This window comes from Calothrix sp. CBUCES-K 9914 (genome assembly GCF_059640475.1).
Genome location: NZ_JBXXZH010000052.1, coordinates 1 through 44,331 on the forward strand (window position 1 = coordinate 1; position 44,331 = coordinate 44,331).

Consider the following 44,331-nt stretch of genomic DNA (forward strand, 5'->3'; position numbering starts at 1 on the left):
AACGCCGCCACCTGGCGCGCCAGCCGGTCGGGATAGGAAATATCGTCGGCATCCATCCGGGCGATGAGGTCGCCGCGCGCAAGACCGATCGCCTCGTTCAGCGTCGCGATAAGGCCCCGGTTCTCCCGGCTCACAACCCGGATGCGGGCGTCCTCGGCGGCATGGGCCTCGATCCGTGCCAGCGTGTCATCCTTCGAGCCGTCATCGACCACGATCAGCTCGAAATCGCCGAAGCTCTGCGCGCGGATGCTGGCAATGGCCGCATCGATATGCGCCCCGGCATTATAGGCCGGCAGCAGGACAGACACGAGAGGGGTCGACACATTCTGATCCATTGACCGGCCCGGCCAGCCTCGGCCCGGAGGTCGGGCTTGGAGCCGGCATTTCAAGCATCCTGTTAGCAATAACCATGCCGCGCCGTACAGATGCCGGACGCTGTAAACACTGACCGATCCGCCCGGGTGAATTTGACAGGGGCGCCGGGTGATGCCAATTCTGCTAGCGCTAACAAAATGATAAGAATAATCAGGGGAGGAAGGGATGCCGCATCCCGCAACAGGGCCGCGCAGCCGGCCTGGCTGGCAGACTACGCTTCGCGCGGCCGGCGCCGCGCTCGGCCTTCTGGCGGGGGCTGCCTGTGCCGTTTCGGGCCCGAAAGCTGCCGCGCAAGAGGCAACCCTTGCCGCCGAAGCCGCCCGGGCAGGCCTGACCGGCGCAGACCGGGCCGATTACCTCATCGCCCGCATGACCACCGCCGAAAAGCTCGGCCAGCTCAACCAGATGGCCGGCGGGCGCCAGATCGCGCTCAATTCCCGCATCACCGAAGCCGAATACGACCGCGTTCGCGCCGGCGGGCTCGGCTCCTATCTGCATGTCGCCGGCGCCGGATTCCTGGGCGAGCTTCAACGCGTCGCGGTCGAGGAAAGCCGGCTCGGCATCCCCCTGCTCTTCGCCATGGATGTCGTCCATGGCTAACGCACGATCTTCCCCGTCCCCCTCGGCATCGCGGCGACCTTCGACACCGCCGACGCCGAACGCGCCAGCCGCATCGCCGCCATCGAGGCGACCAGCGCGGGCCTCCACTGGACCTTCGCCCCGATGATCGACATTGCCCGCGATGCCGAAGTCTAGATAAGCTAGTTTGCTGTTTTCCATTGCTAGTAAATTACCTGGATGGGGGTCTGCATGGAAAAAGCCGTGTTCTAGTAGTTGGTGTAGTGTACACTGGATACCAACTTCGACTAAATGACGCGCGTTTATACCTTGAGCATGAATGGATGATATATGAGTTAATTTAGTTCCTTGTATCCATTCCATCGTTAGTACACGACGGTTGGTATATTGCCAGTAAATTTTTGGTACATATACATCAGTGACATTACTATATAAACTGGCAAATTTTTCTGCGTTGTTACCTTCTTGAATATAGTCCATTTCTTCAAATAAACGGGCGCCGAATTCATCTAAGATGGCAACTAGGTTACTACGAATTTTATTAAAACGTTTTTCTATCCAGAGTGTTAACCCTCGCAGTATATACATATCTAATGCTATTTTTTCTGCTAGGTCGGGTCGCTGCACTTTTACAGCTACTGTTTCTCCAGTTTTTAGTTTGCCTCGATATACTTGCCCTAGGGATGCTGCTGCAACTGGTTCTAAAGTTAATTCTGCATATATTTCCTCTGGTGTGGCGCCTAGTTCTTCTAAAATAAATTGATGGGCTATTTCGGTAGGAAATGCTGGTAGTTCGTCTTGGAGTTTGGCTAGTTCATCAAGGTAAGCTGTTGGTAGTAAGTCGGGACGGGTAGATAATGCTTGACCGACTTTTATATAAGCTGTTCCTAGGTTTGTTAGGTGTTGTCGTAGTTTTATTGCTAGATAGTAGTGTCTTATGTGGGGTTTTAATCGTATTATTCTATACCACCACCATTGAGCGGCGAAGCTAATTATGGGAAGCAATATTTCTAGCCACCGTTTTATTACTCGTATTTTATTTGAATCAAATTTATGCGCTATTGCCTCTGGGTTATAGCGGAGTGGTTGTTCAGAAATTTGAATTTTTGTTTGGACGGGCTGATTTTTTACTTCCATAATTGTTTCTTCGTCTATAATTGATCCCCCCAACCCCCCTTAATAAGGGGGGCTAAGATTGGTTTTCTTTTTTGTTCTAAGATTTGTTTCCTTTCTTGTTCCAAGATTTGTTTCCTTTCTTGTTCCCCCCTTATTAAGGGGGGCTAGGGGGGATTAAAATCTTTAAATATTCTCTAATCGTCTTCGTCATCTTCATCACGTTTATTTCTGAACTTTCTATTTTCTCTCTCTTCCTCATCTTTGTTTGACTGACCCAATATACCTCCCATTGCGACTTCAGCTTTTTGCTTGATGCCATCAAAAAAATTAGTGTCGGTTTCTTGTCTTTCTTTCTCAGCCATTTTTTAGTTACCTCTAGTTGAAATTATCCGTTGTGTAGAGACGCTTCCTATCGCGTCTCTACATATTTTTTATTTGCGGGCTTTTAGGAACCAACGGGTGAACAATTTTTCTGCTTCAATCCACACAAATATGATGGCACTGAAGCCAACACATATCATTAACTCTGTGAATGTTAGATAATGGGTGCTGAAGAAGTTCCGTAATGGTTCAACGTAAATTAATAGCAGTTGCAGTACTGATGTAAATACTACTGAAAGCAGTATGAAAGGGTTGGAGAAAGGGTTAATTTCCGCAATCAAGCGAGTGTTTGAGCGAATAGCCAAGGCATGTCCCATTTGTGCTAAACACAAGGTCGTAAATACCATTGTTTTCCATCGGTCTGGGTCGAGTCCACCTTCTGTGTATGTCCTTGTGTAACCGTAAGCCCAGGACATCATTCCAATTGTTACCACTGCTAAAACGATTCCAATCCGAATCATGTATGAACCTAAACCCCGCGCAAAAATGCTTTCTTTAGGATTTTTGGGAGGTTGTTGCATCACAATTGGTCTACCAGGTTCAACTGCTAATGCTAATGCTGGTACTCCATCTGTTACTAAATTCATCCAAAGAATTTGCAGTGGTGATAATGGTACACCCCCTAACCCCATTAACGGCGCCGCTGCAATGGTTAATACTTCTCCAATATTACTTCCAAGAATATACCGAATGAAGCGACGAATGTTGATATAAACAACACGTCCCTCTTCTGTAGCTGCAACAATAGTTGAGAAGTTGTCATCCAATAGTACCATGTCACTGGCTTCTTTGCTGACATCGGTTCCTGTTATTCCCATTGCAACACCGATATCTGCTTGCTTCAGTGCGGGTGCATCATTGACTCCATCTCCTGTCATTGCTACTACATGACCGCGATGTTGGAGTGCTTGGACTATTTTTAGTTTGTGTTCTGGAGAAACACGCGCGTATACACTTACTCGGTCTACATGTTGTTCGAGTTGAGCCATGTCGAATTTCTCTAACTCGCGACCTGTAAGAACTTCGTCCTCTGGTCTAGCAATACCCAAGTCTTCAGCGACTGCTTTCGCTGTTAGTTGGTGGTCACCTGTAATCATTACTGGACGAATACCCGCACTTCGACAACGCGCGACCGCATCCCGCACTTCTGGACGGGGTGCATCGAGCATTCCTACTAACCCCAACCAAGTTAAACCATTTTCAGAAGTTTCTTCGGAACCTTCTGGTGGTAGTTCTTTTAATAGTTTGTTGGCAAATCCTAAAACTCTTAATCCTCGTCCAGCCATTTGGTTGTTTTGTTCCAAAATTTGTGAACGCTGTTGTGAAGTTAAAGGTTCTATTTCATGCCCAACTTGAATGTGGGTGCATCGCTCTAAGGTTAATTCAGGTGAACCCTTAGTAAACATTAAATAGTTCGTTGCATGTAGATGGAAAGCACTTATTCCGGCACCGGAACCTTCTGCTTCTACCATTACACTCATACGTTTGCGTTCTGAGGAAAATGGAAATTCTGCTACACGAGCAAATTTATTATCTTGTTCGTCTTTACGGAAACCTCCTTTACCTGCTACTGATAATAAGGCACCTTCTGTAGGGTCACCCAAAATTGACCAATCACCATTTTCTTTTTGTAAGATGGCATCATTACATAGCACGCAAGCCAGTAACAATGCTTGAAGTTCTGGATGTGCATGAGAAAGGTGTCTTTTATCTTGCCATTGAAATTCACCATTCGGTGTATATCCTTCCCCTGTAACACGTGCGGTATTACTATTGGTACAAACATTTTGCACCACCATTTTGTTTTGGGTTAAGGTTCCGGTTTTGTCAGAACAAATTGTAGTTACAGAACCAAGAGTTTCCACTGCTGGCAACTTGCGGATAAGCGCGTTCCGCTTCACCATGCGTTGCGTTCCGAGTGCAAGCGTCACTGTAATAACAGCAGGTAAACCTTCTGGTACTACTGCTACTGCCATACTCAAAGAAACTTTTACCAGTTCTTCAAACAAACTGGGATTATATATAGTACCACCCGCAATTACCAACACTACTAACACTAGGGCGCCTGTCACCAAAACATTACCTAGTTGGTTCATGCGTTTTTGCAATGGTGTAGGTTCAGACTCTACCGACTGCAAAGCACTAGCAATTTTTCCCAATTCGGTATGCATTCCCGTGCTTGTCACCAAAACAGTTGCTCGTCCCTGCACTACTTCTGTTCCAGAAAACACAAGATTAATGCGGTCTCCTAGAGGTGCATCTTCAGGTAGCTGTACTTCGGCTTGTTTGTTAACCGCGTGTGCTTCTCCCGTTAAAGCAGACTCTCGAACTTGCAAATTTGCAGCTTCCAATAATCGTCCATCAGCAGGAACTTTTACCCCTGCTTCAAGTAACATTACATCTCCTGGCACAAGTTCTTTCGATTCTACTTCTAGTGTTTTTCCGTCGCGAATCACTCGTACTTTGGAGGATGCTAGATTTTTGAGAGCTGCTAAAGCTTTTTCGGCGCCGCTTTCTTGGATGTAACCTAACACTCCATTTAGAATTACCACTACAAAAATAGCAACGGCATCTTTTGGAAATACAAACTTACCTTGAGTAACCGCTTCGCGTACATCCAAGACAGCAGAAATAACTGCTACAGCAATTAACATCAGTAACATGATGTTTTTAAACTGGTCCCAAAGGATTTCTGCGGGAGTACGTGTTCCGCTTTCTACCAGTTCATTCGAGCCATAGCGCTTGAAATATTCTCCAACTTTTGAGGTCGTTAAACCAAATGTGCGGTCGCTGCCTAACCGCTTGAGAGCTTTAACAACTTCTAAGGTATGCCAAGCAGACGTTTCGGTCGGTTGAGCAAACCCAGAGTCTGAAGCAGTAGAAGTCATAAAAATATTCTCTTCTAATTGAATAAGGAAGATGAAATCAGAAAGAAGGTATTAACACATGTAGCATAGGCATCCTGCCTGTGCTAGTCCCAGGCACCCGTGCTAGTCCCAAGCGCCTGTGCTATTTAATTTAGGTGGGTAAAAGATTGGCAACGGATGATGAGCGGATGTAACGGATAGGTTATTTTTTATAACTAGACTTTAATTGTAATCAATTGTTTATCCGTTATATTCACTTATCATCCGTAGCAAAACAATACCTTAAAGCTTGAAGACTTGCTTTTTCTCCGCCTTTACTTCTTTCTAGTACAAAATACCTCAATGTTATCAGCACTATAAATAAGTGCTACAAACATTTCTAATTTGCATTATTAGATATTACAATGAATCATAACTTAATAGTGTAATGTAAACATAAATAAACATAAATTTTCCGTGCTTAATTAGAATATTGATTTTGCAGTTCTATATTGTAAATTTAGGTATATATATTTACCGCATAGGCACAGAGATACAGAGGGAAGAGTAAGAGAGTATTTAAGTTAATTGGTTCCCAAGTTTATGTTATGGAAACAAATGGGAACCATTGGTTCCCAAATTTGTTCTCTCAGTGTTCAGGTAAATTTAAAACATTCCCATTCACCGTAGACGGTTTCAGTATTCAGCTTAATTTGACCAGCAGTTAATTCTATACCCTTTGAAGCTGCATAGGCGCCAAATGTTCGTAGAAAAAGTGGCATTGCTATTACACCTCCTGGTAGGCATCCAGCCAATAGCACAGAGGCGCCAGCCATCATAATAGATTGTATAAAAGCTTTTAATACTTCTTCGTTGATATTCTCGGTGCGCTCTATAACAACAGAAGCTCTTAAAGTTGTTTTTCTTGTTTCAACTATCGGCATTGGTAAAATGTTACCATCATTCATCACAACTCTAAACTCTGGCAAGCCGCCGATGCTTCCTAGTTCAACTATTTTAGTTGCCATTATTGTAGTTTGGTGATTGTTATTTATTTAGAATATCTATATGTTGTACCAATAAATACTTTTATCAAGTTTTCTTAACAAAATTTAGTTAAAAATTAAAGTATAGACATAATTCATGATTCTGTTGGCAAATAAGGCAGGACGGGAGCAAGTGGCACATAAAAACCGTAATAGCAGTCACGGATCAAAAAGAGCGTTGCGGCAGTATCGTAAGTCCTGTAAGGAATACAACCTAGCCCTAGTAATGATGGCAATAGCAATATATCCCCTAGTAAAAACATCTCCAAATTACTAGGGGATATGAATACTAACCCTCGTGCAGCGTGGCGAAAATAACTATCCAGCCAAAAAAGCTTAAAAGGCTTATAAAATAGACTGTCTTACCTACTGCCTTCTGACTTCTGACTTCTGCCTTCTGCCTTCTGACAAATTGCACTAGTAACGTAAATTTAGGTTGGGTCATAGTAGAACAATACAGAGATAACCCCAAAGAAAATCAGCATTTGTAATCCGTTCAACCAGTTACACCGTCCATCTTGGGATATTTGAGTCATAATCAGAACACTACCAATTAGTGCTGCGATTTGAGGAGGGGAGAAAAGAAAATCAACTGGTTTCCCTACTACACTAGAGGCAATGATTAAGGTTGGAATTACGAGTAATGCGATTTGAGAGGCAGCATTCATGCCAATTTCAAAGCTTAGGTCTACTTTACTTCTATATGCGACAATTACAGCACTCATTATGGCGCCCACATTACCAATTATCCCAATGACTATGGCGCCTACAAAAATCTCTGTCCAACCAAATCCAGCTGTAACAGAATCGACGCAATCCGCAACAAAATTAGACAAAAAAGCCATGAACACACTAGAAACAGCGAGTACACCAATAGAGAAAGAAACGCTCCAGGAAAGTGTACTATTTTCCTCCATTTCAAACGCTTCGCTTAAATTTGTGGCTTTTTGCGCTGGTTCTGAGTGCCTAAACCTGGCAAATGTATAAACTATACTACCTCCATAAGCCATGAGCAAAAATAAAGATAACCAAACAGAAACGTTCTTGATAACATCCCCAGCATTTATGGTTTCGCTAGAAAAGTCCACTGCATGAGCATAAATAGATGGCATCAGAATGGCTACAGCAGCTATCATTAATCCTGCTGCTGCGTCTTTGGCTCGCTCTAAAGGAAATGTCACTGTACCATAACGATAGCCACCAACCATTACAGCGGCGCCAACTGCAACTAACATATTACTAATAATGGCGCCTGTCCAAGCTGCTTTTGCTAATGGACCTAACCCTTTTGCGACAGCAATTAAGCCAAAAATTAGTTCTGGTAAATTACTGAAGGCAGCATTCATCATCCCACCCCAGACAGACCCAACTCTGGCAGCTAACTCTTCTGTTGCGTTACCTAACCAATAGGCAACAACAACCATTCCTAAACAAGATGTAAAAAATAGAACTATCTCCGAGTGAAATATCGGTAAATATGCTACGGCTAAACTTATTGGTAAGAAAATAGCTAACCAGTGAATACTAGGTCTAGCTAATGCGTGCTTAACTTCTTGTAGTTGCATAATTTTGATACTTGCTTATCCTGCCATGTCAGGGTGTAAAAAGAATGCTGTAGCTAGCATAAAATAAGTCATTAACAGTAGTATTCCCTCTAGCCAGTTCGAGCGACTGTTAGGTCTGACTGAGTTGGTCATTAGAACTGCGATACCCATTCCTAAGACTGTAAAGTTATCAAAATCAAGATTCATTGGTTTTCCTAGTGCTAAACCAGCAAAAACCAAAATCGGAGTTACAAACATTGCTATTTGTAAACTAGAACCTATTGCCACAGATGAGGCTAGATTAACTTTATTTTTTGCTCCACAAATACCACAGGTAATGATTTCTACTGCGGCGCCAAAAATAGGAAGTAAAATTACACCAGTAAATAGACTTGTCATACCAGTAGTAGCAATTGCTTCTCCTAAGCTATCTACCAGCACTTCTGAAACGAACACTAAAACAACTGTTGTCGCTAACAGTAATCCAATATGCAGTTTTAAGTTATACTTTTCGCCTCTCGCTTCACTACCATAGCTTTCTGGTTCTGCGTCTTCATCTAGTCCATAAAGATGACTATGAGTTTTCATTGAAAACAGCAGCATTAATAAGTAAGATGCCAACAGTAGTCCAGAGGCAATGTATGAAAACTCATTCGTAGTCTTGATGTGCAGGGCCATTGATGTAACTTCTATGGCTGTAGGCGCCAGTAAAAACACAACTACTAAATTCAGTAGCGAAGCATTAACGCGCGCAACAGTGCTTAGATGCTCATGGTTAACACGTGTAGACGAAGAACGACTACGCATTCCACCCAAAAACAAAGCAAAACCTAAACCTAATAGCAGATTGGCAATCATCGAACCCATTAAGCTTGCCTTCACCACATCTATTAACCCAGCATTGAGCGCAACAACTGAAACAATCATTTCAGTAGCATTACCGAAAGTTGCATTTAGCAAACCACCCAAAGCAGGGCCAATTTGACTAGCAATAGCTTCTGTAAAGTTGGCTGTCCATGCTGCTAAAGGAATAATTGCCAACCCAGCCGTTAAAAATACAATCTTGGGGCTAACATTTAAATGGTGTAAAATCAAGCAAATTGGAACAAATACCAGCATCCGCAATAAAAATGCATCCTTACGGGACATCGAAGCTGGTTTCGCAGATTTTTTTCTTGATGAAACTTTATTGAACTTTGTAGTTGACATCGCTTTGCCTTCATAACCTGATTACTAGTGATCTATTGTCATCCAATTTATTAGTATTTTTTTACCATAGAGACGGTAGAGACGCGATTAATCGCGTCTGTAAACAGAGAACAGAGCAAAATTGGCAACAGATTATTAACGGATGTAACGGATAGTTGATTTTAGACTGTAGGGTGCGTGACGCTACCAAAATTTTAAAACGAAGCGCAGTGCTGGTAGCGTCACGCACCCTACTTTTGTTTACAACCAATAACTTATTTATTACATCCGTTGCCAGCATTGATAGCAAAGTTAAATCAAAGCTATAATTGAAATACTACAAAATTTTTGAGAGAATCGTGAAAAGCTCTTTTCTCTCTTTCTCTCTGTCTCTGTGGTAAATTGGCGCGTGTTAGATAACAAACATGCACGCTAAGTAGCTGAATATATACTAGTGCAGTTTGGCTAAAATAACTAACCACTTGGAAAAGCACGCAATGCTTGTAAAATAAGATTTTTTTCTTTTGCCTTGTTGCACTAGCTGGATGTTATCAAACAGTAGCGACTCCGTGAACTTGAATATTAGAAGCGCCAAAGTTTTCTGGACCTTGCACTATCATTACAGAACATGGAGCGTAATGGCTAACATAGTTACTCACACTACCCAAAATCAGTTCGCTCATTCCTGAAAGTCCGCGTCGTCCAATAACAATTAGTCCAGCTTCCCAAGTTCGTGCGGTTTCACAGATAACATGTCCAGGTTTTCCTAAAGTTTGATAATATTCTGCCACTATTCCTGCTGCATTTGCTTCCTGAGTTAGAGACCTTAGTAAATCTAAACCTGGTTTCTCAAATTCCTCCCAATGTTTTTTGTTTTCTGGGGTATTAATTAAGTTCAAGATGCTTGGACTTTCGTTTTCATCGACTGATAGAACATGCAGCAATTTTAAGGATGCTCCTGTGACAAGGGCGAGATGAAGCGCTTCTGTAAAAACATGCTCGCTCATATGATCGGAGCGATGGAGCGCTACTAAAATTTTACGAAACATACAAGTCTCACAAAAGAAATTTATTCGATGTTTAAGATAAGCGGGGCGGGCAAGGATGCCCGCTCCACAAGATTAAACCAAGTTTGCAACTGGTTTTTCCTCATTCATAGTTCCAACCGTGTAGAAGCATTTTGTATTTGGCTCATATGCCCATGCTATTCCTTCGGGGTCTTGGGTCATGCTCCAATTAACAAAATCTTCTCTGGTGCGATAACTTGCTAATGTTTGGCTTGGTAATCCTAAGCGTTTTGCTAAGGAGTGTTGTTTTAGTTGCACACCCTTGTTAAAGAGGTTTTTTACTTCAAGGTTCATGTTGTCCAACTCAGATAAAATAGCGTTGGTTGAATGACCATTAGTTGAATGACCATTAGTTGAATGACCGTTGGTTGAATGACCGTTGGTCGAAGATACAGTGTCTTCTACTTCAGTTTTGAAATCCGAGGAAACTATTACTACTTCTGTTTCAAACTGTTGTGGTTCGAGCGTAATATGCTTCGGTTCTGTTTGATGGGTATTTTCATGCAGGCGCCGTTCTTCTTCTACAAGTTCGGCTGGATTGAGTCGATGTCCTAAAGGTGTAACTTCGCCAGGTCCTATAAGTGGACGTAAACCATTTAGTTCTGCCAAAATTGCAGTACCGTTGTTGATGACGACTGCCAAAATTGGGTCGAGGGCAAAGAAGATACCTGAGACTAATGCACCTAAATTGGGAATTGCCACAATTGCTGTGTTCTGCCAAATGATATCCATTGCTTGCCGCGCGCATTTAACTGCCATGATTAAACCGCGTAAATCATCTTCCATCAAAACAACATCAGCGGTTTCTCTCGCAATGTCGGTAGCACCAGCAAAGGATACAGATACATCGGCATAAGCTAAAGCAGCAGAGTCATTAATACCATCTCCACAGAATGCTACTGTCTTACCACTGTCATGGACTGCTTTAACAACTTCCACTTTCTTTTCAGGGAAAGCTTCTGCGGTTACGTTCTTAGGATGGATACCAAGATTATTTGCGATGGAATCAGCAACCCGTTGTACGTCACCTGTGAGCATATGAACTGTTATGCCCATTTCCTTGAGTTCTTGGATAACTTCTTTACTTTCTGGACGTGGTGGGTCACTGTAGCGAATTACGCCAAGTAGTTCACCGTCACCTGCAACGTAAACGAGCGATTGTCCACCTGCTTTTGCATCAGGATAACGAAGGTCATAAGCTTCTAAGTCAACATTTTCCTGCTTCATAAAGCGGGGACTACCGACAAGAATATTTATACCGTCAATTTTGGCAACGGCGCCTAAACCAACTTTATATTCCCACTCTTCACATTCTTTGAGTGCAACTCCCGTATCTTTAGCGTGGTGAACAATTGCTTCTGCGATTGGGTGTGTTAAACCTTTTTCTGCACTTGCAGCGTAGCATAAAATTTCTTCTTTGCTAAAGCTTGACATGACATCAATATCATTAACACCAGCGTGACCTATTGTTAATGTACCTGTCTTATCGCATACAACGGTGTCTATCTTCGCTAAGATTTCAATCGCACGACCACTGCGTATCAATACACCATTACGTGCTGCATAGGTTAGTACCGACAGAATTGTTGTTGGTACTGATACGCGGATACCTGTACCAAAGTCTAAGGTTAAAAGTGCAATCGCTCGTGCTAAGTTGCCACTGGCTAATCCTACACCTGTACCAATTAGTAAGGTTGGAATTACCATTTGGTTTGCTACTGATGCTGCATAGTTTTCTACACGAGTATCATGTACAGGCGCCGCTTGCATTAAGTTGACAATTACACCAGCACGTGTATTGTTACCAACTCGTTCAGCCAAAATAGTCAACGTGCCATCTACTAACAATGTAGATGCAAATACTTCTTCACCTATGGTGCGCGTTACAGGAACTGATTCACCAGTAAGTTTGCATTGGTCTAGAATACCTGTACCTTCAGTGATTACACCATCTACAGGAATTTGGTCACCAGGATAAACAATTACATGGTCACCAACAACTACTTGTTCGGTGGGAATTTCTACTACTTGCCCATCACGCAGTACAAATGCAGTTTTGCTCAAGCAATCTAATAAGTCTAAAGATGCTCGCTCACTGCCTCGTGCCGTCATATCACGAATCGCTTCACCACCTTCTACTAAACCCAACATAAATGATGGTGCAAAGAAGTGTCCTGTGGCTGTGTGTAATGCAATTGCTAAACCATCTAAGAAGTCAATTGTTAACTGACGTTCTTGCTGAATAGCTTCCCATGCTCGTTTAAATACTGGTATTGCACCAACAAATATAACCGCACCAACTAAAAACGGAGGAATAGGCGCCCCAGCCATGACTGCAAGCGAAAGTGCTAAACCTGCAACAGGGTATCCCAAGCGCTCAACAAAATCTACTTCGTTATTTGCTTTCTCATGACCCTCTGCGCTATGAACTGTTGGTGCCCATCCTACAGGAACTTCAGCGCTAGATGCTTGTTGAATTGCATCAAATAATTTTTCTTGAATCGTTGCGATTGCTAAAGCACTACACTCATGATTGTAATTAACAGTTAATGAGCTAGCTTGTGGATTAATTTGGGATTCAGTAACAAAATTCTGTTTGTCTAAAACATATTTAAGTTGATTTGCATATTCTTCGTCCCACGCAAGAATCGGAATGCGAATGCGAAACCGTCCCGGAATCCAATGAACTACTTCGTAATATACTGTTTCGACGTGGCTGGAGTATGTCTCAATAACTGTTCTTTCCAATGTTGCAGTAGTTTGAGGTGACATATGACTATCTATTCGCTCTTTGCGTGAATGGTTTGCATTTTTGTGAAAATTGCACAGCAGTAGCAACGTGCGTTTACTAGCCCGTAAAGGGCAAATGCGTGTGTAAATTTCTATTTGGTCTATTTGGAATTTTGTTGATTGCAACTTTTTCGGCATTCAGTTAATATAAGCTACCGAAATGCTTGACTTCTAAAATCTTAATAATTTCCTCTGAATCACTTATACCAAACTTTGGTAAATGGTATTCATCAAAAATATTTAGGTTGCTAATCAAGAGGAAAGTTTCTGCGATACACAGTTGCTATTAAGTTTAAACTGTTTACTGCGATTAAAATCATTCTACAATAAATTCTTAACAATAATCAGAAACTTTAGAAAAATAAATTACTTGAAGTTAGATGTATTTATATCGTTATCAAGTCCTGATTAATGCAGAAATGACCGTAGCGTTACTATTTCTACGAAAATTGGCTAATTAAGGTCAAGAAGTTCTGTTTAATGTAAGCTTCTACTTCTTTCGAGGTAAAGCTATAACCATATTCCCCGCCTAACTGTACAATTAACTTTACAAAACTGTCTCGGTCGGATGCACTTTTTAACCTTTTTAGCAAAGGCGGATTCTGCATCACCATCTGATGAAATTGCTTGATGTGTTTTGACATGTACTATCACACTTCCTTCATAACTAGAATACTACTCGAAAACCAATACCGCTTCCTCCGTGGTTTGCTTCATCCCAGTGTCGTTGTGCTGAACGGCATAAAGAAGGTAGGCAATACCAGGCGCCACCTCGCAAGAGACGGCGATTTTGACTTCCCCCCTCTTCCCAAACACTGCCATCACTGGTTGCTTCGTGATAATTATCGTGCCAAGGATCAGCACACCACTCCCATACATTGCCATGCATATCAACAAGCCCAAATGCATTCGCAATCTTATAACTACCTACGGGTATTGCTCGTTGACAATATTGACCCGGCGCCTCCAAGTTATATGTATAGTTACCATCATAATTTCCAAGGTTGGATGTAATTGTTTCGCCAAAGTGAAAAGGAGTTGAAGTCCCGGCGCGACAAGCGTATTCCCATTCAGCTTCGCTGGGAAGTCTGTAATTTCGTCCAGTAGCTTGAGTTAGCCTTGCACAAAATTCAACCGCATCATACCAGGACACTTGTTCTACAGGTTGATCATCACCTTTAACATTAGACGGGTCAGGATTAAGCGAACGATGAATAGTGGGCAAATTAGCAATTGCTCGCCATTGTGACTGGGTAATAGGAAATCTGCTCATGTAAAAAGGTTGGATTTTGACGAGATGTTGAGGATCTTCATGAATTTCTCGTCCTTGCTCCGTCTCAAGAGAACCCATCCAAAATTCACCAGGAGGCAATTCAACGATATCCAAACCGAAATTTTCCAGCTTTTCTTGGAAATAAGAAACTTTATTTTGATAACAATCAATTTGGTTTCCCCAAGCATCAACATTTATTACATCAATAGTCAATGTTTGCTTGTTGATTGTTAAAGCTGGTATAAGTTGAGACTCAACTAAGAAAACTGTCTCTATTGGAACTTTTGTTTCACAAACAGTTGGTGTTTGAGGTTGAAGTTGGGCAATAGTTAATTCTCTTTGATGTAACGTTGCTTGCAAATGGTCGCGCGTTTCCTTCACTTGTTCCAGTTCTGAGCGCAAGCGAATCAACTCTTGGTTTACTCGTCCTGACTGATGAAGTAGGTTTGCCTGATTTGATTCTCTTTGTTGCAATGTTGCTAGAAGCTGGTCATGCGTTTGATTTACTTTTTCTAGCAATAAGCGCAGGTGTGCAAGGTCTGATTCCCTCTGATTAAGGTTTATTTGGAATTGATCGCGCGAACTTTTGACTTGCTCTAACTCAGAACGAAGTTGGATTGTACTTTGCTCTGTATCTTTGAGTTTGAGTTGAAACTGTTGTATTTGTTCTCGATAAAATTTGATGCTTGCCCATAGTCCTTGTGACCATTCCAGCCGAGTCTGCTCTTTGAGCATAACTTCTGGTACTAACCCTACAACAAGGGAGTAGGGTTGAAGATTCCAACCACAAAGTGAACAATTATCAACTTTACCTACAACATATTTTGTTCGGCAAACAGGACATCGAGGCATAATGATTTCCTCTGAACCTGAACCAGTATTTGCAATAATCTCAAGTTTGATATTGCAATTTAATAACTATAGTACAACGCATATTTCCCAAGTTAGAAAAATATGCAACAATCCTTAAACTTGATCAAATACCTTAATGGGCGTGAAAGTTAAGAATTTCTTTATTATGTGAACTATGTACTTAAGTATAAGGCAACTTGCAACCGATAAGATCAACATACGTTACAAAACTTAACTTATAAATATAACCAAAGGATGATGGATTTTAAACCCGTAGGTTGGGCGTCCCGCCTGACTATAAGCACAGCACAAGCACAGGCAAGATGCCTATGCTACGTTAAGCTGGACTAGGAGTTAAAGCTTCTATTCCTTTAGATAGAGAAGGTTGAGTTGGTGAAGATTTTACTGGTTCTGTTTTGGCACTAGGGAAACCACTTTCAAACAAAGGTCGGAAACTATTTAGTTCAGCAACCAAAGCTGAACCGTTACTGATGATAACGCCTAATACTGGGTCGAAGGCAAATAAAACTCCCGCTAATACTACACCAATATTAGGAATTGCAATCAGGGCTGTATTTTGGTAAACAATATCCATTGCTTGTTTGGCAATGGCGATAGCATCAGGTATAGCGCGCAGGTCGTCTTCTAATAACACGATGTCAGCTGTTTCTCTAGCAATATCAATACCACTAGCAAAAGAAATAGAAACATCAGCATGAGCTAGAGCAGCAGCATCATTTATTCCTTCACCAACAAAAGCAACGGTTCGCTCCTGACTTTGAAGTTGCCGAACTACTTGAACTTTTTGGTCGGGGAACGATTCTGCATAAACATGGCTACTGTTAATGCCTAACTGTTTTGCTACACTATTTGCAACTCGTTTACTATCACCCGTTAACATATAAGTCTGGTGTCCAAGGTTTTCTAAAGTGGCAATTACTTCAGCACTTTCCGCGCGCGCTGGGTCTGTATATAAAATTACGCCAAGTAATTCTCCACCTTTGGCAACATAGACTGTTGAGTGACTTCCTGTTTGTAATTGTGGATGTTGTTGATAGATGGGATTTATATCAATGCCTTCTTGGGAAATTAAACGATGGCTACCAGCTAAAATCTTTTCACCACCGATTTCAGCTACTACACCAAAGCCAATACGATAGTCCCATGCTGAACAAGGTTGAGTTTGAATATTTTGTGCTTGGGCATAACGGAGAATGGCGCCTGCAACAGGATGGGTGTTACCTTGTTCTGCGGAGGCAGCAACTTCTAATACTTCGGTTGATAATATTGTTGAACTTGCAGTTAGTATCTCAACAACTTCAGCGTTTCCTTGAGTAAGTGTTCCTGTTTTATCAAATACTACTGTGTCTATTCGCGCTAATATTTCTAAAGCACGACCGCTACGAATATAAATTCCGTGTCGTGCGGCAAAGGTGAGAGCAGCAATTACAGTAGAAGGCACCGCAATACGGATGTTATGACTAAAATCAAGGTGTAGTGGTGCCAGTGACCGAGAAACATCCCGAGTCAGAGCAAAAATTGCGCCGCTTAATAACATGCTGGGAACAATTGTGGCATCTGCGACTTTTGCGGCGTAGTCTTCAACACGAGTATCATGAACTGGAGCGGACTGTAAAAGTTGTACCGTTAATCCAACGCGCGTATTGGAACCGAGTCGTTTTGTTAAAATACTGATTTTACCTTCTAAAACTAAGGTAGACGCATGAACTACCTGTCCTTCGGAGCGAGATACTAAACTAGATTCTCCTGTCAACTTATGTTCGTCAATTAAAGCTGTTCCTCGCAGTACTCTACCACTCACCGGAATAATTTCACCTGGATATACAACAACCCGTTCTCCCTTTTGTACTTCTTTGAGTGGTACTAAAACTTCAGTTCCATCACGCTCTAAGCGAGCATATTTATTCATGCTACTTAGCAAATCAAATACCTGCTGCTCTGATGCGCGCGCGGTGGAATCTCGAAGTGCATCTCCCGTATACATCAAACTCAGCATCAACGACGGGCCAACAAAATCTCCTTTTAATGTATACAAACCCAGCCAAATAGCATCGAGAATATCAGAGTCAAGGCGCCGTTCCTTTACTACTATTTCTATGATTCGGCTTACAAAAGGAATTGCAGCTGTTGTCACTAAGGCGCCGAGTGCAATAGCTGGTATGGGCATTAACTGAGTTGATAGCACAGCCAAGCTCAAACTTAAAACAGGTAGTCCTAATCGTTCTATCCAGTCAATATCTGGTCTAAGCTCACTTTTACCCGGTGCTATACCCGCAGGAACCTCCGCATCACGTGCCTTTTCAATACACTTTAATATACTTGACTCAACAGTTGTAATTGATACAGCAGGGTCATAATTGACGATGAGCGAACTGGATAGTAAGCTTATACGGACACTAACCACAAAGTCAAAAGATTCAACTAACCAAGTTAACTTGCTAGCATATTCTGGGTCGGATGCAAGTCTCGGTATACGGATGCGAAACCGCTCTGAAGTAACATGAATAATTTCGTAGTCGATTTTTGCGTGGTTGAGTATCAGAGCTTCATATTCCGGTAGGGCTGGCATAAATTTCTGCCTCTGTAATGGTACTAGCTTAAACTTTAGTTACGAAACAAAACATTTAATTGTTAAATGTTGCCTATTAAATTTTCTTAACTTAAATTTTCTTAACTTAGAATTTGATTAACGCTTTTACTTGAACCGTAAAAACATTATCGCGCCCGCGCGTTTGATGTGCGCTTCTACCTACAGTATGAAAGATTTTGATGTACGTTAGGGATTTCAATTTATTATATCTTCAAAATACTTAACTTATATTTACATCTTGTGATTCTACGACATCTATCTTTCTGCTGATAGAGGCGTTAAGCGAAAATTATCTTTACTATGGATTCTATATGCAGGCTTGATGATTAAAAGTGTTTGTAATTCATAAACTTGTCTTTATTTATAAGCACTTTCTCAGTAGTTCTCACGTATATATTAATTTTGCTTACCTATAGCTGTTTGACCTGAGAACGAAAGCAGTGTAAATTAATGCTTGGGGATTAATGTATTAGTCCCCAAGATAGATGTTTTTGAATGAAACTCAAGTATAATCAGCGATTCAACTTAATAAGAAGGCAAAAATTTGACGAGCGAAAGTCATTTAATATATAGTACTGAATTTAGATGAGTTTCGGATGTAACAGTCCGATATCTATGAGAATCCAGAGAATATCAAGCTTTTGGATTTATTATCTCTGTAGCGACAGTTGATTATTTGGTAAATTTTATGTCCCTTGTTGCCATAGACCGGGTTAGTATCCATTCCAACAGGCGTCCTCTGAATGATCAAAAAGTTGCAGAGTTGATGCAGTCTATTAAAGCGAATGGACTTTTAAACCCTATTACTATCGACCAAAACCTTAATCTTGTCGCTGGACTCCACCGACTTACTGCCTGTAAGTTATTGGGGTTAGACCAAATTGAGTGTCATATTGTTACCTGCGTTGACTGTGACCACGCGCGGTTAGCTGAAATTGACGAAAATTTAATTCGTAACGAACTGGAGGCTTTGGAGCGGGCAGAACTTTGGTTGGAGCGGGATAAAATTTTAGAGCGTATTGGTTTACGCGCGCAATCTGGAGAAAATCAGTATACGAAAAAAGGGGATGAATTGATTTCACCCCCCAGTAAAACAACACAACAGCTTGCTCAAGAAACTGGTTACAATAAGCGAACTTATCAATTAGGCAAGCAAATTGCCAAAAATATAGACCCAGAAGTTAAAGAAGTTATTAAGAAAACACCTGTTGCCAAAAGCCACTCAAATCTGCTCAAAATAGCTCGTGCGGGAACTAAAGAGCGGGAAGTTGCCGAACAGGCAGAAAAAAAAGCAAGAGAAGCTGGGCGCCAACAAAAACGCTTAGAACAGGAAAAACACGAAAAGTTAGCAGCAGAGGCAAGAGCTAAATATAAGGAGCAGCAACTAATGGCACTTCAAAGTACTACCGCCGAAATTGAGGCGAAACAATCTGTCAAACTTAATAGGACGAAGCCAAGTTTTGAAGATAAACGCTCCTTATATAAAGCTTTGCCAGAAGTTAACATTGGTGATGAGTGGATGCTTGAGCGGCACTTAGTTTATTGTGGCGATACGGCAGATAGTACATTTGTAAATAAATTATTGCCATCAAATGCGTCTTTGGCAATTGCAACCCCAGATTCACCTTGGAACCATGATTATTTGGTTAATGAAGCTCATGTTGTTGCTGTCATCGCGCGTGAAGGGAAAATTCAGGATTTTTGTATTCGCCACCGGATGCCCTTCAGGTTCGAGTGGGTCTTAGATAATATGTATATAGGGGTTTATTCTCACAAAGCCATCTTAAAACCAGAGAAACCTGCTGCGATTGAAGGTATTGAAGGTATTGTCGCCTATTTGATGGGGCTGTATACTAAAGCTGATAACTTTGTTTTGGCGCCTTTTTTGGGGCATGGGGAGGTACTAATTGCCTGCGAGCGGATGGGAAGGATTTGCTTTAGCGGAGATAGAAATCCTGAAAACGTCGAACGAGCTATTGACCGTTGGCAAAAGTGGACTGGACAAGAAGCGAGAAAAGAAAACAGCTGTACATAAAACATCCGTTTACACAACTAGATTCATTAGCTTTTACTAATGAATAGTTATGAATAATAAAACTCAACTACTTTAATATTGCAATTCCAGCAGCTTATAATAGCTTAACTTGTGAGGAGGTGTCACTAGAATTACTATAGCTGCTGGTATTTTTTTACTTCAAAATTGCGCTGAATATGTGCCTAAAGCAGTATATGCAATTGTCACATAACTTGTAGCTCCAGCAGACTTAAAAAATTCTAATCGGTAACCAAGACTTTCATCTATTGCTCTTTTACCCAAAAGCGTTTAAAAATATGGCATTTATCAAAGTTGATAATATGATCATCAATACTACTTATATCGCTGCTGTCAGACTAGAAGGTCAAGACCCTTTTGGTGAAGAAAAAGTGTCTCTACTTCTCGCAATTCCTACTAGTAGTACGCATCTACAGCAAGCTAATCAAAATAACTTCTTCCAGTATGAATGGATTGAATTTACTGGTTATTCAGCCATTGCTCTCATAGACTACTTCAGCAGCTTTAATAACGTTATTGATTTAATGCCAACAAACAATAGAAAACATCAACAAATCAAATAGGAGGTAAGTTGAACACAAACGTCGCGGATGAAAAGTAAACCAGTCCTGCATTTCAAGTCAGGACTGGTAAAACAAAGTTAAGGAACAACGAAATATTCATACACACCAATGATAATCACCAACGCTCCTGACAGAATTCCAGCCCAAAATCCGGATATTCTTGTTGTAAAACGATTGCCTAGGAAATATCCCATTGATATGCCTAATATACTGAGTACAAATACTAGCAAGCTAGTTACCCATACGTTGAAATTAGAGATACCTCCCCCAATTCCTGAACCTAGGTTATTAAGCGTTAACCCAAAGGCAAGGGCAATAGACTCTCGCACGTCAATATAACCGGAATGGTCTAAATCAGCTTTTTCTGGGTTTTCCAAGAACTTTTCATAAGAAAACTCGTGCAAAAATTCTTGGGAAAACTCCTTAGAACGATCATTGTACACAGTGTCAGGTGCTAGTGGCGCCATAACTTGGTCTCTTGAAGCAAGTAGATAAGTAGCTGCTTCACGCACTCTGGCTTTTTTTCTAGCTTTTTTGCGCTTTTGCTTTAACGTTTCCCAAACACTCCATACTCCAACAGCTACCAAGACAAAGCTGCCTATTACATTGGCAGTATTTATAGATAAGTAATGATTAATATCTTTCCCAACGGCGATTGATAGATATGTACCAATACCAGAAACAAGAGCAATAAACAGATTCGTCAGAATACCAATTTTGAGTTTTTTAACTCCATAAGCGATTCCAACGGCAAAATTATCTATATTAGAGGCGATAGCAAGTAATAAAGCTGAGATGAGATGCATATGGTAACTCCTGCCACTTTTAAATGAGTCCTGAAATAATACTGACTGTCAACGCCAAAATCACGCTGTAGAAAAAGAATGCCATTACTGTATGTCCCAAAGCCAAACGTCGAATCTTAGATGTCACAAGCGCTGTATCTGAAGTTTGGGAAGTCATTGCTAAAGTAAAGGCAAAGTACATAAAGTCTAAATAGTCAGGTGGTTCATCGCTAGAAAAGTTCAACCCCCCACTGTATTCTGTTTCTGGCAAAGACTGCTTGCGATAATAAAATGCTGCGTAGTGTAAAGCAAACATTGTGTGTACTAGAAGCCAAGAACAAACAATCGCGATGATAGACAGCGCCACTTCCTTAGTAAAAGTGTCTTTATGTTTTGCTAGCACTGACGCAATAATAAATAGGCTCGCAAAAGCTACCGAGACAACCAGAATAAAAATTGCCAGATGGTCTATTTCCTGGTGTTGCGCGCGGTAGCAAGTCTTTTGGGAATTTGAACTAACCATCATTAGCCCAATCAGCGCTAAGAAACATACAATTCCTGTATCCCAAGCAGCAAGCAGGCGAAATTCTAAAGTTGCAGACGGCATGACGAGGAAAACAACTCCTGCCATTATTAACGATAACAGTAAGCGTGGAAGTGGTTGTTCAACTACGCTAAGTAAAACTCGTATCATAACTTTGTGAGGGTGTTAAAGTAATCCGGATGCAATATTAACGCTCGAAGCTAAAATCACCATGTAGAAGAAAAAAGAAATCATTCCGTGTCCTAGAGCGAGTCTTCGCATCGGTAAAGATGGAATTGAAACATCTGACGTTTGAGCCGTCATACCCAAGGTGAAAGAGAAGTACATAAAATCCCAGTAGTCAGGTAAGTCATCACCTGGAAAATCCAAGCCACCTAAATACCCCATTTCCTCGTTCAGGTAATCTTGACGGTAGTAACAAGTGGCGTAATGTAGGGCAAACATTGTGTGAGTTAGAAACCAAGAACCGATAACCGCTATTAAAGACAGAGCAACTTCAATTGCTTGAGTCGAAGTTGGGATATTTTTAGTGTCACTTACTGCCTGCATTAACCCAATAGCGAAGATACTGGTGCAAGCTGTCATCACTACCAACATAAATACAGCTAAATGCTGGGCTTCTTGACGCTGCGCGCGGTAGCGTGTTTTTTGGGGAGTTGCACTGCACATCATTAACACCACTAAGCTCAGGAAGCAAAGAATTCCTGAAATCCAACTTATCAAGATGCGGTTATCAAAATGCATAGAATCTGGTAGCGCTAAAAAAGCAACCATTCCCAACATAATAGATAACCCTAGTCGAGTCTTGGAATCTAAATGGCTCAACAGGCTGTGTCCAAACGCTAGACCCGTTGTTAATAGATTCTTAAAAGACCTTATGCGTTGAGGGAACTGGGTATTTTGAGCTTGTTCAGAATTATGTTTCTTGCGTGGAGAAGCTTTCATGGTCTTTTTGTTCGTTGTTTGAATTAGAAACTGCTATACCCATAGATAGAAAAGAATAGGCGCCGTTATGTAGAGACGCGAGGAACATCGCGTCTCTACTACACATATAAACCTAACTATTGGCGGATAGTACAAAATCTTAATGGTGTTAAGGTCATTATAGGACAGATACTTGAAAACAATAACTTTATTTTTCTTCTTTGTTCACTAAAATTTCATAAACTGTATCATCATAAATAATTATTGATGATATATGCGAAAATTGTTGAACCAGTTGATTAACAATTCTTAATCTCCAAAACCTCTGCAATACTTGTATTATTAATGAGTAGGAACACAGAATCAAAAACAAGTAGTGATTCTTTCCACTCAGTAATCATCTTTCGCATTAGCTACTATCCTAGGACACTATAGCCTGTCGGCATTTCCCCATACAAGCTTGGATACAGTTGAATGAACGAGCCACTAGATTTGCGGATCAACTTGCCGTCATCTATAGTGCGGTAGTTAAACGAATGATGATTTGTAATGTCCTTATTATTAGGAGTCTGAATTAATATGTTTGAACTAGAAGCTTTATTACTGGGACTAGAACCAATGACTGCTGCTGTTATAGGTGTAGGCGCCTTAGTAGCTGCACCTGTACTTGGCGCCATAGATGCTGCGACAGGTCATAATGTTTCCGAAGCAGCAAGATCGACAGCTAAAACTGGTTTGGTATGGGTTTTCCAAGCGTTTGATAAAGTTCAGTCGAGTGCAGCTGAAGCGAGTGAATCTTTCCAAGATTTAGTAGCAGAAGCAAAAGCTGACATTAGATCGTCAAAAAATGGCACAGGCGATTTATCACCGCGCGAAGTGACAATCGGTTAAACTCTTTTCAACACAGTTGCTCTATTCTAGATATTCAAAGGCTGATAACTTCGCACGTTTAGCTCAGTTATCAGCCCTTTATTTGATTGAGACGAGCAGAGTAGAATTAAAAGCCGCCACAGGTCTAGAGGTATTATGATTGACTATCCAGATTTCCTGAATGTGCGTAAACTCGCACTTATCCTTGTTGTTGGGCCTTTAGCATTACTAATGCTATTTGCGATGCTTGACCTTTCAGTACATTCAAGTAAAGTATTAAAAGTCTCCGAGCAATCTTGTGCAATCGAAAATCAAAAAACGTACAGTCAAGATGTTGATTGCCCTTGAGATTACATAACACAAGGGTTTAATCTATGCGAAAGTTAATTGCTGGTCTACACGAATTCCAAACCAAATATTTTAGCGAACATCGAGACCTTTTTGAGCATCTCTCTCACGAACAGCATCCGAGAGCATTGTTTATTACCTGCTCAGACTCCAGAATTGATCCGAATTTATTGACTCAAACCCAACCAGGTGAACTTTTCATCATTCGTAATGCGGGTAATATAATTCCTCCTTACGGTGCAACGAATGGTGGTGAAGGAGCAGCAGTTGAGTATGCAGTGCAAGTTTTAGGAATAAAGCAAATTATTGTCTGCGGTCATTCTAACTGTGGCGCCATGAAAGGTTTATTGCAGTTGGGTCGGTTAGCCGAAGATATGCCCTTAGTTTACGATTGGTTGAGACATGCTGAGGCAACTCGTCGGTTAATTAGGGAAAATTATCAAGACTACGAGGGAGAAGAGCTTTTAAATGCCACAATTGAAGAGAATGTTTTAACCCAGTTAGAAAACCTACGGACTTATCCTGTAGTTCATTCTAAACTTCATAAGGGTGAAATAGAACTCTACGGTTGGGTTTATAAAATTGATACAGGAGGAGTTTTTGTTTACAGCATGGAGCGTTGTAACATCCAAGCTGAACATGAAGTCCTTGTTTAATACATCTAATGAGACTCTTGTGGAAATTAATCTTGTGGAATGGGCGTCCTTGCCTGTTTCATTTCAATTAATAGGGCGGGCAAGGATGCCCACCCCACAAGATTGCTAAGTCGCATGGCGCCAACGCTTAGAACTCATAGCAACAGGCAAAGCTAATTCTTCAGAACCAGGTGCAATTGTTAGCACGCTTGGTTTTTTCTGTTGTTTAGAATTACTTGCTGATGCTGGTAATGGAATTGACGTGAAATCTGTACGCGCGCTGTTTATAAATTCAGCGATGAATGCAGAACTATTGTTGACCATAACGTTCCAAACTGGATTAACACCTAATACCATACCCCCACCTATTTGCATCATCAAGTTGGGGACAACAATTGTTGCTGTATTTTCGTAAACTACCTGCATTGCTCTTTTGGCAATTGCAATTCCATAAATTAATCCCCACAACTGAGAATCGAGTAGTACCACATCTGCTGTTTCTTCTCTAACAGACTCATCACGAGCAATTGAGATAGAAACATCACCAACCTTAAACTCCGGTTTGTAATTATATTTATCTTGGAGTACTGCTACAGTTCTTCCCTGATGTTGAAGTCCACGAACCAAATTTAAATGTTTTTGTGGGTTAGCTTCGCTCAATATATAGTCAGGGTGGATGGAAAATTTTTGGGCAAATTTTTCGGTAAGAGCAAGTTCTTCATTCAAATCGTAACTAATAATATAGATAGAAACACCCTGTTGTTGCAGCGTGTTGATTGCTCCAGTCACATCAGAACCAATACCATTTAAATACGTTAGTACTGGTTGCTCGATCACCAAAGTATCCATCTGTGACAACACCTCTAAAGCGCGACCACTACGGACGTAAACTCCATTTTCGGTGGCATAAGTTAAGGCACTAAGGAATGTTGTAGAGATAGAAATGGGGATACCGCTGCCGAAGTCAAATTGGAATGGAGAAATTGCCGCTCCTAAGTTACCAGTTACTGCAAAAATTGTGCCTCCTAATAATAAAGTTGGTAAAATTGCATTTTTGACAAACTCTGCTTGGTGGAGTCCTATTTGTGTATCATACACTGGCTCAGTTTGCATGATATTAGCCACCAGACCAATGCGAGTATTATCGAGCGTTCGCTTGACTTGGATTAATAATTCCCCTTCTAGCAAAATAGAAGAAGCATAAACTTCTTTGCCCGCACAACAATGAACAGGTGTAGCTTTTCTAGTGAGATGATAACAATCTACCAAACCGGCGCCGTGAATAATCACCCCATCTACAGGAATAAAATCACCCGCACGCACCTTAATCGAATCTCCGACTTCTAACTCACAAGCTTTAAGACTTAGCTCAACACCATCACGTTCTACCCAAACGTCTTGTTTTAGACAATCTAACAAATCCCAAGCCTTTTGCTCTCGACTTTTTTCGGCTTGACCGCGAAAACTGCGGCGAATTTCCACCAAACTAGTTTTGAGTGCTGGGGCAATATACTGTCCTTGCAGAGTTTGCATAGTCATCCATACTGAGTCAAGCAAGTCAATATTAGGATGACGGTGGTTAATAATGCTATCTGCCGCGCGGTTAAACCAAGGCAAAGCGGCGCCTGCAATAGCTGTACCCACTATTAAAGGAGGCACTTCCAACGGAGCAGCCATTACAGCCAAAGTTACACTGAGCAAAGGCATACCCAAATCTTTCCATTGGTTAACCTCTGGAATTTGGTCTAAATCATCAAAATCATCTGAAGTATTTTGTTTTAAATCAGAAGAATCAGAATGATTTGTTTGTTTCGTATAACTTGCCTGCTCTATGCAATTCAAAATCAGTTCTTGAATTTTACTATGGTTCGTAATATCTTTAGCTGCACTAGCTTTACAGTTAACAACAACAGAACTAGCGGCCGAATTAATCCGAACCTCCTTGACAAACTGCAATGATTCAAGTAGACCATTAAGAGCGAGAGCAAACTCTAAATCATCAGCTAATCTAGGCACTCGGATACGATAGCGTCCCAAGGTGCTATGAACAACTTCATACATAATTTTCAAATTAATTAGCGCAAAGAAACCGACTTTCTCCAAGAAACCCGGTTTCTAAAGTTGAGTTACAGCATAATTAAGAAAAAAGGAAATATAGGAATTCCAAAGGCAGCATTGAGCGAATAAGTTAAACCAGTTAGAACAACAGAAGCAGCAACTGAAACCACCAAGGATATAACCACATTTGGAATTACAACCTTGAGAGTATCAATTGCTGTATGTACAAAAGAAGAGTTAGGCGAGCTTGCAGAATAAGACATAAGGCCTCACAAGTGAAATAATTAAGTAGATGAAATAATCTTGTGGGATGGGCATCCTGCCCGTCCCTAACATATAACTAAAACCGGAAGCAGCTTACCAAAACTGCTCATGACTTAATCATCACTTAATATGCGAAATAAAACAAGCACTTTTAACAACTTTTAGGAATAACGGCACTCACTGCAAGAAGCTTGGTGCCGTTTTACAAGGGTGAGCTTCTATTTTAACGATATTTCAGCCGTTTGGAAATAGCCTTTGTCTCTTGAACATAATTATGAACAACCCAAGCAGTCATACAAAACAGAGCAATATAAGCAACCAAAGCGACCACAACCATAGTATCCATAACCTTTTCCTCGATTAGAGTCAGATTTATTTTACTTTGATTTTGAAATTTTATTTACACACGTGCTTGTACAACGTTTAAGAATTCTTTAGGGAATTTTACGTTGCTAAATATTTTTTTTCAATTTATTACATACTACTTTATATCAAGTTACTTTTCTTGTCTTCTGCTTAAATGTATAGAGTTAATAAGCCGTAGGAAGGAAATATAGTGATTAAATTTGGTATATTCAGTGGTAGTATCGAGCTACAGTGGCTATTTAAAATCGCACGGTTATATTACGGTGATGCAACTGTGCATCCTAAATTACTACGTAGAGCCTGATGTTAACATTATGTAATGTTGGGTTACGATTCGCTTCACCCAACCTACGTCTACGCCATTAATTAAGAATTCCGAATCAATAAACATGTGGTTGTTTATACATAAGCGAGTAATATGAAAACGAAAGATAAAATTCTACTTCGGATGCTAGTGTTTGTGCCCATTGCTTTCGCGACAGAATGGCTGCATTTACATCCAGTAATTGTTTTTCTGACTTCCGGTTTAGCAATTGTCCCTCTTGCTGCTTGGATTGCTAATTCTACAGAAGAAATTGCTAGTGTTGTTGGACCCTCATTAGGTGGGTTGCTCAATGCGACTTTTGGCAATGCCACTGAGATGATTATTTCTATTGTGGCTTTACAAGCTGGTTTGGTGGAGGTAGTGAAAGCGAGTATTACGGGTACTATCGTTGCTAACTTACTCTTAGCTTTAGGCGCCGCAATAGTATTAGGGGGGTTACAGTTTAAAGAGCAAGAATTTCAGCCAACAGTTGCTCGTATAAATGCTTCTTCACTCAATCTAGCATTGGTGGTATTACTGACTCCGACTGCAATTGACTTTACATCGAAAGGATTAAAGCCTTCAACTATCAATAATTTTTCAGCGGTTGCTTCTGTTCTTTTATTACTGTTCTACCTTTTGACGCTCTTGTTCTCGATGAAGACTCATAAAGACATGTATGAACTCAGAGCAACTGAAGTAGATGATGTAGTAGATGATAAGAGTGATAAAACTTTATTATGGAAACAAATTGGTATTTTACTAGTATGTACAATAGTACTGGTATTTGTTTCTGATGTTTTAGTTGCCAGTTTAGAAAAAGCAATTACGACTTTAGGTTTTACGAATTTGTTTACAGGGGTGATTTTAATTCCACTTTTTGGAGGCGCCGTGGAGTACATAACTGCTGCCACGTTTGCCATTAAGAATAAAATGGACTTAGCGGTGGCAGTAGCTATGGGTTCAAGTTTGCAAATAGCGATGTTTGTTGCCCCAATTTTAGTACTAGTCGGTCAGTTAATGGGACAACCGATGAATTTAGATTTTAATCCGTTTGAAGTTTTGGCGGTAGCAATTGCAGTTATTATTACCAACTCTATTAGTACAGATGGACGTTCTAATTGGCTTGAAGGCGCCTTGTTACTTATCACATACACTGTTTTAGGCGCCGCATTTTACTTTCATCCTTAAGATAAAAAGATTTTGGATTGAAAAATCCAAAATCAAATTAAAAAGAAATAATCAAATATGGTTCTTCAAATTTGCCCCCTACAACAGGTTGACCCCGTAATTCTTTTGGTAAAACAAGATTTCGTCGTTGTTCACCAGCTTCAACGGTAAGCTCCGTACCCAAAATAGTAAGCTTAACTTGTTGTTTAGTAAATCCTGGTAAAAATACCTTTACTTGACGTTGCTGTACATCGAAAGTTAAAGGTTGAGGAACATGGGGAATATTGTTGAAATCAGGTAGTGCTTGCAGTAAGGGTTCCCAATCAAGTTCTTGTAATCTTGGAATTAAACTTACAGATAATGGATCAAAAGCTTCATCTAATAAAGCTCTATTATCTACAGCGTGACTTTGATACAAAAGAACACCACTTACCCTTAAATCTATCTGCTGGGCACTACCCCATAACCAACGAGCTTCAGAAATGGCGCCTACTTCATCTGTAGTTACAAGATATGCAGTCAACCGTTTAGCATCTCCGACTACAGCAAGACTCTTAACAATCCAACTTTGGATTTGCCCTATTGCTTCCTGAACTTTTCGACTATCCATATTTGCTGTAACAAAAGCACTAGCAATCGGACCACCGATAGAGTCAGCAATTTTGCTCAAGTCTAAAGATTCAAAAACTTCACGAAATCGTCGGAAATACCAATGAGCGCTTTCTGGAAGTCCAAGCATTCGCAAAGACTCTAAATCTCCACGTCCATCATAGATAATCACATCATAATCATCACTTTGATAGTACTGTCGCAAAGCATTAAAGCCAAGAAGACTATCAAATCCTGGTAATATGACAACCTCTCCCGAATAAACATCTACTTTTACAGAGTCAGGAATATAAAGAGTCAACCATTTTTTAACTTCATCCCAAACCTGTTCTAATAAAACCGTAGTTTGCAACTGCACCACATCAAATAATGGTGCAATCTTCTGGGGAACTGGTTTAAGCGAAGTTTCCAAAAGAACTTCTGCACAGGGACTAGGATTATGAGTTACAAGTAGCACTCGTTGGTTATTTCTAGCAAACCACTTGGCAGTTGCAATTGCAAGTGTAGTCTGACCAATAAACGCTTTACCTAAAAATGTAATAATTCTGCTCATTTACCCCATAGCCCTTATATTAGTTTAAAGGACTGAAAATCAGCCCTTACTCTTAAAAGATGTTTATAAAGTCATAGGAAGTATAAAAAGGAAAGACACTTTTCAAACATCCTCTTAGAGAGAATCTTTGAATCGTTATAACGCTTATTAAAACGCACTTCAAACAGTGCCGCAAGTACCAGAGCAAGAAATTATTACTCAAGCGTCATAAAGCAAGCAGCAGCAACTAAAAGAAAGGGAGTACCTGGAAGAAGAGGGAGTAATACTCCGACTATACCTATTACAGTACAGACAGAACCGACAACAATTCTTGCTGTGTTTCTAATTTGTTTAAACATATTCAACTACCCAAATTGTTAACATTGCCTGTTGATTGAAAGCATCCCATATCTTCAAACCTTTGGGATGTTCCTATTGAATACTAGCTTATCAGCTAATAATGTAATTATGAGCAGTATTCTCAAGAAGCTGCATGACTTTTAACGTACTGTAATATTTAATGTGCTTATATCGTCGTAGCATAGGTGTCCCGCCTGTGCTTTGCGGTCAGAATTTTGCATGTGCTTGGTGATCAGGCGAGACGCCGTGAGCCGACGGAAGCGGCGCCCATGCGATAAATTAATCAGGTAAAGCAAAACCAGTCCTAGGGTCACTAATATATAGTCCGAGTGTAAGCGAGCGTATCACCTCATCCCAGTGAGGTATTAACTGTTCAGCCTGGTCAGCCCAATAATCGAATGTAATCAAACATTGAATATTTGACCCGATACCAACACAAGTTCGCGAATAAGCCTCGCGCGGTTCAGCTTGAGTATCAATAAATTTAATTTCCATCCAAACAATACGCGCGGTTTGGCGTTTGACGGTAATAATTTCTCCCCGCTCAATAATATCGCGATCATCTTCTTCCATTGCTTGTCTCAAAGCCGACTTGAGAGGAAACAAGCTCCAATCATGTGGTGGAAGACGATTAAAGGACACTTCTAAACAGCAATCATCATCAGGCGGTTTTTTGTCGGTAAACTTAAATGACTTTTCTTTTGGCTCGAAAGCCCAATCACGAGGTACATTAAAACGAACGGCGCCTCTATCTGCCACAAAAATCTTATAGCCAGGTGGACCATCCCAGCCGTGGTCTGGTTTTAGTTCAAGCGTTTTTTTAATCCACTGGAGATTGTCTTTCTTACGCTTTGACATAGTACTTATATATTGAGTTGATCTGTTTGTCCACTTAGACTATAATATCAAAATACTAGATTTTTGAAGCCACATAATGACTCTTAACAGCTAAGTTAGAGAGGTAAAACGACTACAGCGGAAATACACTCCAGCTATTCAAAAATTGGTGTTGTATCTGTATAAAATCTAAAGGAACTGACTAAGCCTTGTTTGTTGCGCTCGGTAATAACTACTGCTCTAACAGATACATGCTTTCCATCCGAGCGCGCGTAATCATTTAAAGCTTCAAGTACAAAGGATGAATTGTTACCATAAATGTTTAATAAATCATGTTCTAAGCTACTAAAGGTTTTGCAGTAATGAGAAAGGTTTTCTAAAATTGCAGCTTTACCTTGAACAGGAGAATTATTGTTCGATAACATTACGCAATCATTAGCAAGAAAACCAGTATACGCTTCAATGTCTTTATTGTCAATAGCCTGTAAGTATGAAAGATACCACTCATAGGTTTCAGGCGCCAGGTGATTAATTTTTAGCTTATCAGTCTTCATAAATGATTTGTCTTAATATGTTTGTGTACTAGTAATATAATTCAAGACTGTACTCAAAGAAACCGGGCTTCTAGTTTCTTCTAGAGGTATTGCTAAAAAGTCGTTAATTATAGAGGATACATCAAAATGACAACGAAGGATAAAATTTTATTTGGGATGCTAGTGTTTGTGCCTATTTGTTTTATAACCGAATGGCTACATTTACATTCTGTGATTGTTTTCCTTACTTCTGGCTTGGCAATTGTTCCTTTAGCTGCTCGCATTGCTAATTCTACAGAAGAAATTGCTGGTGTGATTGGGCCTTCTTTGGGAGGGTTGCTTAATGCGACCTTCGGCAATGCAACTGAAATGATTATTTCTATCGTTGCTCTTCAAGCTGGTTTAGTAGATGTGGTAAAAGCTAGTATTACAGGAACTATTATCGCTAATTTGCTCTTAGCTTTAGGCGCCGCAATTACTTTGGGAGGGTTACGATTCAAAGAGCAGAATTTTCAGCCTACGGTTGCAAGAATCAATGCTTCTTCACTCAATTTAGCACTAGTTGTACTACTAACTCCAACTGCCATAGATTTTACATCAAAAGGATTAGAGCCTGCAACTATCAACAACTTTTCCGCAGTTGCTTCTGTTCTTCTATTACTATTTTACGTTTTGTCGCTATTGTTCTCGATAAAAACTCATAAATATGTATATGAGGTGCCAGTAACTGAAGGAGATGAACTTGATGATACTACTCATCAACGTGAACCTTTATGGAAACCAATCATTATTTTGTTATTTTCTACTATTGTACTGGTATTCGTTTCTGATATTTTAGTTGAGAGCTTAGAAAAAGCCATTACAACTTTAGGTTTTACGAAATTATTTACAGGGGTAATTCTAATTCCCTTGTTTGGAGGCGCCGTTGAGTATATAACTGCCGCGACTTTTGCCATTAAAAACAAAATGGATTTAGCGGTATCAGTAGCGATGGGTTCAAGCCTACAAATAGCCATGTTTGTCGCCCCAGTTTTAGTATTAGTCGGTCAATTTATAGGGCAACCGATGAATTTAGAATTTAATCCTTTTGAAGTATTGACAGTGGCAATTGCGGTTGTTATTACTAACTCTATTAGCACCGATGGAAAGACTAATTGGCTAGAAGGCGCCTTGCTACTTATTACCTATGCAGTTTTAGGAACAGCATTTTATTTCCATCCCTAGTTATAAACTTGTTAAGCAACTTTACTGGCAACTAGCATATAACGCGCACAGCCATCATCTAATGTATGCCTAAAGTAGGATGGTATATACAACACGATACGATTAAAGTCATATCATAATTTTTACGTGTTATAACAAGTAATTAATGACTATTAATCAAGAGCAAAAAGAACAAACTACTATAGCGTTAAATCGTTGGAGAAGACCGCGTTTACGTGTAGTTAGTGATGCTGAAAACGTTGGTCATGCTAGTTGGATTGAATTATTTTTTGATTTAGTATTCGTTATTGTCATAGCTGAACTAAGCAGCACTCTAGAGAAAAATTTAGATATCGTTAGTTTCTTGAAATTTGCTGCATTATTTGTGCCGTGTTGGTGGGCATGGGTACTTTTTACTTTTTACGCAGACCGTTACGATACGGATGATTGGAAAAAGCAGCAAAACTCTGAGTCACAAACTTAAGTTGATTGTTGATTTGTAAGTTCAAATTATATACATTACACTTATAAATTACTTTTATAAGCTGCTTTTACCTCTTGGGTGTGCTTACAAGCCCAATCACTAAAACCTGGTTGCTGCTTGAGTGCTTCGAGGCTGTCGAAAGTGCGCCACGTTCCTACGTTATATGAATTAGGTGTGTTATTAATATGCATTTCATGGGCATTATAAAAACAAACGCCTGAACTTTGTTTTGCTTATATTGATTTTCACACCTAATGATGAAAATTTATTGTTGTTTTGCCTTATTTAGCTGTGTAGTTGCCCTTTGCCTCTGGCTAGGTAGCTGCACAACCCCTCCAAAAACCGTTTTATTCAATGTTGACGTTGGTGGTGTGTTTAGGGACGTGATTGTGAAGATCATTAATCTCTATCAACAGGAAAAACCCAACGTTGTTATCAACCCCATTATTGCGGGTAGCAATATTCTGAAACAAAGAATTGAAAGAGGCGAAACTGTCAGACAAGGTAAAAGTTGTAACCGTTGCCAATAAAAATCTCCATCGTCCAGTGGTAACAAGTTTTGTGCTGCTCAAAAACAGTCGGCACCTTGCAGAGGCTAAGGAATTTGTTGAATTTCTTAAAAGTCCCAAGGCAATGACAGTTTTTCAGGAACACGGCTTTAAGCCACCGTGTTCCCGCTAGAAAACCTCCTGAATCACCTACAAGCTAAAGTATGAAAATGTACCCACGATTTCTTTTAAACATTGCGAGTGGCTTAGTCACTGCTACCCTAATATCTTTGACGACCAGTAGCATTGCTTTTTGGAGTATTGCTCAAACTAACGAGTCAAATCACTTAGTACAGAAGACCCTAGAGACAATTAATCGAATCAGCAGCGTGATTCAGAGTGTTAAGGATGCTGAGAGTGGACAACGGGGCTATTTGTTGACCGATGATAAAGTTTACCTGCAAGCATATATTTATGCGACTCTCAGCCTAGACCAAGGAATACCATTGTTAAAACAACTCTTGGCAGACAAAAAAGACCAGCAAAATCGATTATCGAGGCTGGAAACTCTTGTTAACTTGAGGGTAGCTCAGTTACAAGAGGTAATTAATTTGCGAAATCAGCAAGGCTTAGAGGCGGCACAATTAAGAATTAAACACAATCATAGGTACATGCTGACTGAGCAAATTGGTCAAATTACTTTAGAATTACAAGCAACAGAAACAGGAACACTCTTACAGCAACAGAAGTATGTAGCGGTCAACGCTCATAGCGCTAAAATAGCCTTTATATCAGCAATTGTGATAAACCTGCTGATTTTTGCATGGCTTTATAAGCTGATTCATGACGAAGTTTTGAAGCGAAATCAAGCCGAGCAAGAAATTAGACATCTTAATGAAGACTTGGAGCAGCGCGTGGTTGAGCGTACCGAGCAACTCGAACACACTTTGCGTGATTTGCAACAAACCCAAGGGCAACTAGTGCAACAGGAGAAAATGTCTAGTTTAGGGCAATTGGTTGCTGGAGTTGCTCACGAAATTAATAACCCAGTTAACTTCATCTACGGCAACTTGCAGCACGTACAGGAGTACTGCCAAAATTTGCTCGAATTTTTGCAGCTTTACCAAAAGCATTATCCTAACCCTGCTGCTGAAATTCAAGCGCAAGCTCTTGAAATAGATTTAGAGTTTTTGCACGAAGACCTAACTAAAATTCTCAGTTCTATGCGAATAGGTACAAATCGCATCCGCGAGATTGTGCTGTCGTTGCGAACTTTCTCCCGCATGGATGAAGCCGAATTTAAAACGGTTGATATTCATGAAGGTATTGAAAGTACTATTATGATTTTACAGCACCGTTTGAAAGCTAAACCAGGACATCCAGAAATTGAGTTGATTCGAGACTATGGTGCCTTACCTCATATCGAGTGCTTCGCCGGACAGTTGAATCAGGTATTTATGAATATTCTTACAAACGCCATTGATGCACTTGAGGAATTTAATATTAAACGTAGTTATCAAAAAATTGAAACAAATCCTAGTTGTATAACTATCCGCACATCCACCGTTGAGTCAAAGTGGGTACAAATTGCAATTTCTGATAACGGTTGCGGCATTCCCGAAGCTATTCAACAGCGCATTTTCGACCCATTTTTTACCACTAAAGCAGTCGGCAAAGGCACAGGTATGGGCATGTCCATCAGTTATCAAATTATTACCCAGAAACATAACGGTAAAATAAAGTGTTTCTCTACTCTCGGAAAAGGAACTGAGTTTATAATTGAGATTCCTATTAAGCAAAATTAGAAGGTGCCTTGTTTGAATACCCTGCCACACTATATTTGCTGGTACATTTACTTCAATTACTTGTAATTAATTTTCATATTAATTTTTTCTAAATGCAAGTTCTGATAACCCAGAATCACGGCTTATTATCGGCATATAACCAAGCTCAGTTCTAGCTTTATAGTCGCTAAATGTAAACTCTTGACCAATTAATCTCACCATTGTTCGCGTGATTGGTGGAACGTCTTTACGTTTAGTTGTCTTCCAAACCATCTCCATAAATCCGGCAACATTCCAAGCTAACCATCGAGGAATACTCACCTTTCCCGGTCTAACTCCCTCAATATTTAGCAGCATTGTTACCCACTCCCGAAATTGCACGACATCACCATCACTCAGAAAATAGGACTGTCCACCTGGATTTTTCTCTGCTGCTAAAATGGCGCCATAACAAACGTTGGTTACATGAGTTGTCATATAAGGATAATTTCCCTGCTCAATCCAGATAAACTGACCTGTACGAACCGCCTTTATTAACTGTGGTAAAGCGTGATCACCTGGACCCCAAATCCATGAAGGACGAACAACAGAAGTTGTAAAACCAATCTTATTTGCTGCAATTACTTTTTGTTCGGCAATGCTTTTAGTTGCAATATAAGGAGAAAAATCGGGTTGCTGGAGTGGCGCCAGTTCATCAATATTAGATAGTGGTTTGTGATTCAAGACTGAAGCAGCAGCACCAATTTGAACGAATCTTGAAACACCTGCTTTAGTCGCAGCAGAAAGTGCGTATTCTGTGCCTAATACATTAGTTTCATAAAATGCTTTGTAGGTGCCCCAGATACTCAAAAATCCAGCTACATGAAAAACAACGTCACACCCTTCCATTCCTTTCATCATCACCGTCTCATTCAATAAATCACCCCTGACAGCAGAGGCGCCTAACGTAGTAACTTGTGTTGCAGCTTGTGTTGAACGCGCGAGTGCATTCACTTCATAACCACGTTCTCGTAGCATCTGAATCATTCTGCCACCGACAAAGCCTGAACCTCCCGTAACAAAAACTTTCATTACTTTTTTCTCTAACAAATTACAACTATTGAAAATTGTCACTAGCTAGATAAACCTTAATCTAGCCACAGCGATTATGTCAAGTGACAAAAAATGAAATTTGTCAGAGTGTTCTTGTGGGATGGGCATCCTTGCCCGTCCTACAGGATTTTCAAACAAAGCCCATTGATAATGCAGCAATCAATAATTTAGTAACCGTAACCACTTGCTCCTCAGTTGGAGAATCATTTGCATCTGCCATCAGCAAAGGATGGCGAAATTTGAGGGTAGCATCTAAGACAGCATGAGTCGCACGCTCAAGGTCTATGATTTTAAATTCTCCAGATTGGGCACCACGGTTTAAAATTTCTCTTATAGAAGCGTAAATATGAACAAGATGCTGCTCAATAACATTTCGATGTGCTTGTAAAATTGCGCTGAGTGCCTCAAAAATTTCTGGGTCAGTTGAAGCTTGCGAGCGTTTGCTGCAATAAAGTTCCAAAATATAATCCTCAAGCAGTTCACTGGCAGGCTTAGACAGTTTCATAACTTTAGCTAATGCCTTTTCGGTGTCAGCTAGCGAACGCGCGACCACCGCATCAATAATATCGGCTTTTGTTTTGAAGAAGCGATAGACGTTAGCATGGGACATACCACAAGCGCGCGCAATTTCGCTAACCGTAGTTCGTGCATAGCCAAAACGCCGCAGATGCGCTTCTGCGGTGGCTAAAATCAGGTCACGAGTTTCTAGGCTTGTGTTTTCAACCTCTGGCATTATTACATTAATGTTAGACATAACATATAACAATTAACATATTTCAATATCTGTAAGCATTGTGTCCTCGCTTCTCAACTTACAATGTGCAACAAAACTTAATCCTTGTACGTGCCGCAACTGTAGATGCGGAAATAGCTAAATGAAAAATTTTTGACATATGTACATCATTACTTTGTCACACCACACTGCTAACTTAATTAAATAGAAGAGAAACAAAGCAAATAACAGTTTTCTCTTCTCAAACAACACGCTGAATTCAAGAGATATGATTATGATGAAAAAGATAATTGTTGGTACAATGCTAGCTTTACCTTTGGCGGTTACTTCTTTAGCAACAAAAGCATCAGCTGAGATACTTATCAATCCTCATGCACATAGATTAGCATCTAAACCTGTAGTAATTGCACGAGCTAGACATAGAGTATATATCCCAGCGCACTGGGAAGGTACAGGGCGCCACCGTCATAGAGTTCCCGGACATTATGAGTGGAGATACTAATTCATATCATGTCCAAGAGCGTAACCAGAATAAAATCGTTGTAGAGACGCGATTAATCCGTTACAAAGTAACCCCCACACAATTATATATGGTGCGTAACGGCACTAGATTTTTCGTTTTATTTAAAGTCTTTTGGTGCCGTTACGCACCCTACTCAATTAATTGGTAAACTCCACGTAAAGAAGGCGCCGCAACAACTGTATTCCTACCGCTATTTTTAGCATGGTAAAGTGCATCGTCTGCTCGTTTCAGGCAATTATATAGATTTTCGCCAGCTTGAAATTGAGCGACACCAAAACTTACTGTGATATTTTTAACTTCGGGGAAGGTTTGTGTTGCAATAATCAAGCGTAATCTTTCTGCTAATTCTACAGCTTCTGAAATAGAAGTTGAAGGAGCAAGAATCACAAACTCCTCACCTCCCCAACGTGCTAATGTATCAGATTCCCGAATATTATTTTTCATGATATGAGATGTTGATGATAGTACAATATCACCTACTGGATGCCCATAATTATCATTAATTATTTTAAAATAATCAATATCTAATATTAATAGAGACAATGCTTCCTTATGGCGCCCAATACGGTTGATTTCAGCAGATGCAACCTGCTCAAAATGACGACGGTTCCAGGCGCCTGTAAGTTTGTCAGTAGAAGCGAGAAATTCTAGTTCGGTTAATGCTTTTCGTAATTTTGTATTTGCTAACTCTGCGTCAATACGCGCTTTATTCAATCTCTCAAAAACCCCATTTAAGATTTGAAGGCTGATTAAAAACAAGCTCGTCATTCCAAGTAGAACTCCCAAAATTATCGGTAACTGTTTAATTAATATATCTTTAACTAAAGCGTTTACAGATGTAATATTAATAACAACCCATCCAGCGTTACTCAATCTTTGATACGTGATTATATAGCCATCAATAGAAGCTTGACCCTTGTTTTCGGTGTTTAGTAATTTGAGTAGTCTTGAGCGAACGCCAAAATCTTGTATCAACTGCTCTACACTAACAACTGATGTTGCTCCAGGCTGCAAACTAGGATAACTTAATACTTGCCCTTCAGTAGTCAAAACGATAGTATCTCTACCACCAAACTTTTTGATAAAACGATTTAACGTTTCTAAGCTAAAGTCGATGGCAACATTACCAAGATGTTTATCTTCGTGATAAACAGGACTACTAGCTGTCACCATTATTCCCTTACCTAAAACATCTTGATCAGGATAAGTAAAATAAATTTTGCCACTAGAATTATTTTTTAGCATTCCTCCATTAGCAAACGTTTCTATGCGTACCTTACGAGTCATTGGAGGTGTAGGTGGATAAGTCATGCCAAGTGCAGCTAGCGAAGTATAGTGAACCGAACTTCCAGATGGCAACTGTTCATAAATGGGACGGAAAAGTGGAGCAAGTGACAAGCTCATTTTGACTTCGCGTTGCAATACACCCTCACCACGACGAAAAAATGGGCTGACTTTTTTGACATCCGTGTCTTGCAATGCAAACAAACTGAAGTTTTTACCATCCCTGAACAACGTTGGTGGAGCATAGTCGAAACTGTAAGAACCTTGGTGTGCAGCAGTTGTAAACCAGTAATTTAAACGGGCAGCATCATCAGAGTTAGTTACTCGCTCTCGTTGACTCATTAAATATTCGGCTTGAGAGCGCAGCAAATTAATATTATTCAACGTCGTCTTTAGCAGTGCATCAACACCAAGTGCTTTTACGTTTATCTCCTGTTGCTGCGACGCTAACTCTCGTTGATATAATTGGGCAACTCCACAACCTGCAAGTGCAACACACACCGTAGTCATTATTGCATACGAGAATTTGACAACCGATTGAGGATCACGAAAAGCGATTTTTCTAGCTTTCGTAACATCAGTAATCCTTCTCGAACGGAATGTCACCACGGTAAACTCCTTTTTCTAAGTATTTAATTCATGTATGTATAATATAATACAATAGCCAAATTGTCTGTTGTCTTTAGATTTACTTTATAATTATCCAGTAACAATAATTTTCTAAAAGTCGCACTTGATTATTTTTCAATATGTAACTTACTACTTGAAAAAACATAATGAACTATATATTTACAGAAACAATATGAGTAATAATAACTTCGTGTAACAGGACAGTCTTCAGTATATTTACTGTTGAGATAAAAACATATCTTAAGTAAAGAGTAGATACAATATATCAAGTATTGTAAAGTTATCAACAAAAAAATACATAGTTTATTTAGACTGTGCCTTGATAAAAGATTGTGATATTGACGTTCTTGCTCGTTTAGGTTTGAGACTTACATCATAAGGTAAGGGTCTAACGAAATCTTTAGATTGTTTTAATTTTTGAGGTATGTAATCAGGATGGCGTAGCCAAGAATATTTATCGCTTAAGCCCCAAGTGATAATCGTTTCTATTCCCTCTGCAAAACAAGCATCCAGATATCTTTTATATCCATCAGCTACCATTACATCTAATTCAGCTAATGTACTCGGTAATGGGGTATCAATAATAATATCAAGTTCGGTAACAATTGGTTTTACACCTAAATCTTTTAGCTGCTTGACAAAATTTCTAAACCCTGCTTCGTTCCAACTATAACTTTTAGAAAACCATAAATGTGATTGTAAACCGACTGCATCTAGTTTGGCGCCGCTTTTTTTAAGATACTTAATTAGATTCAAAAATTTGTCTTGTTTCCACCCAGCATCTTCACATCCATAGTCGTTAATGACAAATTCTTTAGTTTTATCAAGTGATGCAGCTATCTGGAAAACATCACGGATATATTCAGGTTTTACACCTTTACGCAGTCCATAAACTGGGTCTTCTGCATCGTTGGGTTTATCGGCAACAACCTCATTAACAACATCCCACGAATAAAGTGTCCTGTTATTGCGATAGCGTGTTAAAATTCCATCAAAGTGCCGTTGAACATCAGGCAGTGATGGTGGATAAGCTAACCAATTAGGTTTAGCCATGTGCCATACAAGTGTGTGTCCACGCAGCTTTATATTATTCGCCTTACAAAAATTAATCGTTTGGTCAGCGGGTGCAAAATTAAACTTTCCAGGCAACGGTTCGATAACAATCCATTTGAATGCACCTTCAGTAGTAGCAACAGCACATTGACTAGCAATTAATTTAGCATAAGCAGCATCTTTCTGAATATCTGCTTCTGATATAGCGGCGCCATAATTTTTTTTGGCAGCAAGGGCAGCATCCTTAAGGCTAGTATTAATGTTATTTAAACTACCAATTCCTTGAGTTGAAGAATGTAATGTTGACGTCGTGTCAGTAGATAAACTGCGTTTGGAAAAGTTGGATGCAAAACAAGATGTTAAACCCGCACTTGCAACAGTTGTTAAAAACGTTCGCCTATCCATTAAATATCTCCATTACATCTTTACCGCTCTCAAATTACCTACAATGTATTATATACTAATACAAATAAAATCATAAAAAATGTTTATTAGTAATCTGTAAAAAATTTAACTTGACTACAGGCGCCTCTTTAAACGTCTCCGCAAATTTTTTTTCAGGGCAAGAATAACGTTAAAAGTTCAGGGACAGAGAGCAAATCGGGAGTTTTTTCAAAAATTCATACATTATTATAAAATTAGGTAAAAAAATTTATGCGTATTTGATTTAACTGTTGGTAAAATATATTACAGCAAAAATACTAATTTAAAGAAGTCTTGCTGTGATTAATTTTCTTAAGAAGAGTATTTTCGCTGTAATTAGCATTGCTCTAGGTTTTGCTGCAATAGAAGCTAAACCCGCATATGCAACTAATTTAATTCAAAACGGTAGCTTTGAAATCGGCGTAGCACCTGGTAGTTACTTGCCGTTGAGTGTAGATTATTGCCACAATTATTGGTGGTGGACAAACGGATGCGGAGTTACTAGCTGCCTATCAGGAAAATTGGTTGCGGCCACAACGCGAACTTCCTTTGCAATTGATTCTCAAAGGAATTGAGGCGGGAGAGCTGCGAGATGATATTGATGTAGAAGTGGTGATTGATGTTTTATACAGTTCGATTTTCTATAGATTATTACTCAAACATGCGCCGTTGACGACAGAGTTTGTTGATGCTTTGGTGGATGCGATGATGGAAGGGTTAGCGGTTTAGACTTCGTGAGAAATTTTTGTTAAAAAAGTCCCTGTCCACCATTTGCCTGTAATTGCTTCAATACCAAGAACAGGAGCAGATACCGCTGTTTGGTTAGCAACAGAAGCACCCGCTAAATTAACTGGAAAATTGTTCTACGAGCGACGTGAGGTGTCTTATTAAACGCTCGTTGCTTTCTTCAGCATTATCAGCACTGGGTAGTATTGACATTTTAGCTAATAATGCCCTCTTGATATCGTAAGATGCATAGGATTTGGAATTAAGTTACAATTACTCCTTAACCAAGTTATGACTTCTGCTAGAGAAATGATTACATTTTTACAACTAATCTGAAAAAGTATTAAGAATGAACTAACGGAGTCAATTCATGACGAACTTAATTTCAAGCACAATCTCCCACATCAGTAACGTGCTTAAACAATTCCAGGTAAAGCGTTTTCTCGCTGTTGCTTTCGTTGGATTTTTACTACTAACAACAAACCTCACTCCTGAGCATGGTAGTAATAAAGCCCTAACCAACAAGATTGACGAAGTAGTACGTCAAGACAATTCCCAAAGACCAAAAACAACAGGGGATTGGAATAAGGAAGCTCGTGAAACTAAAGATGCTCCTGGTGAAAGACTTCAAAGAATAGGCAAACAAACCGCAGAGGCTGTAAAAGATTTCGGCTCAGTATACCCGGACACTGCTGAAAGAAGTGCTAATGCCGATTAGTAATACTTGATACATACAGGATGACATAAAATACGTAAGGTGGGCATTGCCCACCCTACTAAATTAAAATTGTGCAAAATACATTGTTCGATAAAATCTTCCAAGACAGCAATGGTAATGTTTTTGTCGCTCTCATCTAAATTGTATATCGTGATAAGTGCCGCCAAATAAGCGAGCGCGTATGATATCATTTGAGAGAAAATCATGTGGAAAACCGAGTTCAATTTTGCTAACTTCGTTCAAGCGCTGTAACTGTTCTGGTGTAATACTTACTTTAAGACAATCCAAGTTATCTTGAAACTGAGACAACTTTCTGGCGCCAATAATTGGAATGATGGTTTCAGATTGTACCTTTAGCCACGCCAGCGCAAGCTGTGAAGGACTACACCCAATGTTTGCAGCTACTTGAACCACAGTAGCCGCAATCTCAAGTTGATGTTGAGGTATCTCAGCAAGACGATTATTATCGCCACTGTTTGAGGGCTGATTATATTTACCAGTTAGAATACCACCACCTAACGGCGACCACGGAGTTACCGACATGCCAAAGGCTTTCGCCATTGGTAATAAGTCTCGCTCTGGTGTGCGTTGAATCAAATTATATTCAATTTGCAGAGCAATAAATGGTGTCCAACCATGATACTGCGCTAAAGTGTTTGCTTGTGCGACAATCCAAGCAGGCGTATCAGAAATACCGACGTATAGCACTTTACCTTGGCGCACGAGGTCATCGAGCGCGCGCATAACTTCTTCAATTGGTGTTGTAAAATCCCATGCGTGCAGCCAGAATAAATCAATATAATCAGTATTAAGCCGCTTGAGACTACCTTCTATTGATTGCACCATGTTTTTACGATGATTGCCCGACCCGTTAGGATTACCACTCTGATTATTCATTTCTAACGGAAATGAGTATTTTGTGGCAACGACGAAGCGTTGGCGGTCGCTGGCAATCAATTCTCCAACAATTTTTTCACTACTACCGTCGGTATAACCATTGGCGGTGTCAATAAAGTTACCGCCAGCGTTGACAAATGCATCAAAGATTTGACGACTTTCATCTTTAGAGGCGCCCCAACCCCAATCTTCACCAAAAGTCATTGTTCCAAGACATAATTCTGAGACCCTGAGTCCACTTTTTCCTAAAAGTTTGTAGCGCATAAATCTATTTCCTTTGTGAGTTCCTTAAGTACAAAAAACTGAATACTTTAAGCTAGTCTATCTGGCAATGGTTTCAATGGATAAACTCGTGAATAAAAAGCATCCATTTATTGCACGACTTGAATTAGCTTTTGTAATAACGTATCTAATTTATTTTCCTTGCTGTGCCGCAATTGTCATCATTTGCTGATTACCTTCTGCCCATTTAGAAGTCATCGTCATTTTACGAACTTTCCAACTATCTGAGGTACGCTCTAATTCGTGATAGTATACACCACCTAGTGTCCAAATAGGCGCCCCATGCTCATTTGGTAATAAATGATGTGCCTGAAAATGAGAGATACAAGTCGCGGTGTTGCCATTGAGTGTAACTGCGTGATTCGAGATCATATGTTGTGTAGCTTTAAGCGGGCTAAGATTCTTGCGCCATGACTCTACTAAATCTTTAGCTGCGAGTGTTGCAGGTTGTCCTCCAACTAACGACGTATAGTCAACGTTTACTCGCTCAGTAAAATCGTTCATATCATAAATTTTAAGTGGCTTATACCAATTTAAAGTGAAGCTGCATAGAAAAGGGCTTCTAAAATAAAGTTATAAGAGGATACA

General features: G+C 40.1%; 41 protein-coding genes. 13 read left to right on the forward strand and 28 right to left on the reverse strand.

What is annotated here, in order from left to right:
* From AC2JBO_RS14295 to AC2JBO_RS14350, 12 genes are all read right to left on the reverse strand, one after another.
* The coding region (locus tag AC2JBO_RS14295; protein WP_496954315.1) for a glycosyltransferase family 2 protein at positions 1 to 335 on the reverse strand (335 nt) is incomplete at its 3' end.
* Between the two features lie 190 nt (positions 336 to 525).
* Positions 526 to 2,091 (reverse strand): ABC1 kinase family protein, encoded by a 1,566-nt coding sequence (locus AC2JBO_RS14300; protein ID WP_496954316.1) that lies wholly within the window; start codon positions 2,089 to 2,091, stop codon positions 526 to 528.
* A gap of 173 nt (positions 2,092 to 2,264) precedes the next feature.
* Positions 2,265 to 2,432 carry a hypothetical protein gene (locus AC2JBO_RS14305; protein ID WP_496954317.1) on the reverse strand — a complete coding sequence of 56 codons (168 nt, stop codon included), beginning with the start codon at positions 2,430 to 2,432 and terminating at the stop codon, positions 2,265 to 2,267.
* Between the two features lie 69 nt (positions 2,433 to 2,501).
* Positions 2,502 to 5,339, reverse strand: coding sequence for a cation-translocating P-type ATPase (locus tag AC2JBO_RS14310; RefSeq protein WP_496954318.1), 2,838 nt, complete (start codon positions 5,337 to 5,339; stop codon positions 2,502 to 2,504).
* 614 nt (positions 5,340 to 5,953) lie between these two features.
* Positions 5,954 to 6,325 carry a hypothetical protein gene (locus tag AC2JBO_RS14315; protein WP_496954319.1) on the reverse strand — a complete coding sequence of 124 codons (372 nt, stop codon included), beginning with the start codon at positions 6,323 to 6,325 and terminating at the stop codon, positions 5,954 to 5,956.
* A gap of 449 nt (positions 6,326 to 6,774) precedes the next feature.
* Positions 6,775 to 7,908 carry a calcium/proton exchanger gene (gene cax / locus AC2JBO_RS14320; RefSeq protein WP_496954320.1) on the reverse strand — a complete coding sequence of 378 codons (1,134 nt, stop codon included), beginning with the start codon at positions 7,906 to 7,908 and terminating at the stop codon, positions 6,775 to 6,777.
* A 15-nt stretch (positions 7,909 to 7,923) separates the two neighbouring features.
* On the reverse strand, positions 7,924 to 9,036 hold the full coding sequence (gene cax, locus AC2JBO_RS14325; RefSeq protein ID WP_496954354.1) for a calcium/proton exchanger: 1,113 nt from the start codon (positions 9,034 to 9,036) through the stop codon (positions 7,924 to 7,926).
* Positions 9,037 to 9,626: 590 nt separating this feature from the next.
* Positions 9,627 to 10,124: a universal stress protein gene (locus tag AC2JBO_RS14330; RefSeq protein WP_496954321.1), complete on the reverse strand. Its 498-nt coding sequence runs from the start codon at positions 10,122 to 10,124 to the stop codon at positions 9,627 to 9,629.
* A gap of 72 nt (positions 10,125 to 10,196) precedes the next feature.
* Positions 10,197 to 12,914, reverse strand: coding sequence for a heavy metal translocating P-type ATPase (locus AC2JBO_RS14335; protein WP_496954322.1), 2,718 nt, complete (start codon positions 12,912 to 12,914; stop codon positions 10,197 to 10,199).
* Between the two features lie 458 nt (positions 12,915 to 13,372).
* A complete protein-coding gene (locus tag AC2JBO_RS14340; RefSeq protein WP_496954323.1) occupies positions 13,373 to 13,576 on the reverse strand; it encodes a Nif11-like leader peptide family natural product precursor in 204 nt (67 codons plus the stop codon).
* A 23-nt stretch (positions 13,577 to 13,599) separates the two neighbouring features.
* Entirely contained in the window at positions 13,600 to 15,057 is a 1,458-nt protein-coding gene (locus AC2JBO_RS14345) for an SUMF1/EgtB/PvdO family nonheme iron enzyme (RefSeq protein ID WP_496954324.1), read from the reverse strand.
* A gap of 337 nt (positions 15,058 to 15,394) precedes the next feature.
* Positions 15,395 to 17,647, reverse strand: a complete 2,253-nt coding sequence (locus AC2JBO_RS14350) for a heavy metal translocating P-type ATPase (protein ID WP_496954325.1) — start codon at positions 17,645 to 17,647, stop codon at positions 15,395 to 15,397.
* A gap of 709 nt (positions 17,648 to 18,356) precedes the next feature.
* Between AC2JBO_RS14350 and AC2JBO_RS14355 the strand changes: the two genes are divergently transcribed.
* Entirely contained in the window at positions 18,357 to 19,703 is a 1,347-nt protein-coding gene (locus AC2JBO_RS14355; RefSeq protein WP_496954326.1) for a ParB/RepB/Spo0J family partition protein, read from the forward strand.
* Positions 19,704 to 19,999: 296 nt separating this feature from the next.
* Positions 20,000 to 20,284 carry a hypothetical protein gene (locus AC2JBO_RS14360; protein ID WP_496954327.1) on the forward strand — a complete coding sequence of 95 codons (285 nt, stop codon included), beginning with the start codon at positions 20,000 to 20,002 and terminating at the stop codon, positions 20,282 to 20,284.
* Positions 20,285 to 20,361: 77 nt separating this feature from the next.
* Here the strand turns inward: AC2JBO_RS14360 and AC2JBO_RS14365 are convergent, their stop codons facing one another.
* The 3 genes from AC2JBO_RS14365 to AC2JBO_RS14375 are packed head-to-tail and all read right to left on the reverse strand — an operon-like array spanning position 20,362 to position 22,558.
* Positions 20,362 to 21,090: a manganese efflux pump gene (locus AC2JBO_RS14365; RefSeq protein ID WP_496954328.1), complete on the reverse strand. Its 729-nt coding sequence runs from the start codon at positions 21,088 to 21,090 to the stop codon at positions 20,362 to 20,364.
* Between the two features lie 19 nt (positions 21,091 to 21,109).
* Entirely contained in the window at positions 21,110 to 21,763 is a 654-nt protein-coding gene (locus AC2JBO_RS14370; protein ID WP_496954329.1) for a DUF1345 domain-containing protein, read from the reverse strand.
* A 15-nt stretch (positions 21,764 to 21,778) separates the two neighbouring features.
* The gene (locus AC2JBO_RS14375; protein ID WP_496954330.1) at positions 21,779 to 22,558 is read right to left on the reverse strand and encodes a DUF1345 domain-containing protein; all 780 of its coding nucleotides are present in this window, start codon (positions 22,556 to 22,558) and stop codon (positions 21,779 to 21,781) included.
* A 558-nt stretch (positions 22,559 to 23,116) separates the two neighbouring features.
* Between AC2JBO_RS14375 and AC2JBO_RS14380 the strand changes: the two genes are divergently transcribed.
* The 3 genes from AC2JBO_RS14380 (at position 23,117) to AC2JBO_RS14390 (ending at position 24,411) form a co-directional block, all read left to right on the forward strand.
* Positions 23,117 to 23,428, forward strand: coding sequence for a DUF5132 domain-containing protein (locus AC2JBO_RS14380; RefSeq protein WP_496954331.1), 312 nt, complete (start codon positions 23,117 to 23,119; stop codon positions 23,426 to 23,428).
* A gap of 135 nt (positions 23,429 to 23,563) precedes the next feature.
* Positions 23,564 to 23,755, forward strand: a complete 192-nt coding sequence (locus AC2JBO_RS14385) for a hypothetical protein (protein ID WP_496954332.1) — start codon at positions 23,564 to 23,566, stop codon at positions 23,753 to 23,755.
* Positions 23,756 to 23,781: 26 nt separating this feature from the next.
* Positions 23,782 to 24,411 carry a carbonic anhydrase gene (locus AC2JBO_RS14390; protein WP_496954333.1) on the forward strand — a complete coding sequence of 210 codons (630 nt, stop codon included), beginning with the start codon at positions 23,782 to 23,784 and terminating at the stop codon, positions 24,409 to 24,411.
* Positions 24,412 to 24,516: 105 nt separating this feature from the next.
* Here the strand turns inward: AC2JBO_RS14390 and AC2JBO_RS14395 are convergent, their stop codons facing one another.
* Together AC2JBO_RS14395 and AC2JBO_RS14400 are read right to left on the reverse strand one after the other, a co-directional pair.
* A complete protein-coding gene (locus AC2JBO_RS14395) occupies positions 24,517 to 26,451 on the reverse strand; it encodes a P-type ATPase actuator domain-containing protein (RefSeq protein WP_496954334.1) in 1,935 nt (644 codons plus the stop codon).
* 65 nt (positions 26,452 to 26,516) lie between these two features.
* On the reverse strand, positions 26,517 to 26,711 hold the full coding sequence (locus tag AC2JBO_RS14400) for a hypothetical protein (protein WP_496954335.1): 195 nt from the start codon (positions 26,709 to 26,711) through the stop codon (positions 26,517 to 26,519).
* Between the two features lie 785 nt (positions 26,712 to 27,496).
* Between AC2JBO_RS14400 and cax (AC2JBO_RS14405) the strand changes: the two genes are divergently transcribed.
* Positions 27,497 to 28,573 carry a calcium/proton exchanger gene (cax, locus tag AC2JBO_RS14405; protein ID WP_496954336.1) on the forward strand — a complete coding sequence of 359 codons (1,077 nt, stop codon included), beginning with the start codon at positions 27,497 to 27,499 and terminating at the stop codon, positions 28,571 to 28,573.
* A 37-nt stretch (positions 28,574 to 28,610) separates the two neighbouring features.
* On the opposite strand, the gene AC2JBO_RS14410 is transcribed toward cax (AC2JBO_RS14405), so the two are convergent.
* The 4 genes from AC2JBO_RS14410 to AC2JBO_RS14425 form a co-directional block, all read right to left on the reverse strand.
* A complete protein-coding gene (locus AC2JBO_RS14410) occupies positions 28,611 to 29,714 on the reverse strand; it encodes a Get3/ArsA fold putative tail anchor-mediating ATPase NosAFP (protein WP_496954337.1) in 1,104 nt (367 codons plus the stop codon).
* A 194-nt stretch (positions 29,715 to 29,908) separates the two neighbouring features.
* The gene (locus tag AC2JBO_RS14415) at positions 29,909 to 30,052 is read right to left on the reverse strand and encodes a DUF454 family protein (RefSeq protein WP_496954338.1); all 144 of its coding nucleotides are present in this window, start codon (positions 30,050 to 30,052) and stop codon (positions 29,909 to 29,911) included.
* 280 nt (positions 30,053 to 30,332) lie between these two features.
* A complete protein-coding gene (locus AC2JBO_RS14420) occupies positions 30,333 to 30,911 on the reverse strand; it encodes an Alr1449 family protein (RefSeq protein WP_496954339.1) in 579 nt (192 codons plus the stop codon).
* Between the two features lie 134 nt (positions 30,912 to 31,045).
* Positions 31,046 to 31,444: a nuclear transport factor 2 family protein gene (locus AC2JBO_RS14425; protein ID WP_496954340.1), complete on the reverse strand. Its 399-nt coding sequence runs from the start codon at positions 31,442 to 31,444 to the stop codon at positions 31,046 to 31,048.
* A 126-nt stretch (positions 31,445 to 31,570) separates the two neighbouring features.
* Here AC2JBO_RS14425 and cax (AC2JBO_RS14430) point away from each other — a divergent pair, with 126 nt between their 5' ends.
* Positions 31,571 to 32,647, forward strand: a complete 1,077-nt coding sequence (gene cax, locus AC2JBO_RS14430) for a calcium/proton exchanger (protein WP_496954341.1) — start codon at positions 31,571 to 31,573, stop codon at positions 32,645 to 32,647.
* 145 nt (positions 32,648 to 32,792) lie between these two features.
* Positions 32,793 to 33,110 carry a low temperature requirement protein A gene (locus tag AC2JBO_RS14435; protein WP_496954342.1) on the forward strand — a complete coding sequence of 106 codons (318 nt, stop codon included), beginning with the start codon at positions 32,793 to 32,795 and terminating at the stop codon, positions 33,108 to 33,110.
* Positions 33,111 to 33,151: 41 nt separating this feature from the next.
* Here AC2JBO_RS14435 and AC2JBO_RS14440 read toward each other — a convergent pair whose 3' ends face one another.
* Positions 33,152 to 33,301, reverse strand: a complete 150-nt coding sequence (locus AC2JBO_RS14440; protein WP_496954343.1) for a hypothetical protein — start codon at positions 33,299 to 33,301, stop codon at positions 33,152 to 33,154.
* A 286-nt stretch (positions 33,302 to 33,587) separates the two neighbouring features.
* On the opposite strand from AC2JBO_RS14440, the gene AC2JBO_RS14445 reads away from it, so the two are divergent.
* Positions 33,588 to 33,791 (forward strand): molybdate ABC transporter substrate-binding protein, encoded by a 204-nt coding sequence (locus tag AC2JBO_RS14445; protein ID WP_496954344.1) that lies wholly within the window; start codon positions 33,588 to 33,590, stop codon positions 33,789 to 33,791.
* A gap of 31 nt (positions 33,792 to 33,822) precedes the next feature.
* Positions 33,823 to 35,403, forward strand: a complete 1,581-nt coding sequence (locus AC2JBO_RS14450; protein WP_496954345.1) for a CHASE3 domain-containing protein — start codon at positions 33,823 to 33,825, stop codon at positions 35,401 to 35,403.
* Positions 35,404 to 35,481: 78 nt separating this feature from the next.
* Here AC2JBO_RS14450 and AC2JBO_RS14455 read toward each other — a convergent pair whose 3' ends face one another.
* Both AC2JBO_RS14455 and AC2JBO_RS14460 read right to left on the reverse strand, forming a co-directional pair.
* Positions 35,482 to 36,453 (reverse strand): NAD-dependent epimerase/dehydratase family protein, encoded by a 972-nt coding sequence (locus tag AC2JBO_RS14455; protein ID WP_496954346.1) that lies wholly within the window; start codon positions 36,451 to 36,453, stop codon positions 35,482 to 35,484.
* A gap of 151 nt (positions 36,454 to 36,604) precedes the next feature.
* The gene (locus AC2JBO_RS14460) at positions 36,605 to 37,228 is read right to left on the reverse strand and encodes a TetR/AcrR family transcriptional regulator (protein WP_496954347.1); all 624 of its coding nucleotides are present in this window, start codon (positions 37,226 to 37,228) and stop codon (positions 36,605 to 36,607) included.
* 253 nt (positions 37,229 to 37,481) lie between these two features.
* Here AC2JBO_RS14460 and AC2JBO_RS14465 point away from each other — a divergent pair, with 253 nt between their 5' ends.
* Entirely contained in the window at positions 37,482 to 37,709 is a 228-nt protein-coding gene (locus tag AC2JBO_RS14465; protein ID WP_496954348.1) for a hypothetical protein, read from the forward strand.
* Between the two features lie 150 nt (positions 37,710 to 37,859).
* On the opposite strand, the gene AC2JBO_RS14470 is transcribed toward AC2JBO_RS14465, so the two are convergent.
* Positions 37,860 to 39,620 carry a diguanylate cyclase gene (locus AC2JBO_RS14470; protein ID WP_496954349.1) on the reverse strand — a complete coding sequence of 587 codons (1,761 nt, stop codon included), beginning with the start codon at positions 39,618 to 39,620 and terminating at the stop codon, positions 37,860 to 37,862.
* A 327-nt stretch (positions 39,621 to 39,947) separates the two neighbouring features.
* Positions 39,948 to 41,102 carry an endo-1,4-beta-xylanase gene (locus AC2JBO_RS14475; protein ID WP_496954350.1) on the reverse strand — a complete coding sequence of 385 codons (1,155 nt, stop codon included), beginning with the start codon at positions 41,100 to 41,102 and terminating at the stop codon, positions 39,948 to 39,950.
* A 489-nt stretch (positions 41,103 to 41,591) separates the two neighbouring features.
* On the opposite strand from AC2JBO_RS14475, the gene AC2JBO_RS14480 reads away from it, so the two are divergent.
* Both AC2JBO_RS14480 and AC2JBO_RS14485 read left to right on the forward strand, forming a co-directional pair.
* Entirely contained in the window at positions 41,592 to 41,849 is a 258-nt protein-coding gene (locus AC2JBO_RS14480; protein WP_496954355.1) for a TetR-like C-terminal domain-containing protein, read from the forward strand.
* 367 nt (positions 41,850 to 42,216) lie between these two features.
* Positions 42,217 to 42,564: a hypothetical protein gene (locus AC2JBO_RS14485; RefSeq protein ID WP_496954351.1), complete on the forward strand. Its 348-nt coding sequence runs from the start codon at positions 42,217 to 42,219 to the stop codon at positions 42,562 to 42,564.
* A 132-nt stretch (positions 42,565 to 42,696) separates the two neighbouring features.
* On the opposite strand, the gene AC2JBO_RS14490 is transcribed toward AC2JBO_RS14485, so the two are convergent.
* Entirely contained in the window at positions 42,697 to 43,725 is a 1,029-nt protein-coding gene (locus AC2JBO_RS14490; protein ID WP_496954352.1) for an aldo/keto reductase, read from the reverse strand.
* A 150-nt stretch (positions 43,726 to 43,875) separates the two neighbouring features.
* The gene (locus AC2JBO_RS14495; protein WP_496954353.1) at positions 43,876 to 44,247 is read right to left on the reverse strand and encodes a nuclear transport factor 2 family protein; all 372 of its coding nucleotides are present in this window, start codon (positions 44,245 to 44,247) and stop codon (positions 43,876 to 43,878) included.
* Between the last annotated feature and the right edge of the window lie 84 nt (positions 44,248 to 44,331).

Coding starts and splice junctions, on each gene's coding strand:
- AC2JBO_RS14335 (WP_496954322.1), bottom strand. CDS start 12,914: ATGTCACCTCAAACTACTGCAACATTGGAAAGAACAGTTATTGAGACA.
- AC2JBO_RS14390 (WP_496954333.1), top strand. CDS start 23,782: ATGCGAAAGTTAATTGCTGGTCTACACGAATTCCAAACCAAATATTTT.
- AC2JBO_RS14310 (WP_496954318.1), bottom strand. CDS start 5,339: ATGACTTCTACTGCTTCAGACTCTGGGTTTGCTCAACCGACCGAAACG.
- AC2JBO_RS14355 (WP_496954326.1), top strand. CDS start 18,357: ATGTCCCTTGTTGCCATAGACCGGGTTAGTATCCATTCCAACAGGCGT.
- AC2JBO_RS14375 (WP_496954330.1), bottom strand. CDS start 22,558: ATGAAAGCTTCTCCACGCAAGAAACATAATTCTGAACAAGCTCAAAAT.
- AC2JBO_RS14425 (WP_496954340.1), bottom strand. CDS start 31,444: ATGAAGACTGATAAGCTAAAAATTAATCACCTGGCGCCTGAAACCTAT.
- AC2JBO_RS14495 (WP_496954353.1), bottom strand. CDS start 44,247: ATGAACGATTTTACTGAGCGAGTAAACGTTGACTATACGTCGTTAGTT.
- AC2JBO_RS14385 (WP_496954332.1), top strand. CDS start 23,564: ATGATTGACTATCCAGATTTCCTGAATGTGCGTAAACTCGCACTTATC.
- AC2JBO_RS14440 (WP_496954343.1), bottom strand. CDS start 33,301: ATGCATATTAATAACACACCTAATTCATATAACGTAGGAACGTGGCGC.
- cax (WP_496954336.1), top strand. CDS start 27,497: ATGAAAACGAAAGATAAAATTCTACTTCGGATGCTAGTGTTTGTGCCC.
- AC2JBO_RS14380 (WP_496954331.1), top strand. CDS start 23,117: ATGTTTGAACTAGAAGCTTTATTACTGGGACTAGAACCAATGACTGCT.
- AC2JBO_RS14345 (WP_496954324.1), bottom strand. CDS start 15,057: ATGCCTCGATGTCCTGTTTGCCGAACAAAATATGTTGTAGGTAAAGTT.
- AC2JBO_RS14415 (WP_496954338.1), bottom strand. CDS start 30,052: ATGTTTAAACAAATTAGAAACACAGCAAGAATTGTTGTCGGTTCTGTC.
- cax (WP_496954320.1), bottom strand. CDS start 7,908: ATGCAACTACAAGAAGTTAAGCACGCATTAGCTAGACCTAGTATTCAC.
- AC2JBO_RS14350 (WP_496954325.1), bottom strand. CDS start 17,647: ATGCCAGCCCTACCGGAATATGAAGCTCTGATACTCAACCACGCAAAA.
- AC2JBO_RS14410 (WP_496954337.1), bottom strand. CDS start 29,714: ATGAGCAGAATTATTACATTTTTAGGTAAAGCGTTTATTGGTCAGACT.
- AC2JBO_RS14400 (WP_496954335.1), bottom strand. CDS start 26,711: ATGTCTTATTCTGCAAGCTCGCCTAACTCTTCTTTTGTACATACAGCA.
- AC2JBO_RS14305 (WP_496954317.1), bottom strand. CDS start 2,432: ATGGCTGAGAAAGAAAGACAAGAAACCGACACTAATTTTTTTGATGGC.
- AC2JBO_RS14365 (WP_496954328.1), bottom strand. CDS start 21,090: ATGCATCTCATCTCAGCTTTATTACTTGCTATCGCCTCTAATATAGAT.
- AC2JBO_RS14340 (WP_496954323.1), bottom strand. CDS start 13,576: ATGTCAAAACACATCAAGCAATTTCATCAGATGGTGATGCAGAATCCG.
- AC2JBO_RS14485 (WP_496954351.1), top strand. CDS start 42,217: ATGACGAACTTAATTTCAAGCACAATCTCCCACATCAGTAACGTGCTT.
- AC2JBO_RS14475 (WP_496954350.1), bottom strand. CDS start 41,102: ATGGATAGGCGAACGTTTTTAACAACTGTTGCAAGTGCGGGTTTAACA.
- AC2JBO_RS14360 (WP_496954327.1), top strand. CDS start 20,000: ATGGCATTTATCAAAGTTGATAATATGATCATCAATACTACTTATATC.
- AC2JBO_RS14420 (WP_496954339.1), bottom strand. CDS start 30,911: ATGTCAAAGCGTAAGAAAGACAATCTCCAGTGGATTAAAAAAACGCTT.
- AC2JBO_RS14465 (WP_496954348.1), top strand. CDS start 37,482: ATGATGAAAAAGATAATTGTTGGTACAATGCTAGCTTTACCTTTGGCG.
- AC2JBO_RS14395 (WP_496954334.1), bottom strand. CDS start 26,451: ATGTATGAAGTTGTTCATAGCACCTTGGGACGCTATCGTATCCGAGTG.
- AC2JBO_RS14370 (WP_496954329.1), bottom strand. CDS start 21,763: ATGATACGAGTTTTACTTAGCGTAGTTGAACAACCACTTCCACGCTTA.
- AC2JBO_RS14450 (WP_496954345.1), top strand. CDS start 33,823: ATGAAAATGTACCCACGATTTCTTTTAAACATTGCGAGTGGCTTAGTC.
- AC2JBO_RS14315 (WP_496954319.1), bottom strand. CDS start 6,325: ATGGCAACTAAAATAGTTGAACTAGGAAGCATCGGCGGCTTGCCAGAG.
- AC2JBO_RS14490 (WP_496954352.1), bottom strand. CDS start 43,725: ATGCGCTACAAACTTTTAGGAAAAAGTGGACTCAGGGTCTCAGAATTA.
- AC2JBO_RS14455 (WP_496954346.1), bottom strand. CDS start 36,453: ATGAAAGTTTTTGTTACGGGAGGTTCAGGCTTTGTCGGTGGCAGAATG.
- AC2JBO_RS14330 (WP_496954321.1), bottom strand. CDS start 10,124: ATGTTTCGTAAAATTTTAGTAGCGCTCCATCGCTCCGATCATATGAGC.
- AC2JBO_RS14300 (WP_496954316.1), bottom strand. CDS start 2,091: ATGGAAGTAAAAAATCAGCCCGTCCAAACAAAAATTCAAATTTCTGAA.
- cax (WP_496954354.1), bottom strand. CDS start 9,036: ATGTCCCGTAAGGATGCATTTTTATTGCGGATGCTGGTATTTGTTCCA.
- AC2JBO_RS14435 (WP_496954342.1), top strand. CDS start 32,793: ATGACTATTAATCAAGAGCAAAAAGAACAAACTACTATAGCGTTAAAT.
- AC2JBO_RS14460 (WP_496954347.1), bottom strand. CDS start 37,228: ATGTCTAACATTAATGTAATAATGCCAGAGGTTGAAAACACAAGCCTA.
- cax (WP_496954341.1), top strand. CDS start 31,571: ATGACAACGAAGGATAAAATTTTATTTGGGATGCTAGTGTTTGTGCCT.